The organism is Burkholderia pseudomultivorans (assembly GCF_902499075.1).
Classification (GTDB): domain Bacteria; phylum Pseudomonadota; class Gammaproteobacteria; order Burkholderiales; family Burkholderiaceae; genus Burkholderia; species Burkholderia pseudomultivorans.
On sequence record NZ_CABVPP010000017.1, the window covers coordinates 1 to 53,840 of the forward strand.

At 68.9% G+C, this 53,840-nt stretch carries 58 protein-coding genes, 1 tRNA gene, 1 other RNA gene and 1 riboswitch (1 of these 61 running past the window's edge); of the genes, 27 read left to right on the top strand and 33 right to left on the bottom strand.

Features of this window, described 5'->3' with window-relative positions; all coding sequences use genetic code 11:
• Positions 1–141: 141 nt before the first annotated feature.
• A complete protein-coding gene (locus BST28156_RS13895; RefSeq protein WP_174902481.1) occupies positions 142–1,959 on the bottom strand; it encodes an autotransporter assembly complex protein TamA in 1,818 nt (605 codons plus the stop codon).
• A gap of 255 nt (positions 1,960–2,214) precedes the next feature.
• On the opposite strand from BST28156_RS13895, the gene BST28156_RS13900 reads away from it, so the two are divergent.
• From BST28156_RS13900 to panD, 4 genes are all read left to right on the top strand, one after another.
• Complete coding sequence (locus tag BST28156_RS13900) at positions 2,215–2,403, top strand: DUF3460 family protein (protein WP_009692996.1); 189 nt, start codon at positions 2,215–2,217, stop codon at positions 2,401–2,403.
• Positions 2,404–2,407: 4 nt separating this feature from the next.
• Positions 2,408–3,280 carry a segregation and condensation protein A gene (locus tag BST28156_RS13905; protein ID WP_009692997.1) on the top strand — a complete coding sequence of 291 codons (873 nt, stop codon included), beginning with the start codon at positions 2,408–2,410 and terminating at the stop codon, positions 3,278–3,280.
• 199 nt (positions 3,281–3,479) lie between these two features.
• The gene (panC, locus tag BST28156_RS13910; protein WP_174902482.1) at positions 3,480–4,319 is read left to right on the top strand and encodes a pantoate--beta-alanine ligase; all 840 of its coding nucleotides are present in this window, start codon (positions 3,480–3,482) and stop codon (positions 4,317–4,319) included.
• A gap of 44 nt (positions 4,320–4,363) precedes the next feature.
• Positions 4,364–4,750 carry an aspartate 1-decarboxylase gene (gene panD, locus BST28156_RS13915; RefSeq protein WP_174902483.1) on the top strand — a complete coding sequence of 129 codons (387 nt, stop codon included), beginning with the start codon at positions 4,364–4,366 and terminating at the stop codon, positions 4,748–4,750.
• A gap of 118 nt (positions 4,751–4,868) precedes the next feature.
• Here panD and BST28156_RS13920 read toward each other — a convergent pair whose 3' ends face one another.
• From BST28156_RS13920 to BST28156_RS13935, 4 genes are all read right to left on the bottom strand, one after another.
• A complete protein-coding gene (locus tag BST28156_RS13920) occupies positions 4,869–5,528 on the bottom strand; it encodes a ParA family protein (protein ID WP_060245101.1) in 660 nt (219 codons plus the stop codon).
• Between the two features lie 126 nt (positions 5,529–5,654).
• Positions 5,655–6,068: a DoxX family protein gene (locus BST28156_RS13925; RefSeq protein WP_174902484.1), complete on the bottom strand. Its 414-nt coding sequence runs from the start codon at positions 6,066–6,068 to the stop codon at positions 5,655–5,657.
• Positions 6,069–6,227: 159 nt separating this feature from the next.
• Positions 6,228–6,368: a hypothetical protein gene (locus tag BST28156_RS13930; protein ID WP_167361746.1), complete on the bottom strand. Its 141-nt coding sequence runs from the start codon at positions 6,366–6,368 to the stop codon at positions 6,228–6,230.
• 92 nt (positions 6,369–6,460) lie between these two features.
• Positions 6,461–7,966 carry a cobyric acid synthase gene (locus BST28156_RS13935; protein ID WP_174902485.1) on the bottom strand — a complete coding sequence of 502 codons (1,506 nt, stop codon included), beginning with the start codon at positions 7,964–7,966 and terminating at the stop codon, positions 6,461–6,463.
• 90 nt (positions 7,967–8,056) lie between these two features.
• Between BST28156_RS13935 and cobU the strand changes: the two genes are divergently transcribed.
• Genes cobU through BST28156_RS13955 form a run of 4 tightly spaced genes read left to right on the top strand, consistent with a single transcriptional unit; the run spans position 8,057 to position 11,478 of the window.
• A complete protein-coding gene (cobU, locus tag BST28156_RS13940) occupies positions 8,057–8,614 on the top strand; it encodes a bifunctional adenosylcobinamide kinase/adenosylcobinamide-phosphate guanylyltransferase (RefSeq protein WP_174902486.1) in 558 nt (185 codons plus the stop codon).
• Positions 8,608–9,552, top strand: coding sequence for an adenosylcobinamide-phosphate synthase CbiB (cbiB, locus tag BST28156_RS13945; protein WP_060245105.1), 945 nt, complete (start codon positions 8,608–8,610; stop codon positions 9,550–9,552). Before cobU ends, cbiB begins: the two co-directional genes overlap by 7 nt.
• On the top strand, positions 9,545–10,564 hold the full coding sequence (cobD, locus tag BST28156_RS13950) for a threonine-phosphate decarboxylase CobD (protein ID WP_174902487.1): 1,020 nt from the start codon (positions 9,545–9,547) through the stop codon (positions 10,562–10,564). Before cbiB ends, cobD begins: the two co-directional genes overlap by 8 nt.
• Positions 10,561–11,478 (top strand): cobalamin-binding protein, encoded by a 918-nt coding sequence (locus tag BST28156_RS13955; RefSeq protein WP_174902488.1) that lies wholly within the window; start codon positions 10,561–10,563, stop codon positions 11,476–11,478. Before cobD ends, BST28156_RS13955 begins: the two co-directional genes overlap by 4 nt.
• Before the next feature lie 174 nt (positions 11,479–11,652).
• On the opposite strand, the gene cobC is transcribed toward BST28156_RS13955, so the two are convergent.
• The 5 genes from cobC to BST28156_RS13980 are packed head-to-tail and all read right to left on the bottom strand — an operon-like array spanning position 11,653 to position 15,909.
• Positions 11,653–12,237: an alpha-ribazole phosphatase gene (gene cobC, locus BST28156_RS13960; RefSeq protein WP_174902489.1), complete on the bottom strand. Its 585-nt coding sequence runs from the start codon at positions 12,235–12,237 to the stop codon at positions 11,653–11,655.
• Positions 12,222–12,998 (bottom strand): adenosylcobinamide-GDP ribazoletransferase, encoded by a 777-nt coding sequence (locus BST28156_RS13965; RefSeq protein ID WP_174902490.1) that lies wholly within the window; start codon positions 12,996–12,998, stop codon positions 12,222–12,224. The genes cobC and BST28156_RS13965 overlap by 16 nt, the downstream gene beginning before the upstream one ends.
• On the bottom strand, positions 12,988–14,046 hold the full coding sequence (gene cobT, locus BST28156_RS13970) for a nicotinate-nucleotide--dimethylbenzimidazole phosphoribosyltransferase (RefSeq protein ID WP_060245110.1): 1,059 nt from the start codon (positions 14,044–14,046) through the stop codon (positions 12,988–12,990). Before cobT ends, BST28156_RS13965 begins: the two co-directional genes overlap by 11 nt.
• A 52-nt stretch (positions 14,047–14,098) precedes the next feature.
• Complete coding sequence (locus BST28156_RS13975; RefSeq protein WP_174902491.1) at positions 14,099–14,899, bottom strand: ABC transporter ATP-binding protein; 801 nt, start codon at positions 14,897–14,899, stop codon at positions 14,099–14,101.
• Positions 14,896–15,909: a FecCD family ABC transporter permease gene (locus BST28156_RS13980; RefSeq protein ID WP_174902532.1), complete on the bottom strand. Its 1,014-nt coding sequence runs from the start codon at positions 15,907–15,909 to the stop codon at positions 14,896–14,898. Before BST28156_RS13980 ends, BST28156_RS13975 begins: the two co-directional genes overlap by 4 nt.
• A gap of 531 nt (positions 15,910–16,440) precedes the next feature.
• Positions 16,441–16,692: riboswitch (cobalamin riboswitch) on the bottom strand.
• Between the two features lie 166 nt (positions 16,693–16,858).
• Here BST28156_RS13980 and BST28156_RS13985 point away from each other — a divergent pair.
• The 5 genes from BST28156_RS13985 to BST28156_RS14005 all read left to right on the top strand — a co-directional run bounded on the left by BST28156_RS13985 (position 16,859) and on the right by BST28156_RS14005 (position 19,309).
• On the top strand, positions 16,859–17,209 hold the full coding sequence (locus BST28156_RS13985; RefSeq protein ID WP_060245112.1) for a hypothetical protein: 351 nt from the start codon (positions 16,859–16,861) through the stop codon (positions 17,207–17,209).
• Positions 17,206–17,520, top strand: coding sequence for a cell division protein ZapA (locus BST28156_RS13990; RefSeq protein ID WP_009692315.1), 315 nt, complete (start codon positions 17,206–17,208; stop codon positions 17,518–17,520). Before BST28156_RS13985 ends, BST28156_RS13990 begins: the two co-directional genes overlap by 4 nt.
• A 90-nt stretch (positions 17,521–17,610) precedes the next feature.
• A non-coding RNA gene (gene ssrS / locus BST28156_RS13995) (6S RNA) lies at positions 17,611–17,792 on the top strand.
• Between the two features lie 135 nt (positions 17,793–17,927).
• A complete protein-coding gene (locus BST28156_RS14000) occupies positions 17,928–18,389 on the top strand; it encodes an EVE domain-containing protein (protein ID WP_060245113.1) in 462 nt (153 codons plus the stop codon).
• A 179-nt stretch (positions 18,390–18,568) separates the two neighbouring features.
• Positions 18,569–19,309: an SIMPL domain-containing protein gene (locus BST28156_RS14005; RefSeq protein ID WP_060245114.1), complete on the top strand. Its 741-nt coding sequence runs from the start codon at positions 18,569–18,571 to the stop codon at positions 19,307–19,309.
• Between the two features lie 112 nt (positions 19,310–19,421).
• On the opposite strand, the gene lgt is transcribed toward BST28156_RS14005, so the two are convergent.
• Both lgt and BST28156_RS14015 read right to left on the bottom strand, forming a co-directional pair.
• Positions 19,422–20,312 (bottom strand): prolipoprotein diacylglyceryl transferase, encoded by an 891-nt coding sequence (lgt, locus tag BST28156_RS14010; protein ID WP_060245115.1) that lies wholly within the window; start codon positions 20,310–20,312, stop codon positions 19,422–19,424.
• Positions 20,313–20,392: 80 nt separating this feature from the next.
• On the bottom strand, positions 20,393–21,304 hold the full coding sequence (locus tag BST28156_RS14015) for a LysR family transcriptional regulator (RefSeq protein WP_174902492.1): 912 nt from the start codon (positions 21,302–21,304) through the stop codon (positions 20,393–20,395).
• Between the two features lie 144 nt (positions 21,305–21,448).
• Between BST28156_RS14015 and ilvD the strand changes: the two genes are divergently transcribed.
• Positions 21,449–23,122, top strand: coding sequence for a dihydroxy-acid dehydratase (gene ilvD / locus BST28156_RS14020; protein WP_174902493.1), 1,674 nt, complete (start codon positions 21,449–21,451; stop codon positions 23,120–23,122).
• A 128-nt stretch (positions 23,123–23,250) separates the two neighbouring features.
• A complete protein-coding gene (locus BST28156_RS14025) occupies positions 23,251–23,577 on the top strand; it encodes a c-type cytochrome (RefSeq protein WP_060245118.1) in 327 nt (108 codons plus the stop codon).
• 121 nt (positions 23,578–23,698) lie between these two features.
• Here BST28156_RS14025 and BST28156_RS14030 read toward each other — a convergent pair whose 3' ends face one another.
• From BST28156_RS14030 to BST28156_RS14040, 3 genes are all read right to left on the bottom strand, one after another.
• Positions 23,699–24,541, bottom strand: coding sequence for a DUF2486 family protein (locus BST28156_RS14030; protein ID WP_174902494.1), 843 nt, complete (start codon positions 24,539–24,541; stop codon positions 23,699–23,701).
• A 129-nt stretch (positions 24,542–24,670) separates the two neighbouring features.
• The gene (locus tag BST28156_RS14035; protein ID WP_174902495.1) at positions 24,671–25,087 is read right to left on the bottom strand and encodes a DNA polymerase III subunit chi; all 417 of its coding nucleotides are present in this window, start codon (positions 25,085–25,087) and stop codon (positions 24,671–24,673) included.
• A gap of 34 nt (positions 25,088–25,121) precedes the next feature.
• Positions 25,122–26,633 (bottom strand): leucyl aminopeptidase, encoded by a 1,512-nt coding sequence (locus tag BST28156_RS14040; protein WP_059604680.1) that lies wholly within the window; start codon positions 26,631–26,633, stop codon positions 25,122–25,124.
• A gap of 122 nt (positions 26,634–26,755) precedes the next feature.
• Here BST28156_RS14040 and lptF point away from each other — a divergent pair, with 122 nt between their 5' ends.
• The 3 genes from lptF to BST28156_RS14055 are packed head-to-tail and all read left to right on the top strand — an operon-like array spanning position 26,756 to position 29,423.
• A complete protein-coding gene (gene lptF / locus BST28156_RS14045; protein WP_060245121.1) occupies positions 26,756–27,847 on the top strand; it encodes an LPS export ABC transporter permease LptF in 1,092 nt (363 codons plus the stop codon).
• 3 nt (positions 27,848–27,850) lie between these two features.
• Complete coding sequence (gene lptG, locus BST28156_RS14050; protein ID WP_174902496.1) at positions 27,851–28,999, top strand: LPS export ABC transporter permease LptG; 1,149 nt, start codon at positions 27,851–27,853, stop codon at positions 28,997–28,999.
• A gap of 28 nt (positions 29,000–29,027) precedes the next feature.
• The gene (locus BST28156_RS14055; protein WP_060245123.1) at positions 29,028–29,423 is read left to right on the top strand and encodes a sirohydrochlorin chelatase; all 396 of its coding nucleotides are present in this window, start codon (positions 29,028–29,030) and stop codon (positions 29,421–29,423) included.
• 73 nt (positions 29,424–29,496) lie between these two features.
• Here BST28156_RS14055 and cobA read toward each other — a convergent pair whose 3' ends face one another.
• From cobA to BST28156_RS14085, 6 genes are all read right to left on the bottom strand, one after another.
• Entirely contained in the window at positions 29,497–30,246 is a 750-nt protein-coding gene (gene cobA / locus BST28156_RS14060) for a uroporphyrinogen-III C-methyltransferase (RefSeq protein WP_174902497.1), read from the bottom strand.
• 71 nt (positions 30,247–30,317) lie between these two features.
• A complete protein-coding gene (locus BST28156_RS14065) occupies positions 30,318–31,634 on the bottom strand; it encodes a sulfate adenylyltransferase subunit 1 (RefSeq protein WP_174902498.1) in 1,317 nt (438 codons plus the stop codon).
• 22 nt (positions 31,635–31,656) lie between these two features.
• Positions 31,657–32,619, bottom strand: coding sequence for a sulfate adenylyltransferase subunit CysD (cysD, locus tag BST28156_RS14070; RefSeq protein WP_174902499.1), 963 nt, complete (start codon positions 32,617–32,619; stop codon positions 31,657–31,659).
• Positions 32,620–32,694: 75 nt separating this feature from the next.
• Positions 32,695–33,447: a phosphoadenylyl-sulfate reductase gene (locus BST28156_RS14075; RefSeq protein WP_009689195.1), complete on the bottom strand. Its 753-nt coding sequence runs from the start codon at positions 33,445–33,447 to the stop codon at positions 32,695–32,697.
• Positions 33,444–33,986 carry a DUF934 domain-containing protein gene (locus tag BST28156_RS14080; protein ID WP_009689196.1) on the bottom strand — a complete coding sequence of 181 codons (543 nt, stop codon included), beginning with the start codon at positions 33,984–33,986 and terminating at the stop codon, positions 33,444–33,446. The genes BST28156_RS14075 and BST28156_RS14080 overlap by 4 nt, the downstream gene beginning before the upstream one ends.
• A gap of 25 nt (positions 33,987–34,011) precedes the next feature.
• Positions 34,012–35,691, bottom strand: a complete 1,680-nt coding sequence (locus BST28156_RS14085; protein WP_174902500.1) for a nitrite/sulfite reductase — start codon at positions 35,689–35,691, stop codon at positions 34,012–34,014.
• Between the two features lie 216 nt (positions 35,692–35,907).
• Between BST28156_RS14085 and BST28156_RS14090 the strand changes: the two genes are divergently transcribed.
• From BST28156_RS14090 to BST28156_RS14100, 3 genes are all read left to right on the top strand, one after another.
• Positions 35,908–36,849, top strand: coding sequence for a CysB family HTH-type transcriptional regulator (locus BST28156_RS14090; RefSeq protein WP_009689198.1), 942 nt, complete (start codon positions 35,908–35,910; stop codon positions 36,847–36,849).
• Positions 36,850–36,913: 64 nt separating this feature from the next.
• Positions 36,914–38,071: an ABC transporter substrate-binding protein gene (locus tag BST28156_RS14095; RefSeq protein WP_174902501.1), complete on the top strand. Its 1,158-nt coding sequence runs from the start codon at positions 36,914–36,916 to the stop codon at positions 38,069–38,071.
• Positions 38,072–38,150: 79 nt separating this feature from the next.
• Positions 38,151–38,235 (top strand) — tRNA-Leu (locus BST28156_RS14100).
• Positions 38,236–38,323: 88 nt separating this feature from the next.
• Here the strand turns inward: BST28156_RS14100 and BST28156_RS14105 are convergent.
• The gene (locus BST28156_RS14105; protein WP_174902502.1) at positions 38,324–39,214 is read right to left on the bottom strand and encodes an alpha/beta fold hydrolase; all 891 of its coding nucleotides are present in this window, start codon (positions 39,212–39,214) and stop codon (positions 38,324–38,326) included.
• A 108-nt stretch (positions 39,215–39,322) separates the two neighbouring features.
• Here BST28156_RS14105 and BST28156_RS14110 point away from each other — a divergent pair, with 108 nt between their 5' ends.
• On the top strand, positions 39,323–40,216 hold the full coding sequence (locus tag BST28156_RS14110) for a LysR substrate-binding domain-containing protein (RefSeq protein ID WP_174902503.1): 894 nt from the start codon (positions 39,323–39,325) through the stop codon (positions 40,214–40,216).
• A 24-nt stretch (positions 40,217–40,240) separates the two neighbouring features.
• Here BST28156_RS14110 and BST28156_RS14115 read toward each other — a convergent pair whose 3' ends face one another.
• From BST28156_RS14115 to copC, 4 genes are all read right to left on the bottom strand, one after another.
• On the bottom strand, positions 40,241–41,158 hold the full coding sequence (locus BST28156_RS14115; RefSeq protein WP_174902504.1) for a LysR family transcriptional regulator: 918 nt from the start codon (positions 41,156–41,158) through the stop codon (positions 40,241–40,243).
• Positions 41,159–41,314: 156 nt separating this feature from the next.
• Positions 41,315–42,088 carry an SDR family oxidoreductase gene (locus BST28156_RS14120; RefSeq protein ID WP_040127988.1) on the bottom strand — a complete coding sequence of 258 codons (774 nt, stop codon included), beginning with the start codon at positions 42,086–42,088 and terminating at the stop codon, positions 41,315–41,317.
• Between the two features lie 194 nt (positions 42,089–42,282).
• Positions 42,283–42,783 (bottom strand): DinB family protein, encoded by a 501-nt coding sequence (locus tag BST28156_RS14125; protein ID WP_174902505.1) that lies wholly within the window; start codon positions 42,781–42,783, stop codon positions 42,283–42,285.
• 66 nt (positions 42,784–42,849) lie between these two features.
• On the bottom strand, positions 42,850–43,224 hold the full coding sequence (gene copC, locus BST28156_RS14130; RefSeq protein WP_060254860.1) for a copper homeostasis periplasmic binding protein CopC: 375 nt from the start codon (positions 43,222–43,224) through the stop codon (positions 42,850–42,852).
• A gap of 104 nt (positions 43,225–43,328) precedes the next feature.
• Here copC and BST28156_RS14135 point away from each other — a divergent pair, with 104 nt between their 5' ends.
• Together BST28156_RS14135 and BST28156_RS14140 are read left to right on the top strand one after the other, a co-directional pair.
• Positions 43,329–44,045 carry a pseudouridine synthase gene (locus tag BST28156_RS14135; protein WP_174902506.1) on the top strand — a complete coding sequence of 239 codons (717 nt, stop codon included), beginning with the start codon at positions 43,329–43,331 and terminating at the stop codon, positions 44,043–44,045.
• Between the two features lie 106 nt (positions 44,046–44,151).
• Positions 44,152–44,340 carry a hypothetical protein gene (locus BST28156_RS14140; RefSeq protein ID WP_174902507.1) on the top strand — a complete coding sequence of 63 codons (189 nt, stop codon included), beginning with the start codon at positions 44,152–44,154 and terminating at the stop codon, positions 44,338–44,340.
• Here BST28156_RS14140 and BST28156_RS14145 read toward each other — a convergent pair.
• Positions 44,323–45,357, bottom strand: a complete 1,035-nt coding sequence (locus tag BST28156_RS14145; protein ID WP_060245135.1) for an NAD-dependent epimerase/dehydratase family protein — start codon at positions 45,355–45,357, stop codon at positions 44,323–44,325. The two genes, BST28156_RS14140 and BST28156_RS14145, sit on opposite strands and share 18 nt — an antisense overlap.
• Before the next feature lie 106 nt (positions 45,358–45,463).
• Between BST28156_RS14145 and BST28156_RS14150 the strand changes: the two genes are divergently transcribed.
• From BST28156_RS14150 to BST28156_RS14160, 3 genes are all read left to right on the top strand, one after another.
• Positions 45,464–46,495, top strand: coding sequence for a CDP-6-deoxy-delta-3,4-glucoseen reductase (locus BST28156_RS14150; protein ID WP_174902508.1), 1,032 nt, complete (start codon positions 45,464–45,466; stop codon positions 46,493–46,495).
• A gap of 288 nt (positions 46,496–46,783) precedes the next feature.
• Positions 46,784–47,968, top strand: coding sequence for an acetylornithine transaminase (locus tag BST28156_RS14155; protein WP_174902509.1), 1,185 nt, complete (start codon positions 46,784–46,786; stop codon positions 47,966–47,968).
• A 13-nt stretch (positions 47,969–47,981) separates the two neighbouring features.
• Complete coding sequence (locus BST28156_RS14160; RefSeq protein ID WP_060245137.1) at positions 47,982–48,437, top strand: GNAT family acetyltransferase; 456 nt, start codon at positions 47,982–47,984, stop codon at positions 48,435–48,437.
• A gap of 67 nt (positions 48,438–48,504) precedes the next feature.
• Here the strand turns inward: BST28156_RS14160 and BST28156_RS14165 are convergent, their stop codons facing one another.
• The 6 genes from BST28156_RS14165 to BST28156_RS14190 form a co-directional block, all read right to left on the bottom strand.
• Positions 48,505–49,182 (bottom strand): DUF2278 family protein, encoded by a 678-nt coding sequence (locus BST28156_RS14165; RefSeq protein ID WP_174902510.1) that lies wholly within the window; start codon positions 49,180–49,182, stop codon positions 48,505–48,507.
• Positions 49,183–49,420: 238 nt separating this feature from the next.
• Positions 49,421–50,137, bottom strand: coding sequence for an ABC transporter ATP-binding protein (locus BST28156_RS14170; RefSeq protein ID WP_040127994.1), 717 nt, complete (start codon positions 50,135–50,137; stop codon positions 49,421–49,423).
• Complete coding sequence (locus tag BST28156_RS14175) at positions 50,137–50,913, bottom strand: ABC transporter ATP-binding protein (RefSeq protein ID WP_009688990.1); 777 nt, start codon at positions 50,911–50,913, stop codon at positions 50,137–50,139. The genes BST28156_RS14170 and BST28156_RS14175 overlap by 1 nt, the downstream gene beginning before the upstream one ends.
• A gap of 23 nt (positions 50,914–50,936) precedes the next feature.
• Positions 50,937–52,106 (bottom strand): ABC transporter permease subunit, encoded by a 1,170-nt coding sequence (locus tag BST28156_RS14180; protein ID WP_060245140.1) that lies wholly within the window; start codon positions 52,104–52,106, stop codon positions 50,937–50,939.
• A 19-nt stretch (positions 52,107–52,125) separates the two neighbouring features.
• Positions 52,126–53,076, bottom strand: a complete 951-nt coding sequence (locus BST28156_RS14185) for a branched-chain amino acid ABC transporter permease (RefSeq protein ID WP_009688992.1) — start codon at positions 53,074–53,076, stop codon at positions 52,126–52,128.
• A gap of 211 nt (positions 53,077–53,287) precedes the next feature.
• A protein-coding gene (locus BST28156_RS14190) for a branched-chain amino acid ABC transporter (protein ID WP_254596376.1) crosses the window boundary here: on the bottom strand, positions 53,288–53,840 show its 3' portion. Its footprint extends 278 nt past the window's final position; only the last 553 of its 831 coding nucleotides appear in the window; its start codon lies beyond the right edge, outside the window; it ends in the stop codon at positions 53,288–53,290.

Below are 53,840 nucleotides of genomic sequence, written 5' to 3' on the forward strand. Positions count from 1 at the left end.
GCGACGACGCGCAGCGCGCGGCCGCGGCGCGGCGCGCGCGGCGGCGTGTCGGGCGCGCCGTCGGGCGAGTCCGGATCGTGGGGCGGCGGCGTATCGTTCGGGGCCTTCGTCATGCGGGTCGTCGTGGGTCGGGCGGTTCGTTCAGAATGCGATGCCGAGCGTCAGGTACGGGCGCACGCTATGGTTGCGCAGCCCGTACGCGACGTCGACGTTGATCGGGCCGACCGGGCTGCGCCAGCGCGCGCCGATCCCGACGCCCGGGTAGAACACCTTCTCGCCCCACGCATCGGTCGCGGTGCCGATGTCGAAGAACGTCGCGGCGCCCCAGTCGCGGTTGAACCAGTGCTGGTATTCGGCGGTGCCCGTCATCAGGTACTTGGTCGGCAGCACCGAGCCGTCGACGCTGTTGCCGATGCTCTGGTAGCCGTAGCCGCGCACCGAGTTCGAGCCGCCCGCGCGAAACAGCAGCGACGCCGGCACGCCCGACGAGCTGCCGCTGGTAAACACGCCGCCGAGCTCCGCGCGGAACACGAACAGGTCGCGCTTGCCGATCGGCAGGTACTGCTGGCCGCGCGCATAGCCGCGGATGAAGGTCTGGTCGGTCAGCACGCCCTTGACCGCGAAGCCGGCCTCCGCGTGGATCAGGTTGCCCGAGCGCGGGAACAGCGGATCGTCGACGTTGCGGCGCGTCCACGCCCACTGCGGCACCAGCGCGCGGCTGGTGGTCGGTCCCGCGCCGTTCTGGTCGAGCCGGTCCTGGTAGTACATCAGCGAATACGCATAGTCGATGAACTGCCCGGTGCGCGTGCGCTGCGCGCCCACCCGCGCGCTGTAGATGCGCGTGTCCGACACGTTGGTGTTCGTATACGACGCGAGCACGCTGTTGGTCCACCCGCGCTCGCCGGGCGGCATCGACAGCTGGACCTGCCCGTACTGCTGGATCTGGTCGAGCCGGCCCGACACGGTCAGCGGCCACGCGGCGCCGAACGTATTCAGGTACGTGTACGAGCCCTGCACGTGCGGGCCGGTGTCGGTCGCATAGCCGACCCCGCCGCGGATGTTGTTGTACGGGAACTCGCTGACCTTCACGTGCACCGGCGTGCGCTCGGGCTTGTTCACGTCGTCGCCGACGTCGATCGCGACGCTCGCGTAGTACGGCGTGTTCTGCAGCTGCCGCTGCAGCTCGTTGATCCGCTGCACGTCGTAGATCTCGCCTTCCGACAGCGGATTGACGTTCGTGACGATCTTCCCCGGATAGCGGCGCACGCCGTCGACGTCGACCTTGCCGATCGTGAAGGTCGGGCCGCTGTCGAACGTGACCGCGAGCGTTGCGCGCTGCGTGCGCGGATCGATGCGCGCCTCGGACGACGTGATCTTCGCGCCGAGATAGCGGCGCGACTGCAGCTGCTTGAGCGCGGCGCTCTTCGCGCCGTCCCAGTCGGACTGCGTAAACGGGTCGCCCGTCTTCAGCGTGAACGCGAAACGGGTCGCGGCCTCCTGCTTCGGATCCTCGCTGCCGACCGGTCCCTTGAAGCTCAGGTCGACCGACGACACGATCGTCTGCGGCCCCGGCTCGACCGCGATCCGCACGTCGCGCTTGCCGTCGCGCGTGCGCACGTCGGTGCGCACGACCGGCGAGAAATAGCCGGCCGTCGCGGCCAGGTCGCGCACCTGCTGCGGCGTCGCGGTGACGAGGAAGTCGAACTGGTCGTCGCTGATGTCGTCGCGCTTCGCGAAGCGCGCGATGTCGAGATGCGACTTGAGGAGCTTGCGGATCGAGCGCGGCGCGTCGATGTCGACGTCGTACTTCGCGTGGGCCGGCAGCGCGAAGCATGCGGCGAGGCAACCCGCGAGCGCGGCCCGCGCCGCGGCGCCGGCGCCGCGCCGCGCGAAGGGTTGCGATGCGCGGTGATCCGCGTCATGCGCGATGTGTCGTTGCTGGTTCGCCTGCCCCGCCAAATAAGACCTCGCCGTCGGTTGTCGCGGTTTCGTGGAAAACCCTGTATTTGACCACAGCGTGCCGGCGCCGAAGCTTAATGTTTGTCAGCCCGGCGCAAACCGTCGCGAGCGCGCCGCACTGCCCGCCAGCGGCGGCCGGGGCCCTGCCCGCGGTTTCGACGTGCGATTGGCACCGGCTGTTCCCCGCGATGCGGTAAAATCCCGCCATCGCAGAATCCGGCGCACCGTGCGCCGCCCGAAACGGAAAGCCAAGCCATGCCGTACCAGTCCGACGTCACGCAATTCCTGAACCAGCTCAAGCAGCAGAAGCCGACGCTCGAAGAAGAGCAGCGCAAGGGCCGCTCGCTGCTGTGGGACAAGCAGCCGATCGACCTCGACGAGCGCGCCGAGCAGCAGGAATCGCGCGTGAAGCAAACGCCGTACGTCTACTACCAGAACTTCTGACGACGTGAGCGCCGCCGACGAGGCCAGCGCCGCCCGGCAGGACGACGCGGTTGCCGCGCCCGCGGGCGCCGATTCGACGCCCGACACGGTCGACGGTGTCGCGGCGTTCGCTCGCCTGTACGGCGAGCCGCTCTTCAAGCTGCCGCAGGACCTGTACATCCCGCCGGACGCGCTCGAGATCTTCCTCGAGGCGTTCGAAGGCCCGCTCGACCTGCTGCTGTACCTGATCCGCAAGCAGAACTTCAACGTGCTCGACATCCCGATGGCGCAGGTCACCGCGCAGTATCTGGGCTATGTCGACCAGATCCGCACGTCGAACCTCGAACTCGCGGCCGAATACCTGCTGATGGCCGCGATGCTGATCGAGATCAAGTCGCGGATGCTGCTGCCGGTCAAGAAGGCCGATACCGGCGAGGAGGCCGAGGATCCGCGCGCGGAACTCGTGCGCCGCCTGCTCGAATACGAGCAGATGAAGCTCGCCGCGCAGCGCCTCGACCAGTTGCCGCAGCTCGGCCGCGACTTCCTGCGCGCCGAGGTGTACATCGAGCAGAGCATCACGCCGCGCTTCCCCGACGTGAACTCGGACGACCTGCGCGCCGCGTGGGCCGACGTGCTCAAACGCGCGAAGCTGGTCCAGCATCACAAGATTTCCCGCGAAGAACTGTCCGTTCGCGAACACATGAGCCTGATCCTGCGCCGGCTGCAGAACGCGCGCTTCATGGAGTTCGCCGATCTGTTCGACACCTCGCGCGGCGTGCCGGTCGTCGTCGTGAACTTCATCGCGATGCTCGAGCTCGCGCGCGAGTCGCTCGTCGAGATCACGCAGGCCGAGCCGTTCGCGCCGATCTACGTCCGCCTCGCCTACCTGCCCGCGTAAAGTCGTCCGCGGCCGCGACGGCCCGCCTCCGTCCAAAAATAGAACGACCGTTCTCTTTTCGGTGCGTGCGGCGGCCAAATCCTCTACAATCCGCCGACGCCCGACGCGCCGCCCGCGCGCGGGCGCGTTTCGCTCCGACCCCGACGCCGCGTGCCGCGGCGGCAACGCGCCCCAGGCGCGAGGAAATCGCTACCCGATCATGAAAGTCATCAGCTCGATCCAGGAACTGCGCGACCAGCTGCGCGGACAGAACCGCACGGCGTTCGTGCCGACGATGGGCAACCTGCACGAAGGCCACCTGTCGCTGATGCGCCTCGCGCGCCAGCACGGCGACCCGGTCGTGGCGAGCATCTTCGTCAACCGGCTGCAATTCGGCCCGAACGAGGATTTCGACAAGTATCCGCGCACGATGCAGGACGATATCGAGAAGCTGCAGAAGGAAAACGTCTACGTGCTGTTCGCGCCGACCGAGCGCGACATGTATCCGGAGCCGCAGGAGTACCGCGTGCTGCCGCCGGACGATCTCGGCGGGATTCTCGAAGGCGAGTTCCGGCCCGGCTTCTTCACCGGCGTGTGCACGGTGGTCGCGAAACTGATGGCCTGCGTGCAGCCGCGCGTCGCCGTATTCGGCAAGAAGGACTACCAGCAGCTGATGATCGTGCGCCGCATGTGCCAGCAGCTCGCGCTGCCGGTCGACATCGTCGCGGCCGAGACCGTGCGCGACGAGGACGGCCTCGCGCTGTCGTCGCGCAACCGCTATCTGTCGGCGGCCGAGCGCGACGAGGCGCCGGAGCTCGCGAAGACGCTGCAGCGCGTGCGGGAAAGCGTGCTCGGCGGCGAGCGCGACCTCGGCAAGCTCGAAGCGCAGATGCGCGCGCACCTGGCCGCGCGCGGCTGGGCGCCCGACTACATCTCGATCCGCCGCCGCGCGAACCTGATCGCGCCGAGCGCGGCCGAACTGGAAGCCGGCGAGCCGCTCGTCGTGCTCGCGGCCGCCAAGCTCGGCGCGACGCGCCTCATCGACAACCTGGAAATCTGACGGGCCGCCCGCCCGCGCCTCTCACGACGCATCACGGAGACATCATGCAGCGCCACATGCTCAAATCGAAAATCCATCGCGCGGCGGTCACGCACTGCGAGCTGCACTACGAAGGCTCGTGCGCGATCGACGAAGACCTGCTCGAAGCGGCGAACATCGTCGAAAACGAGCGGATCGACATCTGGAACATCAACAACGGCGAACGCTTCTCGACCTACGCGATCAAGGGCGAACGCGGCAGCGGGATGATCTCGCTGAACGGCTCGGCCGCGCGCCGCGCGCAGCTCGGCGACCTGGTCATCATCGCGGCGTTCGCGACGGTCGACGAAGCCGAACTGCAGGCCGGCTGGAAGCCGAAGCTCGTGTTCATCGACGAAGGCAACAAGATCAAGGGCCACCGCGATCACGTGCCGACGCAGAACTGGACCTGACGCGCCCGGTCGTCGACGCACGAAGGGCCGGATTTCGCGCGACGCGGAATCCGGCCCTTTTTCATTCGGAGCGGGGGCGCCGCTGGGCGCCAGCGCCACGCCGGCGCAACCGGCGCGCTTACGAGGCCTTCGCGACCTTCTCCGCTTTCGGCGCGCGCCGCTCCGCCCATTCGACGATCGGCCGCCACTGTTCGAGATCCTTCTCGACGCGGCTTTTCGCGACATCCCACAGCGTCAGCCCGTGCGCGGCGATCTGCACGTAGTTCTGCGTGTCGCGCACGTAGCCGAGCACCGGCAGGCCGAGCCCCTCGACGAAACGGTGCAGCTGGTCGGACGAGCGCGTGCGCGCATCGACGCGCATCCCGACGATCCCGACCTCGACGCTGCCCTTGCGCACGGCCTTCTCGCCGGCCAGGCGCTCCAGAAACTGCTGCGTCGCGAGAATATCGAACATCGACGGCTGCAGCGGCACGATCACCTTGTCGGCGAGCTGCAGCGCGACGTTGAGCCGGTTGCCGTGCAGGCCGGCCGGCGTGTCGATCACCGCGTACTCGAGGCCGCGCGGCGGCTTCGTCGGCGCGTCCGGATCGAGCGACCACGCCTCGATCGCCGGCAGCCCGGCCGGCCGCAGGTCGAGCCACGCATGCGCGGACTGCTGCCGGTCCAGGTCGGCGAGCGCGACCCACGCGCCCTGCGCCGCGAAGTAGCCGGCAAGATTGGTGGACAGCGTGCTCTTCCCCACGCCGCCCTTCGGATTCGCCACCACGATCACCGTCATGAATTCCCCCGAAAAAGCCGCGCGGCGCCCGCCGCATGACAGGCGCCGCTCGATTGCGGATACAGGGAGCGATGATATCGGCAAAACGGGTGTCACCGGAACGGGTTGCGCCGATCCGCGCCCCGTTCAGGCGGGCCGGGCCGCCCGCGGCGGCGCGCCGATCGAGAATGCGCCGCCGCCCAGCAGCGCCTGCACCGCGAGCGTCACGGCCCAGAACGCCGGGTATTCCCAGCCGCCGTTCGGCGACGCGAAGCCCCAGCCGTTCGGCAGATGCGCGGCGGTCGCGCCGAGCATGAACGGCAGCAGCACGAGCGCGGCGACGCGCACGCGGAAGCCCGCCAGCAACGCGATACCGCCGGCCAGTTCGACGAGCGTCGTCAGGTACGCGAGCCAGCCCGGCAGGCCGATCGACGCGAAGAACTGCGCGGTGCCGGGCAGCGTGAAGACGAACACCTTCTGCGCGACGTGCGCGAGGTACAGCACGCCGAGCGCGACGCGCAGCAGCGTCGCGGCGAAATCGTTCAGGCGATCGGGGTTCATGACGGATTCCTTCGTAAGTGGATGGCGATGGATCGCACTCTATTCGAACCGTTTAGGTCGATAAATACGCCGATTCGCTTTAACTGATTCCCATCTGGAACGAATCCAGGCACAAAAAAGGGCATGACCGATCATGCCCTGCCGTCGATTTCGCGGCGCTCAATAACCGCTCTTGCCTTGCGTCGCATCGCCCGATCCGGACGGGCTGCCGCCCGGTCCGTACCCGTCGCACGCATGCGCGGCCGCCGACGCGCCCAGCAGCGCCGCCAGCAGTACGCTCCACCACCATCGAGCCTTCATCGTCGCACTCCTCCGGACGGACAGCCGCCCTCCTGTGTTGTACGCGATCCGGCGGAAAAAGCGAGTCCGGCCGCGCCCGCCGCGGTCCGGCTTCAGCGGAATTCGGCGTACAGCGCATCCAGGTCGAGATGCGCGGCGAACGTATCGGCCAGCCGCTCCAGCGACGCTTCGCGCAGCGCCGGGTAGTCGATCCGCTCGGCGCCGTCGAGCCCGGCCCAGGCGAGCAGCGCCGCGCATGCGTCGGGCGCGTCGAACAGCCCGTGGACATAGGTGGCGAGGATCTGTCCGTCGGCGGACAGCGCGCCGTCCGGGCGCGCACGCCGCGCATCCCCGCCGTCGGCCGCCAGCTCCAGCGCGGGCGCCGCGAGCGCCGGCCCGCGCGTGTCGCCCATATGGATCTCGTAGCCGTGCACGGCGGCGGCGCCCGGCAGCGCGAGGCGTCCCGTCACGTTCTTCAGCGTCTTGTCGGGCTGCAGCGTCGTCGCAAAATCGAGCAGCCCGAGGCCCGGCACGCTGCCGGGCGCGCCTTCGAGGCCGAGCGGATCGTCGAGCGTGCGGCCGAGCATCTGCATCCCCCCGCAGATGCCGATCAGCTTGCCGCCATAGCGCAGATGGCGGTGGATCACCGTTTCCCAGCCGGCCTCGCGCAGCCACGCGAGATCGCGCTGCACGCTCTTCGAGCCGGGCAGGATCAGCAGGTCGGCGGGCGGCACGGGGCCGCTCTTCCAGTAGGTGAACTCGACCTGCGGATGTGCGCGCAGCGGATCGAAATCGGTGTGGTTGCTGATGCGCGGCAGCGCCGGCACGACCACCCGCAGCACGCCGGCATCGCCGCGCGCGGCCGCGCTGCGCGCCTGGGCGGGCAGCATATCCTCCGCGTCGAGCAGCAGCCCGTGCAGGTACGGCAGCACGCCGAACACCGGCTTGCCCGTCTGCGCGCGCAGCCAGTCGAGGCCCGGTTCGAGCAGTTTGAAGTCGCCGCGAAAGCGGTTGATCACGAAACCGCGCACGCGCGCGCGTTCGCTGTCCGACAGGCACGCGAGCGTGCCGACCAGATGCGCGAACACGCCGCCGCGGTCGATGTCGGCGACCAGCACGACCGGGCAGTCGACGCGCTCGGCAAAGCCCATGTTCGCGATGTCGCCTTCGCGCAGGTTGATCTCGGCCGGGCTGCCCGCGCCTTCGACGATCACCGTGTCGTAGCCGGCGCGCAGGCGCGCGTACGATTCGAGCACCGCGTCGAACGCGACCGGCTTGTAGTCGTGATACGCACGCGCATTCAGGTTCGCGCGCGCCTTGCCGTGGATGATCACCTGCGCGCCGCGGTCGCTGGTCGGTTTCAGCAGCACCGGATTGAAATCGGTATGCGGCGCGACGCCGGCGGCGAGCGCCTGCAGCGCCTGCGCGCGGCCGATCTCGCCGCCGTCGGCCGTCACCGCGCTGTTGAGCGCCATGTTCTGCGGCTTGAACGGCGCGACGTGCGCGCCCGCGCGGCGCGCGAGGCGGCACAGGCCCGCGACGAGCGTGCTCTTGCCCGCGTCGGACGTCGTGCCCTGGATCATCAGCGTGCCGCGCGGCAGCGGGTCGGGTGCATTCATGTTGCGAAAGTCGTGGCAAAACGAAGCGCGCATTATCGCCCGATGCCGGGATGGCCGGTGACGGGACGCCCGCGCCGGTACAATCACGCGATGATTCCGCACGACCTCACCTTCGTTCTCGGCGGCGCGCGCTCGGGCAAGAGCGCCTACGCCGAGCGGCTTGCCGCCGACAGCGGCCGCCCCGTCACCTATATCGCGACCGCGACCGCCACCGACGATGCCGAATTCGCGCAGCGCATCGCGCACCATCGCGCGCGCCGGCCCGCCGACTGGGGCTTCGCCGACGCGCCGCTCGAACTCGCCGGCACGCTCGCGCGGCTCGACGATCCGCGCGCGTGCCTGCTGGTCGACTGCCTGACGCTGTGGCTCACCAACCTGCTGTGCCCGGCCGACGGCGCACCGCTCGACGACGCGCAGTACCTCGCGCGCGTCGACGCGCTCGACGCCGCGCTGCGCGGCGCCCGCGCGAAAGTGATCGTCGTCAGCAACGAGATCGGGCTCGGCGTCGTGCCGCTCGGATCGATCACGCGCCGCTACGTCGACGAGCTCGGGCGCCTGAACCAGCGCATCGCCGCGCTCGCGACGCGCGTGACGCTGCTGGTCGCCGGCTTGCCGCTCGACCTCAAGGCCGGAGCGCCTTCATGCTGATGCTGTCGCTGCCGATCGTCGCGATGCTCGCAGTCGCGGCGGTGCTCGTCGACCGCGTGCTCGGCGAACCGGCCGGCTGGCATCCGCTGGTCGCGTTCGGCCGGCTCGCCGCGCGCATCGAAGCCGCGCTGAACACCGGCCGGCGCGGCCGCGTGACGGGCGTCGCCGCATGGGCCGCGGCCGTCCTGCCGCCGGTCGCGATCGCGGCATGGCTCGTGGCCGCGCTGCCGTGGCCGTTCGCGGCCGCGCTGCACGTCGTCCTGCTGTGGTTCGCGCTCGGCGCGAAGAGCCTCGCCGAGCACGTCGCGCCGATCGCCGCCGCGCTGCTGCAGCGCGACCTCGACACCGCCCGCGTACTGACCGCGCGCATCGTGTCGCGCGACACGAGCACGGCCGACGAAGGCGCACTGTCGCGCGCGGCCGTCGAATCGGCGCTGGAGAACGGCAACGATGCGATCTTCGGCGCGCTGTTCTGGTTCGTCGTCGCCGGCGGCCCAGGCGCGCTGCTGTTCCGGCTCGCGAACACGCTCGACGCGATGTGGGGCTACCGCACGCCGCGCTTCCTGACCTTCGGCTGGGCCGCCGCGCGCCTCGACGATGCGCTGAACTGGATCCCGGCGCGCCTGACCGCCGCGAGCTACGCGCTGCTGGGCGACACGGCCGCCGCGTGGCGCTGCTGGCGCACGCAGGCACGCCACTGGGACAGCCCGAACGCGGGCCCCGTGATGGCCGCGGGCGCCGGCAGCCTGAACGTGCAGCTCGGCGGCCCGGCCGTCTATCACGGCGAAATCGAAGACCGCCCCGTGCTCGGCACCGGCGCGCAGGCAAGCGCCGCGCACGTCGTCGCCGCGCTGTCGCTCGTCACGCGCACGCTCGCGCTGTGGCTCGCGCTGCTGGTCGCGAGCGGCGCCCTTGTCATGGCCACCCATCATGTCTGACACCGCGATTCCTCACGGCGGCAACCTGCACGAAGCCGCACGCCGCCACGGCATTCCATACGATGCGTGGCTCGACCTGTCGACCGGCATCAATCCGCTCGGCTATCCGGTGCCGCCGGTGCCGGCCGACGCATGGCGGCGGCTGCCCGACGACGGCGACGGCCTCGCCGCATGCGCGGCGCGCTACTACGGTGCGCCCGATGCCGCGCACGTGCTGCCGGTCGCCGGCAGCCAGGCCGCGATCCGCGTGCTGCCCGCGCTGCTGCCGGCCGGCGACGCGGGCGTCGCTCCGCTCGCATACGGCGAATACGCGCCCGCGTTCGCGCGTCACGGCCATCGCGTCGTGCCGCTCGATATCGACACGGACACGCTGCCCGCGACGCTGCGCCACGTCATCGTCGGGAATCCGAACAACCCGACCGCCGATTTCGTGCCGGCCGAACGCCTGCTCGACTGGCATGCGCAACTGGCGGCGCGCGGCGGCACGCTGACCGTCGACGAGGCGTTCGCCGATACCGGCGCGACGCCGTCGCTCGCGGCGCACGCGGATCGTCCGGGCCTGATCGTGCTGCGCTCGGTCGGCAAGTTCTTCGGTCTCGCCGGCATCCGCGCAGGCTTCGTGCTCGCGCGCCCCGACCGGATCGCCGCGCTGCGCGACACGCTCGGCGCGTGGACCGTCGGCGGCCCCGCGCGCCACGCGGTCGCCGCCGCGTTCGCCGATCGCGCATGGCAAGCTGCCGCGCGCGACCGACTGGCCGCCGACGGTGCGCGCCTCGCCGCGCTGTTGCGCACGCACGGTTTCGCGGTGCGCGCGACGCCGCTCTATAGCTGGACCGACGATCCGCGCGCCGCGGCGCTGCACGCGGCGCTCGCGGCACACGGCATCTGGACGCGCCATTTCGCGCGGCCGTCGAGCGTGCGGGTCGGGCTGCCGGGCGGCGAAGCCGAATGGCAGCGCCTTGCCGACGCGCTCGCGCAATGCGTGCCCACGCTGCAACAGGCCTCCGCATGAAAGTACGCTCGCTCAACCGGTTGCTGCCGGCCGCCGCACTGACCGCGCTCGCGCACGCGCCGCTCGCGCATGCCGATGTCAGCGCACGCGACGATGCCGGCAACACCGTGACGCTGCCCGCGCCCGCGCAGCGCGTGATCAGCCTCGCGCCGCATGCGACCGAGCTGGTCTTTGCGGCCGGCGGCGGCGCGAAACTCGTCGGCGCCGTGTCGTACAGCGACTATCCGCCCGCCGCAAAATCGGTGCCGCGCGTCGGCGACAACAAGGCGCTCGACCTCGAGCGAATCGCCGCGCTGAAACCCGACCTGATCGTGGTCTGGCGACACGGCAATGCCGAGCGGCAGACCGACGCGCTGCGCGCGCTGCATATCCCGCTGTTCTTCAGCGAGCCGAAGCATCTCGACGATGTGTCGTCGTCGCTGCGCCGCCTCGGTACGCTGCTCGGCACGCAGCCGGCGGCCGATGCGACCGCCGCGTCGTTCGATCGCACGATCGGATCGCTGCGCGCGCGCTATGCGGCGCGCGCGCCCGTCACGGTGTTCTTCCAGGTATGGGATAGGCCGCTGATGACGCTCAACGGCGCGCATCTGATCAGCGACGTGATCGCGCTGTGCGGCGGGCGCAACGTGTTCGCATCGCTGCAGCCGCTGGTGCCGACCGTCACCGACGAAGCCGTGCTCGCCGCCGATCCGGAGGCGATCGTAACGACGAGCGCCGGTGCGACGCGTTCGGACCAGGCGCTGCCGAGCCTCGAGCGCTGGCGCGCATGGCCCGCGCTGACGGCCGTCGCGCGCGGCAACCTGTTCGCGATCGACGGCGACCTGCTGACGCGGCCCGCCCCGCGGATCGCGCAGGGCGCCGCGGCGCTGTGCGAGGACCTCGACGCCGCGCGCGCACGGCGGCCTGCGCGCTGAGTTCGAGCGGTTCGCGCGTTTCTTCGGCACAGGGGCGCCGAGCGTTCGTGCGCGGCGAATACGTTTATCCGCGTGCGTCGCTTCAGGAAGCGGTGCAAACGCGCGAAACGCCGGGATCACGGTCGTGCATGGAGCCGTCCCCACGCACGATTTCCCCGCGTGAACGATTGCGCGCTACGCGTCCCAGTGCACGACATCCCATGCCTGCGCACCGTCCCCCGCTCTCAGCCAGACCACGCCGCCGGTCGGCACCGGCCGCGACAGCAGCGTGTCGAGCGGCACGCGCAGCGCATGCGACGCGAACGCGCGGATCACGCCCGCGTGCGTGACGACCCAATGCGGACCGCCGCTCTGCCCGACCGCATCGGCCATCGTCGCGACGCGCGCGGCGAAACGCGCGACGCTTTCGCCACCGTGCGCGCACGCATGCATCAGGTCGGCCGCCCACGCATCGAGCGCCGCGCGATCGATCGCGTCCCAGCGCTGCATCTCCCACGCGCCGAAGTCCATTTCCTGCCAGCCCGCGTCGCAGGCGAGCGGCACGTCGAGCGCGCGCGCGAGCCGCGCAGCCACCGATGCGCAGCGCACCAGCGGACTCGCGCCGATCCGCGCGGGCAACGGCGCGCCCAGCGCGGCAAGCCGCTCGCGCAGCGCGCGCGCACCGGCGTCGGCCGACGCCGCGAGCGGCACGTCGCTGCGCCCGTAGCAGACGCCCGGCTCGACCGCGACGGCCGGATGACGGATCAGGACGACATCCATCCGAGCACCACCAGATAGATCGCCAGCTCGCTCAACTGCTGCGCGAACCCGAGACAGTCGCCGGTATAGCCGCCGATCCGCTTCACGAAATAGCGGGCCGCCCATGCGCGCACGAGCGCGAGCGCGGCCAGCGCCGCGATGCCTGCGCGCCAGTCCGGCCAGAACAGCCACGGCAAGCCGAACAGCGCCGCGACGCATGCCGCGCGCGCCGACATCCGCTGCGCGACCGGCTTCGCCTTGCCCTCGGGCCGCACGTAGTCGAGCGACATCAGCAGGCTCACGGCCGCCGCGCGACTCGCCGCATGCGCGGCGACCATCGTCCATGCGGCGCGCAGCGGCGGCAGCGCGGCGAGCGCCTGCCACTTCAGGCCGAGCGTGACGACCAGCGCGACCGCGCCGAACGTGCCGATCCGCGAATCGTGCATGATGCGCAGCACGTCGTCGCGCATGTAGCCGCCGCCGAACGCGTCGCAGCTGTCGGCGAGGCCATCCTCGTGAAACGCGCCGGTCGCGAGCAGCGTCGCGGCCATCGACAGGCCGACCGCGATCGACGCGGGCAGCACGCGCAGCGCGGCGAAATAGACGAGCGCACCCCACGCGCCGACGCACGCGCCGACCAGCGGGAAATAGCGCGCGGCCTGGTCGAGATCGCCGGCCGCATAGCCGATCGCCTTCGGCACCGGCACGCGCGTGAAGTAGCCGAGCGCGACGAAGAAGTAGCGCGCCTCGGCGCGCACGCCGCGCGAGCGCTCAGGCGTCACGATTGTCGACGCCCGCGGATTCGAAGCTCGCCATCCCGGTCAGGAACGCGACGGCCGCGCGCACCAGCGGCAGCGCGAGCGCGGCGCCCGTGCCTTCGCCGAGCCGCAGGTCGAGCGCGAGCAGCGGCTTCGCGCCGAAATGCTCGAGCATCCGACGGTGCCCGGCCTCGTGCGACGCATGCGAGAACACGCAGTAGTCGCGCACGCCCGGCACGATCCGCTCGGCGACGAGCAACGCCGACGTCGCGATGAAACCGTCGACGAGGATCGTCATGCGCTCGCTCGCGGCCGCCAGATAGGCGCCCGTCATCATCGCGATCTCGAAGCCGCCGAACGTCGCGAGCACGTCGAGCGGCGCGATCGCATGCGAGTGCCGCACGAGCGCGCGGCCGAGCACTGCGCGCTTGTGCGCGAGGCCCTGGTCGTCGAGGCCCGTGCCGCGCCCGACGCACGCGTCGATCGGCACGTCGAGCAGCCGGCTCATCAGGCACGCGGCCGCCGACGTGTTCGCGATCCCCATCTCGCCGAAACCGATCACGTTGGTGCCGAGCGACGCGTGATGGCGCACGCGCGCCGCGCCGGCCGCGAGCGCCGTCATCGCGTCGTCGCGCGTCATCGCCGGCTCGACCGCGAAATTGCGCGTGCCGCGCGCGACCGGCAGCGACACCAGCCGGTCGGACGCGGGCAGCGGCGACGCGACACCCGCATCGACGATCTCGAGCACGCTCTGCGCGACCTCGGAGAACGCATTGATCGCCGCGCCGCCGGCCAGGAAGTTCGCGACCATCTGCGCGGTCACCGACTGCGGATACGGACTCACGCCCTCGACCGCGATCCCGTGATCGCCGGCGAACACGATCGTCACCGGGCGCTGCACGCTCGGCTGCTCGCTGCGCTGGATCAACCCGACCTGCAACGCGACCGCTTCGAGCTGCCCGAGGCTGCCGGGCGGCTTGGTCTTGTGGTCGATCACATGCTGCAGGCGCTTGCGCAGCGCATCGTCGAGCGGCGCAATCGCGGGAGGAAAATCGGTCGGGGTCGTCGTCATCGAAGGGTGGCCTCGTTGGCGCGGCTCGCGCCGCGCATCGAAAGAAAGATCGTCAGGATCGCCGCTCGGGCCATGCGGGCAACAGCGCATCGCGGCCGTGCTCGCGGATCAGCACGAGCGGATAGCCGAACGCGTCGCTCGCCCGCTCGGGCGTCAGCACGTCGTGCACCGGGCCGGCCCACGCGCGGCCGCGGCCGTCGAGCAGCAGCGCGTGCGTCGCGAAGCGCCGCGCGAGATTCAGGTCGTGGCACGAGAACAGCACGGTGCGCGGCCCCGCGTCGAGCCACGCGCCCAGCGCGGTCAGGCAGTCGATCTGGTGATGCAGGTCGAGATGCGCGAGCGGCTCGTCGAGCAGCATCAGCGGCGCATCCTGGCACAGGGTCGCCGCGAGTGCGACGCGCTGCCGCTCGCCGCCCGACAGCGACAGCACGTCGCGCGCCGCGAGCGCACCCAGGCCGAATGTCGCGAGCGCCGCCCGGGCCGCCGCGCGATCGTCGTCGCGCTCCCAGCCCCAGCCGCCGAGATACGGGAAGCGGTTGAGCAGCACGGTGTCGAACACGGTCGCGCTGAACGCGTCGTGCAGTTGCTGCGGCATCAGCGCGCGCCGCTGCGCGAGCGGCCCGTGCGGCCACGCGGACAGCGGCCGCCCGTCGATCTCGACGCGGCCGCCGGCCGGCGGCTGCAGGCCCGCGAGCGTCGCGAGCAGCGTCGTCTTGCCGGCACCGTTCGGCCCCGCGACGCACCAGATCTCGCCGGGACGAAACGCCTGCGTAAAGCCGTCGAGCAGCGTGCGCGCACCGGCCCGCAGCGTCAGGCCGACCGCCGCGTAGCTCATCTCTGCGGCGGCCGTCATCGCATCGGTCTCCTCAGCAACATCCACAGGAACACCGGCACGCCGATCAGCGCGGTCATCACGCCGACCGGCAATTGCGCGGGCGCGATCGCGGTGCGCGCCAGCAGGTCGGCCGCCATCACGCCGCCGCCGCCCGCGAGCATCGCGGCAGGCAACAGCATGCGCTGGTCGTTGCCGAATGCGAGCCGCAGCGCATGCGGCACGACGAGGCCGACGAAGCCGATCGTGCCGGCCGTCGTCACCGCGGCCGCGGCGGCCAGCGACGCGACGAGATAGATCCGCACGCGCAAGCGCGCGACCGGCACGCCGAGCGCGAGCGCGGTCGCATCGCCGCGCAGCAGCACGTTCAGTTGCGGCGCGGCCGGCAGCGCGACGCCGGCAGCCAGCAGCAGCGCGCCCCCCGCGAACCACGGCGCGCTCGCGCCGTTCAGGTCGCCGGTCAGCCAGAAGATGATGCCGCGCAGGCGCGCATCGGGCGCGAGCGACAGCAGCAGCGTGACGAGCGCGCCCCACCCGGCCGCGATCACGACACCGGTGAGCAGCAGCCGCGGCGATGCGTCGCGCGTTTCGCCGCGCCACAGCTCGCGGCGCGCGAGCCCGAGCACGAGCGCGATCGACACGAGCGCGCCGGCGAACGCGGACGCGTCGACGAGCCACCACGCGCCGCCCGCGATCATCGCGACCAGCGCGAAACCGGCCGCGCCGCCCGACACGCCGAGCACGTACGGTTCCGCGAGCGGATTGCGCAGCAGCACCTGCAGCAGCGCGCCGGCCAGCGCGAGCAGCGCGCCGCACGCAAAGCCCGCGAGCGCGCGCGGCAGGCGCAAGGTGCGCACGATGTCGGCGAACAGCATGTCGTGGGTCGCCGCGTCGCCGCCGTGCGGCAAGAGCGACGCGAGCGCCTGCCACGGCGACATCGGCACGCTGCCGATCGACAGCGACGCGACCAGCAATAGCACGACCACGGCCGCGAGCGCGGCCCAGATCGCCGTGGCGCGCGCCGCGCTCATGCGACGCGCGGCGCCGAGCACGATGCGCGGCGCATGCGCGCGCGGCGGCAGCCGGCCGGAGGCGACAGCGGCGTCGCGGCGTCGCGGGTGATGGGCATAGGCAAGCTTGAGGTCCTTGTCGAACAGCGTGTCGGAATACGTGCCGGCGTTCGCGTCGTCGCGCCGGCGTGCACGGTGAAGTCGACGATCGCATCGCATCCGGATCCGTGCGCCGTCGCACGGCAGGCATTGTGCGCAATATAGAGGAAAGCGTCCGCGTCGGGCCGGCAGTCGCCGCGCCGCACCGGTGCGCGGCTGCCAGGCGCAACCGGACGCACCGCGCACGACCGATACGACGGCGCCGCTTCGAACACGGCACGGCACGCCGGAGAACGACCGGCGATCCGGCCGCGCCGATGCACACGACGGCGGCAAGCGGCACAGCCGCGGCGCGCGCCGGGCGCCCGGCGGACGATTGGGGTCGGCATCGAAGAAAATCCCGTCAAGCACTGCGCATCCTGCCTCCCCGCAGGCCGCGCGTCATGAAGCCCGTGCGGGCTTCCCGCCCCGGCCGGTATCCGGGCTGGCGGCGGTCCGGCTCGCCTTCCCGCGCGAGATCGCGCAGTGGCCCGCGCCGCATGCGAAACGCACGCCGGACGCGCCCGAGCCGACCTGCGTCGGACGACGCGGCCGCTTACCGTTGCGGGGGCAGCGCAGGTTGACGGCTTTCCGGCGAAAGCGCGCGCCCTGCTTCCCGTTTAACCGCGCGTGTCACGCGCGCGCACCGAGGCGGCGCCAGTTTAGGAGCGGGCCGCGCGAGCGTCAAGAAAGCGTCGCGCCGCGTGCGCAAAGTGCCGCGCAACGCGCCGATTCGCGACAAGAAGCGGGGGTGTTACGACTGGAAACGTTACAGATGTCGGAATGCACGGTATTCCGCGCTAAAATGCTGGGTCTTTAGAGGACGCAGCAGATGCTCAACGAACTCGAAACCCTTTCTCAAAATATTGGCCGACTGATTTCGCTGAACAAGCGCTACCACTCGGAACGGCTCGCGCTCGAGGAGCAGGTCGCGCAATTGCGCGCGGAAGCGGACACGGTCCGCGCGGAGCTCACGCAGCTGCGCGAGGAACGCAATGCGCTCGCAGCCGAGCGCGACACGCTGTCGGCGAAGATCGACGACGCCCAGGTCAAACTGAACGCGATCCTCGAGAAGCTGCCGCGCACGAAGAGCGCGGAACAATCCGACAACCAGCTCGACCTGCTGGATGCGCAGGCGCGCACCGATGGCGACGACGCGGCCAGCCACGGAGAACATGCATGAGCACCAAGCAGATCGAAGTCTCGATTCTCGGCCAGGCCTATCGTCTCGCCTGCTCGGCCGAAACCGAAGCGGCGCTGCTCGAGGCCGTCGCGCGCGTCGACGCCGAAATGTCGAAGATCCGCGCGAACAGTTCGGTGCGCGGCACCGATCGCATCGCAGTGATGGCGGCGCTGTCGCTCGCGTCGGAATTGCTGCGACTGCAAACGAGCGTGCGGCACGGTGAAGCATTTCCGGCCGAAGAAATCCGGCGTACAATGCGCCAGATGAACGAACAGCTCGGCGCGGTGCTCGCACAGCACGAGCCGCAGTAAGCTTCGAATCGACGCGTCGATTTCCCTTGATCTCGACGATCAACGGTGGTCAAATTGGACGCAACGATTCAACGTTTCACAGTTTAGTCAGCTTCCCTGCCTGGTTCGCCAAGGTCATATATTCCTTGAACCAATGCCATGTGCACGGTTGCGGAAATTTGTAGCACGGGCGCGCGCGTCACTCTGTCTGATGTACCCGAAGTGCTGCTAACTGCGACCAATTCTGAACCTCAGGTTCAGGATGCCGGCCTAGCGGCCAAGGCGGGGGCCTATCCAACGGCATCGGGCGAGTCCCGGTGCCGTTTCCTTTTTCAGGGTCCGTCTGTGGACGGAGCGCGCCAGCCTGCCGTTGCGCGTCCTGTCCGCCGATCGCTCCAGACCGCCTCTTCTTGCGTCGATCACGATCCATGCAATACTGGCTGATGAAGTCCGAACCGGACGAAGCGAGCATCGACGATCTCGCGAGCGCACCGCAACGCACGCTGCCCTGGACCGGCGTGCGCAACTATCAGGCGCGCAACTTCATGCGCGACACGATGAAAATCGGCGACGGCGTGCTGTTCTATCACTCGAGCTGCCCCGAGCCGGGCATCGCGGGCCTCGCCGAAGTGTCGTCCACGCCCTACCCCGATCCCACGCAGTTCGATCCCGACAGCCCGTACTACGATCCGAAGTCGTCGCAGGAATCGCCGCGCTGGCTGCTGGTCGACGTGCGCTTCGTGAAGAAGTCGCCGCTCGTGCCGCTCGCCGCGCTGCGCGAGCACGACGAACTGGCCGACATGCGCGTGCTCGCGCGCGGCAACCGCTTGTCGATCACGCCCGTCACGCGTGCGGAATGGCGCTTCATCACCGAGAAGCTGATGAAGTAGGCGCGCGCGCCAAAGGTCAAATCCGGTCAGCCCGCGGCGGCGCCATGGAACTCGCGGCGCGTTCGCGCAGCCTAAGCAACCGCTGCCGGTCGATCGGGCCGGCGCTCGTTTTTGTCGCGCGGCATGCCGCGTCGCGCACGCGTGATCCGCATGCGCGCCCTCGCACAAGGAGTCCAACAATGACCAAGAAATCCGCACTCGCGCTGTCGCTCGCACTCGCCGCTGCCGTTCCCGTCGCGCTGACGCTCGCGTCTCCCGCCGCGCATGCGCAGGCCGCGAACCCGCACTTCCCGGAGCCGGCCGGCGTGCTGTCGCTGTCGTCGCAGGCCAGCGCCGACGTGCCGCAGGACATCATCCACATCACGCTGTTCTACGAGCAGCAGGCGAAGGATCCGGGCAGCCTCACGTCCGCGCTGAACCAGCGCGCCGACGCCGCGCTCGCTCAGGCGAAGGGCGTGTCGGGCGTCACCGCGCACACGGGCGCGTTCTCCGTCTATCCGAGCACCGACCGCGACGGCAAGATCTCCGCGTGGCGCGGCCGCACCGAGGTCGTGCTCGAATCGCGCGATTTCGCCGCGGCATCGAAGCTCGCGGGCCAGTTGTCGAACCAGATGCAGGTCGCGAACGTCGAGTTCTCGCTGTCGCCGGAAGCGCAGCGCGCGGCCGAGCAGAAGCTGACGACCGAAGCGATCAAGTCGTTCCGTGCGCGCGCGGACGAGGCCGCGAAGGCGTTCGGCTACAGCAGTTACACGATCCGCGACGTGAACGTCGGCGGCGGCCGCAACGTGCAACCCTACCCGCGCATGATGGCGATGGCCGCGGCGCCGATGGACAGCGCGAAGATGAGCGCGCCGATCTCGGTCGAAGGCGGCAAGGCGACCGTGTCGGTCACCGTCAACGGTTCGGTGCAGATGAAGTAACGCACGACTGCTGCGCTGCATGTGCAAACGCCGGCCCGCAGGCCGGCGTTTGTCGTTTACACGCGAGGCGATCGATTCGCGGCGCCGGCGCATGCGCACCGGCGCCCTTCGCTCAGGCCGTCGCGTTCGCCGCGCGGCGGCGATACGCCCACACCATCAGCGCGACGCCCGCGAGAATCATCGGCAGCGACAACCACTGCCCCATCGACAGCCCGAGCGCGAGCAGGCCGAGGAAGTCGTCCGGTTCGCGCGCGAACTCGACCGTGAAGCGCGCGAGGCCGTAGCCGATCAGGAACAGCGCGGACACCGCGCCCATCGGCCGCGACTTGCGCGAGAAGAAGAACAGCAGGAAGAACAGCACGATCCCTTCGAGCGCGATTTCGTAGAGCTGCGAAGGATGACGCGGCAGCATCTGGTACTGCATGAACACATCGGCGAGATGCCACTTCTCGACGAGGTCCGGATGCTTCGGCAGCCATGCGGCGTCGTCGCGCATCGCGCCCGGGAACAGCATCGCCCACGGCGCATGGGGATCGGTGACGCGGCCCCACAGCTCGCCGTTGATGAAATTGCCGAGGCGGCCGGCCGCGAGCCCCGTCGGCACCATCGGCGCGACGAAATCGGTGACCTGCAGCCAGTGGCGCTTGCGCTGCCACGCGAACAGCACCATCGCGAGCGTCACGCCGAGAAAGCCGCCGTGAAACGACATCCCGCCTTCCCACACCTTGAACACGTCGAGCGGATGCGAGAAGTAGAAGTCGGCCTTGTAGAACAGCACGTAGCCGAGCCGGCCGCCGAGCACGGTGCCGAGCACGCCGTAGAACATCATGTCGTCGATGTCCTTCGCGGTCCAGCCCTGCGCGGCCACATGCGGCAGCTTCAGGCGGATCCGGCCGACGACGATCGCCGCGATGAAGCCGACGAGATACATGAGGCCGTACCAGCGTACGGCCAGCGGCCCGAGGTGGATCGCAACGGGGTCGAAATTCGGGTGAATGATCATGGGTTAGCGATGAAGTTTTCGAATGCGGTGCGGCGCGCCGGCACCGCGCATTGGACGGCGCCCGCGCGTCATCGTTCGCGTCACGCGGCCGCGCACTGGCGCACGACGTCGATGAAGCCGGCCAGCACCGGGCTCACGTCGCCGGTGCGCCAGACCAGGCCCGTCTCGACGACCGGCGCGTCGCCGGCGAGCGGCCGGTACGCGACGCCGGTGCGCCGCAGGTTACGCAGCGACTGCGGCACCAGTGCGACGCCCATGCCGGCCGACACGAGACTGACGATCGTCTGCATCTGGATCGCCTCCTGGCCGATGCGCGGGGTTTCCCCCGCCGCGCCATAGCAGCCCGTAATGATGTCATAAAAGCCGGGCGCCAAACGTCGCGGGAAGATCACGAGCGGCAGCGCGGCGATCTCGGCGAGCTGCACGGGTTCGTGCTCCGGCGCGTCGGACAACGCCGCCGGCATCGCCACCACCAGCGGCTCGCGCACGACCGGCAGGTACGACAGCTCGGCCGCGTGGCGCGGCGGCACGGGCGGGATCACGAGCCCCGCGTCGATGCGGCCGGCGGCGAGTTCGTCGATTTGCACGTCGCTGGTCGCCTCCGCGAGTTGCAGCCGCACCTGCGGATAGCGCGTGCCGAACGCGCGCAGCAGCGACGGCAGCAGCCCGTAGTCAGCCGTCGACACGAACGCGAGCGCGAGCGAACCGGCCTCGCCGCGCGCGAGCCGCCTGGCGAGCGGCGGCAGCGCTTCGGCCGACGCCAGCAGCCGCCGCACGTCGGGCAGCAGCGCCGCGCCGACCGCCGTCAGCGCGACCGAGCGCTTGGTGCGCACGAACAGCGCGACGCCGAGCGCGTCCTCGAGTGCGCGAATCGCCTGCGACAGCGGCGGCTGCGTGATCGACAGCCGTTCGGCCGCGCGGCCGAAATGGCGCTCGTCGGCGACAGTCGCGAAATAGCGCCACTGGCGCAAGTCGGGGATCGGATCGGTCATGCGTCACTCATTCGTAAAACGACCTAATAGGCCACAAATAATATATTGGACAGGCCTTACCCGAAACGCCATCCTTGCTTCATCCGAACCGGCGCACCGGTCGCAGGCGTCCTGCCGGCGGCCCCTACAACGATGGAGTTCCCCATGCCGTACAACCGTCGCTCGAAGCACATCACGCAAGGCGTGGCCCGCTCGCCGAACCGCTCGATGTATTACGCCCTCGGCTATCAGCAGGACGATTTCGACAAGCCGATGATCGGCATCGCGAACGGCCACTCGACAATCACGCCGTGCAACTCGGGGCTGCAGCGCCTGTCGGACGCCGCCGTCGCGGCCGTCAAGGCGGCCGACGCGAACCCGCAGATCTTCGGCACGCCGACGATCTCGGACGGCATGTCGATGGGAACCGAAGGGATGAAGTACTCGCTGGTGTCGCGCGAGGTGATCGCCGACTGCATCGAGACCTGCGTGCAGGGCCAGTGGATGGACGGCGTGGTCGTGGTCGGCGGCTGCGACAAGAACATGCCCGGCGGGATGATCGCGCTCGCGCGCCTGAACGTGCCGGGGATCTACGTGTACGGCGGCACGATCCGTCCCGGCAACTGGAAGGGGCGCGACCTGACGATCGTGTCGGCGTTCGAGGCCGTCGGCGAGTTCACCGCGGGCCGGATGTCGCAGGAGGACTTCGAAGGGGTCGAGAAGCATGCGTGCCCGACCTCCGGCTCGTGCGGCGGCATGTACACCGCGAACACGATGAGTTCGTCGTTCGAGGCGCTCGGCATGTCGCTGATGTACTCGTCGACGATGGCGAACCCCGACCAGGAGAAGGTCGATTCGGCCGCCGAATCCGCGCGCGTGCTCGTCGAGGCCGTGAAGCGCGACCTGAAGCCGCGCGACATCATCACGAAGCAGTCGATCGAGAATGCGGTGTCGCTGATCATGGCGACCGGCGGCTCGACCAATGCGGTGCTGCACTATCTCGCGATCGCGCATGCGGCCGAAGTCGACTGGACGATCGACGACTTCGAGCGGATCCGCAAGCGCGTGCCGGTGATCTGCGACCTGAAGCCGTCCGGCCAGTACGTCGCGACCGACCTGCACCGCGCGGGCGGCATTCCGCAGGTGCTGAAGATCCTGCTCGATGCGGGCCTGCTGCACGGCGACTGCATCACGATCACCGGCCGCACGATCGCCGAAGAGCTGAAGGACGTGCCGTCCGTGCCGCGCGCGGACCAGCAGGTGATCTTCCCGATCGAGCGCGCGCTGTACAAGGAGGGCCATCTCGCGATCCTGAAGGGCAATCTCGCCGAAGACGGCGCGGTCGCGAAGATCACCGGACTGAAGAACCCGGTGATCACGGGCCCGGCGCGCGTGTTCGACGACGAGCAGAGCGCGATGGATGCGATCCTCGGCGACAAGATCCGCGCGGGCGACGTGCTGGTGCTGCGCTACCTCGGCCCGCAGGGCGGCCCCGGCATGCCGGAAATGCTCGCGCCGACCTCGGCGATCATCGGCAAGGGGCTCGGCGAATCGGTCGGCTTCATCACCGACGGCCGCTTCTCGGGCGGCACCTGGGGGATGGTGGTCGGCCACGTCGCGCCCGAGGCGTTCGTCGGCGGCACGATCGCGCTCGTGCAGGATGGCGACTCGATCACGATCGATGCGCATCGGCTGCTGCTGCAGCTGAACGTCGACGATGCCGAGCTGGCGCGCCGCCGCGCCGCGTGGAAGCAGCCGGCGCCCCGCTACACGCGCGGCGTGCTCGCGAAATACGCGGCGCTCGCGCGGCCGGCGAACCGCGGCGCGGTGACCGGCTGACGCGGCGCGGCGCGGCGTCATGCAGCCCCATTTAACGGCGCGCAGCGGCGAACGCGCAAAACGCGTTTTCCCTTTGCTTTTATAATGCGCGGACCGTGAAGCCGGCCGTTGGGCCGGCGGAGAACTGCATGAAACAGACGATATTGCGCGCGCTGCTGGTGACGCTGCTGACCGGCAGTGCGGCGGCCGCGCACGCCGAACAGGCCGAAGGGCTGGTGCTCGCGCAGCGCAAGAACTGCATGGCGTGCCACGCGGTCGGCAAGCCGCTGATGGGCCCGTCGTTCCACGATATCGCCGGCAAGTACGCTGCGCGCAGCGACGCGGGCGACTACCTCGCGCAATCGATCGTGAAGGGCAGCGTCGGCGTCTGGGGCAACGTGCCGATGCCGGCCAATACGCAATTGACGAGCACCGAGGCGCACGCGCTCGCGCAGTGGGTGCTGTCGTTGCGCTGAATCTGTAGAGCTTGTCGGGGACGGAACCCATCCCTCGCTCGAACGGCAGGCCGGCCCTCGCTGCCGCACGCAAACCGGCTGCCGCCCCACCCCTCTTTTCGCCGCCGCACCGCGCGCGCGTTCAGCCCGAATGCCCGGCCCGGCGCCGCGCGATCTCTTCGTCGACCGCGTCGCGCACCCAGTCCATCACTTCCGTTTCCAGCGCCAGCGCCACTTCGCGCGTGATCTGGCCGACCAGCCACGCCGAATGGTCGTGCAGCGCGTCGCGGCAACGAGCCTCGATGGTCTCGCGCCCGGCACCGGTCAGATAACCGGTCAGACGATTGCGCAGACGCTCGGCGATATGCTGCGCGTCTGCGGCCGTCAGCGCGGCCGCGGCTTCTGCCGGCGCCGGCGCATCGGGCTGCGCCAGGCCCGAAACGGGCCTGTCAGCCGGTTCCGAGCCGACGGTCGCATCTGCGGGGCCGGCAACGGCCGCAGGCCCGTCGGCGGCCGATACGGCCGTTTCCGGCACGTTGCCGCCCGACACCGGTTCGAGCGGCGCATGCGCGTGCGCGGCCGCCGGATCGGCGTGCGACGACAGGGCGTCGGCGGCCAGCGCCGACGCGAGCGGCGCATCCATCGCCGCATGTTCGGCGACGACGCGCTGCGCGGCGGCCGGCTCGGCGGGCGCATCGGCATCGCTTGCGGTCGCGGCCCCGACGCGCGGCGGCCATTCCACCGCCGGCACGTCGGGCGTCGGCACCGGCTCGACCACGACGGTATCGGGGTCGGCTTCGACTTTGGACGGCACCGCGGGCGCCGCGCCCGCGCCGCCCGGCGCGATCACGTCGGTCAGCACCGGCAGCGTCGCGTCGTCGTGCGGCTGCGGCGCGCCGGCAGCGGGCGAACGCGCGCGGGCGGGATTGCCCGGCACCAGCACGTCGGTCAGCGTCGGGATCGAGGATGATTCGGCTTGTGTCACGGCAGCACTCCGTCGACGGTTTCCGCTAGTGTAGTGGTCAATGCCGGCTCGCAGCACGGGCGCGGCCGCGCAGCGCCGCCTCCACGTGAAAGCGCGGCGCATCGATGCCGGCCGGCATCGGACACCGCGCTAGGCGCCCTGCTTGTAGTTGTTCAGCGCGTAGCCGCGATCGCGGTAGAAGCGGTAGCGCTCGCGGCCCGCGGCCAGTTCGTCCGGCGCATTGCCGACCACTTCGAGCAGGCGCTCGAAGCGTGCGAACTGCGCGGGCACGGCCGCGCCGAGGTTCAGCAGCACATGATGATGCGGCGCGCGGCCGAGGTCGGCGGCCAGCACGATCGGCGTGCCGGCCGCGTGCGCGCTGTCGACGCCGCAATGCGGGATGAAGTCGAGCGGCGAGAACGTCCACAGCCGCTCGTCGAGCGCGCGCAGCCGCGCGGGCTCGGCGAGCACGACAACCGGCTGCCCGGCCTGGTAGGCCTTGCGCAGCAGCCGGCACGCGTACGCGAGCGAATCGCCGACGTTCGAGTGGAAGTCGATCCGCGTCATCGTCCGCGCACCTGCAACAGCTTGCGTGCCGCCATCACTGGCCGGCGCGGTCGATCAGGAACTGCGTGAGCAGCGGCACCGGACGGCCCGTCGCACCCTTCGCCGCGCCGCTCTTCCACGCGGTGCCGGCGATGTCGAGGTGCGCCCACGGGTACGCTTCGGTGAAGCGCGACAGGAAGCACGCGGCCGTCACGCTGCCGGCCGGACGCCCGCCGATGTTCGCGAGATCCGCGAAATTCGACTTCAGCTGGTCCTGGTACTCGTCGTCGAGCGGCAGGCGCCATGCCGGGTCGTTCGCCTCGCGCGACGCGTCGAGCAGTTCGCCCGCGAGCGCGTCGTCCTTCGAGAACAGCCCGCTGTTGTGATGGCCGAGCGCGATGATGCACGCGCCCGTCAGCGTCGCGACGTCGATCACCGCCGCCGGCTTGAAGCGCTCCGCGTAGGTGAGCGCGTCGCACAGGATCAGGCGGCCTTCGGCGTCGGTGTTCAGCACCTCGATCGTCAGGCCCTTCATGCTGGTGACGACGTCGCCCGGCTTCGTCGCGTTGCCGCCCGGCATGTTCTCGCAGGTCGGGATGATCGCGACGACGTTCAGCTTCAGCCCCATCTCGGCGACCGCACGCATCGTGCCGAGCACCGAGCCGGCGCCGCACATGTCGTACTTCATCTCGTCCATGCCCTCGCCCGGTTTCAGCGAGATGCCGCCCGTGTCGAACGTGATGCCCTTGCCGACCAGCACGACCGGCGCGGCCTTCGCGGCGGCGCCCTGGTAGTGCAGCACGATGAACTGCGGCGGCTCGACCGACGCGCGCGCGACCGACAGGAACGAGCCCATCTTCAGCGCCTGGATCTGCTTGAGGCCGAGCACCTCGGCCTTCAGGCCCCAATCCTTCGCGAGCTGCTTCGCGGTGTTGCCGAGATAGGTCGGCGTACAGACGTTGCCCGGCAGGTTGCCGAGATCGCGCGTCAGGTCCATCCCGTTCGCGAGCGCGACGGCCTGCTTGATCGCGAGCTTCGAAGCCTTTTCGTCCGCCGGATCGACGCTGAACACGACGCGCTTGAGCGTGTGCGACACCGGTTCCGGCTTGCTCTTCATCTGCGTGAAGCGGTAGGTCTCGTTGCGCAGCGCGAGAATCGCCGCGCGCACGCCCCAGTCGGAGCCGCGCTCGTCGACCGGCAGCTGCGCGAGCGTGAAGGTGACCTGGACGACCTTGGTCGCCAGCAGCGCGCGCCATGCGGCCGTCGCCGCATCGTTATAGGCTTTCTGGTTGAAAGCATCCTGCTTGCCGAGGCCGACCAGCAGCACGCGCGATGCGCCGATGCCCGACACTTCGGGCAGGAACAGCGTCTTGCCGCGCTTGCCGTCCATGTCGCCGGCCTTCACGACGCGCGAAATCAGTCCCTTGGTGGCCGTGTCGATGTCGAGCGCCGCGCCCGACAGCGTCTGCGCCTCGAAGATGCCGAGCACGATGCAGTCGGACTTCCCGGTCAGGAACCCCTTGGCCTCGCCTTTGCTCCAATCACAGCCTTTTATGCTAAAGTCCATCGCGCTTGTCCTCGGATAAAATCTGGGCTAAGGATGAAAGCCGCAATTATCCGCTATTTTTCCCGTGGCGGCGCGAGCGCTCCACCACGCGTGCGCAGCCTCCCGCCCTCTTCTCATCAAGAATGATCTTCGAACGCTCCCTCCAGCGCGAGCTTGCGTATACGGCTGGCGCCGTGTTCATGGTGCTGCTCACGATCATGCTCACGACGATGATGATCCGCATCGTCGGCTATGCCGCGTCCGGCGAAATCGATCCGCGCGACGTGCTCGTGCTGATCGGCCTGACCGTGATCGGCTACCTCGCGGTGATGCTCGTCGTCACGCTGTTCGTGTCGATCCTGTTCGTGCTCACCCGGTGGTACCGGGACTCCGAAATGGTCGTCTGGCTCGCGTCCGGCGTGAGCCTCACGCGCCTGATCAAGCCGATCGGCGTGTTCGCGACGCCGATCGTCCTGCTGATCGCGTTCTTCGCGTTCGTCGGCTGGCCGTGGTCGAACCAGCAGAGCAAGATGATCAAGGCGCGCTTCCAGCAGCGCGACGAAATCTCGCTGCTCGCGCCGGGCCAGTTCCGCGAATCGGCGACGAACCATCGCGTGTTCTTCATCGAGAAGATGACGCCCGACCAGAGCAAGGTGCAGAACGTGTTCGTGACCTCGACCGAGAACGGCAAGGTCAACGTCGTCGTGTCGCAGACGGGTCACACCGAAACCCGCGACGGCGACCGCTTCGTCGTGCTCGAGAACGGCCGCCGCTACGACGGCACGCCCGGCCAGCCGAACTTCAAGATCATGGAGTTCCAGCGCTACGGCGTGAAGATCACCAGCACGCCGGTCGTCAACGTGCCGACCACCAACAGCACGCCGACGCTCGACCTGCTGCGCAACCCGACGCGCGACAACCTCGCGGAATTCGCGTGGCGCGCGGGGCTGCCGCTGATCGCGATCAACCTGATGGTGCTCGGCATCCCGCTCGCCTATCAGAACCCGCGCCGCAGCCGCACGATCAACCTCGTGATGGCGGTGCTGATCTACCTCACGTATTCGAACCTGCTGAACGTCGTGCAGGCGCAGATCGAGCAGGGCAAGATGTCGTTCGGCGTCGGCCTGGTCGGTCTGCACCTGATCGTCGCGGCGATCGTCGGATTCATCTTCTGGTTGCGCGTGCGCAATCGCCCGCTGTTGACACGCGCGCTGTTCGGCCGCTCGGGAGCATGATCGATGCGGCTCTATGAAAAGTACTTCGCGCGGCAGATCTACGTCACGTTCGTCTTCATCCTGTTCGCGTTCTCGGGCCTGTTCTTCTTCTTCGACCTGATCAGCGAACTGAACTCGGTCGGGCACGGCAACTACAAGTTCGGCTACGCGGTGCTGCGCGTCGCGCTGCAGACGCCGTCGCGCTTCTACGAGATCATCCCGGTCGCCGCGCTGATCAGCGCGATCTACGTGTTCGCGCAGATGGCCGCGAACTCCGAATTCACGATCTTCCGCGTGTCGGGCCTCGCGACCAACCAGGCGCTGCGCTCGCTGCTGAAGATCGGCATTCCGCTCGTGATCGTCACCTACCTGATCGGCGAGTTCGTCGGCCCGTACGCGGATCAGCTGTCCGAACGCGTGCGGCTGCAGGCGCTCGGCGCGTCGGTGTCGTCGAACTTCCAGTCGGGCGTGTGGGTGAAGGACACGCTCGCGGCCCGCGAGAACGGCGAGCAGGTCACGCGCTTCGTCAACGTCGGCAGCCTGTCGCCCGACTCGACGATCAGCAACGTGCGGATCTACGAATTCGACTCGAAATTCCAGCTGCAGAACGTGCGGATCGCGCAGAAGGGCAGCTACGAGCCGCCCGGCCACTGGCTGCTGAAGGGCGTGACCGAGACCGAGCTGACGCCGATCAAGCCGATCGCCGGCCAGCCGGCCGACGCGCTGAATCCCGTGTACCGGTCGCAGCAGGTCACGCTGCCCGAATACCGGCTGCGCTCGGACCTGACGCCGCAGATCCTGTCGGTGCTGCTCGTGTCGCCGGAGCGCATGTCGATCATCAACCTGTTCCGCTACATCCAGCATTTGCGCGAGAATCAGCAGGACACGCAGCGCTACGACATCGCGCTGTGGCGCAAGCTGCTGTATCCGTTCGCGGTGTTCGTGATGCTGGTGCTGTCGCTGCCGTTCGCATACCTGCACACGCGGGCGGGCGTGGTCGGCGTGAAGGTGTTCGGCGGCATCATGCTCGGGATGAGCTTCCAGCTGCTCAATACGCTGTTCTCGCATATCGGCACGCTGAACACGTGGCCCGCGCCGCTCACCGCGGCCACGCCGGGCCTGATCTATCTCGCGCTCGGCCTGTTCGCGCTGAAATGGGTCGACCGGCACTGAGCGCCGCGCGCCCGACGGAGGTCTCGACATGAGTTCGCACGGCATCGTCCTGTTCGGCCACGGCGCACGCGATCCGCGCTGGGCCGAGCCGTTCGAGCGGCTCGCCGCGCGGCTGCGCGGCGCCGGCTCGGCGGCCTCCCCCGCGCCGCTCGTGTCGCTCGCGTTCCTCGAACTGATGACGCCGTCGCTCGGCGACGCGGTCGCCGCGCAGGTCGCGGCCGGCTGCGCGCGCATCACCGTGGTGCCGGTATTCTTCGGCCAGGGCGGCCACGTGCGCCGCGACCTGCCGCAACTGGTCGACGCGTGCCGCGCCGCGCATCCGGGTGTCGAGATCCGCTGCGCGACGGCGGTCGGCGAAGACGACGGCGTGCTCGACGCAATCGCACGCTACTGCCTCGACCAGCTCGGAAGCGACGACGCGTGACACGCGCAACGGTCCCGCTCAAATGAAAAACGCCGGCCTTGGCCAGCGTTTTTCATTTCGGACGACGTCGCGATCAGGCAGCATTCCGCAACGCATCGCCCTCTTTGACGTCGCGCACGCGCTCCGCGAACGCATCGCCGATCATCAGCAGGCTCGGCTGCGCCGGATCGAGCCACGTCTGCGCGTCGCCGGCCGCCATCTGTGCGAGCGTCAGCGTCAGCGTGCGCTCGCGCGCAGTGCTGCACGCCTCGACGATCGCCACCGGCGTCGCCGGCGCACGGCCGGCGTCGATCAGTTGCTGCGCGATGCCGGGCGCGCTGTCGCGGCCCATGTAGTAGACCATCGAATCGGCACGCGCGGCTTCGCGAATCTCGTCGCTGCCCGGCGCACGGCTGTGCGTCGCGAACGCGACGCTGCGCGCGACGCCACGCAAGGTCAGCGAGCGCTTCAGCGTCGCGGCGCCCGCGAGCGCCGCGGTGATGCCCGGCACGATCTCGTAGTCGATGCCGGCCGCTTCGAGCGCGCGCATTTCCTCGTCCGCACGGCCGAACAGCATCGGATCGCCGCCCTTGAGCCGCACGACGCACGCATGCTCGCGCGCCGCGTCGACGATCTGCTTGTTGATGAAATGCTGCGCGGTCGAGCGCTGCCCGCAGCGCTTGCCGACCGCGATCCTGCGCGCGTGCGGCGCATAGTCGAGCATCGCGGGCTCGACCAGCGCGTCGTGCAGCACGACGTCCGCCCGTTCGAGCAGCCGCGCGCCGCGCACCGTGATGAGGTCGGCCGCGCCCGGCCCTGCTCCGATCAGATAAACCTTGCCCATGTCAGTCACTTCGCTTGGTCCGAAAACGGCCGCTGCAGCCCGCGCCGCCGCAAAGCGGCGCGGTATGCCGGTTACGCCGAAAAGGCCCGGATCATGCCTGCGGCGACCGTGTGGTGCGTCGCCTCGTCGATCAGCACGAACGCGCCCGTGCCCGGATGCGCGTCGTACGTGTCGCAGACGATCGGCTTTTGCAGCGTCAGCGCGACGCGGCCGATGTCGTTCATCTTCAGGTCCTGACGGTCGGTCGCGTGCGACAGCGTATGCACGTCGAGCACCTGCTTGACGCCGCCGATCTTCGCGAACACCGTGCTGGTGGTCTGCTTCAGCAGGTACTTGCGCTGCGGCGACAGCGGCGCTTCGTCGAACCAGCACAGGTCGGCCTCGAGCTTCTTCGCCGGCGTCACCGGTTCGGCGGCCGTGACGAACATGTCGCCGCGCGACACGTCGACGTCTTCCGCGAGGCGGATCGTCACCGTCTGGCCCGCGAACGCGTGCGCGACCGACGCGGTGCCGCCCGGCACCGGCGCGACGATCTCGGCGACCGTTGCGGTGCGGTTCGACGGCAGCACGGCGATCGCGTCGCCGACCTTCACTTCGCCCGACTCGATGCGGCCCATGTAGCCGCGGAAATCGTCGGCCGAGCTGCCGTCCTGGCGCGCGACCCACTGCACCGGGAAGCGCAGCGCATCGTGCGCCTGCGTCTCGACCGGCAGCGATTCGAGCACGTCGAGCAGCGGCTCGCCCGCATACCACGGCATGCGCTCGCTCGCGCCGACGATGTTGTCGCCCTTCAGCGCCGACACCGGCACGAAGCGCACGTCGGTCAGGCCGAGCTGCTTCGCGAGCGTCACGTACGCGTCGCGGATTTCATTGAAGCGCGCTTCGCTGTAGTCGACGAGGTCCATCTTGTTGATCGCGACGATCACGTGCTGCAGCGCGAGCAGCTTGACGATCGCGCTGTGGCGCTTGGTTTGCGGCAGCAGTTCCGCGACGCCGTTCTCGACCGTCACGCGCGTCGCGTCGATCAGGATGATCGCGGCGTGCGCGGTCGACGCACCCGTCACCATGTTGCGCGTGTACTGCTCGTGGCCCGGCGTGTCGGCGATGATGAACTTGCGCTTGGCCGTCGCGAAATAGCGATACGCGACGTCGATCGTGATGCCCTGCTCGCGCTCGGCTTCCAGCCCGTCGGTCAGCAGCGCGAGGTCGAGTTCGTCGCCGACCGTGCGCTTGTTCTTCGCGCGCGACAGCGCGGACAGCTGGTCGGACAGCACGGCCTTGCTGTCGTACAGCAGGCGGCCGATCAGCGTGCTCTTGCCGTCGTCGACGCTGCCCGCGGTGATGAAGCGCAGCACGCCGAGGTCTTCGGTGTTCTCGATGATGCTCATGATGTGAATGTCCTCGTGTGCTTCAGAAATAACCCTGCTTCTTGCGCTGCTCCATCGCGGCTTCGGAGGTCTGGTCGTCCATCCGCGTCGCGCCGCGCTCGGTGATCTCGGTCACCGCCGTCTCGGCGATGATCTTCTCGACGTCGTCCGCGTCGCTCTCGACCGGGCACGTGCAGGAAATGTCGCCGACCGTGCGGAACCGCACCTGCGCGACTTCGCTCGTCTCGCCGTCGCGCATCGGCGTGAGCGGCGTGACCGGCACCAGCAGCCCGTTGCGGCGCACGATCTCGCGCTGGTGCGCGTAGTAGATCGACGGCAGCTCGAGGTTTTCGCGCGCGATGTACTGCCACACGTCGAGTTCGGTCCAGTTCGAGATCGGGAACACGCGCAGGTGTTCGCCGTTGTGCAGGCGTGCGTTGTACAGGCTCCACAGTTCCGGGCGCTGCGCCTTCGGGTCCCACTGGCCGAATTCGTCGCGGAACGAGAAGATGCGCTCCTTCGCGCGCGCCTTCTCTTCGTCGCGGCGCGCGCCGCCGATCATCGCGGTGAAGCCGTGCTGCTCGATCGTCTCGAGCAGCGTGACGGCCTGCGCGGCATTGCGCGAATCGGTTTCGCGGCGCAGCACGACCGTGCCGCGCTTGATCGAATCCTCGACGTGGCCGACGATCAGCTCGGCGCCGATCTCGTTGGCGCGACGGTCGCGGAAATCGATCACCTCGTCGTAGTTGTGGCCCGTGTCGATGTGCACGAGCGGGAACGGCAGCGTGGTCTTGCGGTTCGCGCCGAGGCCGAACGCCTTCAGCGCCAGGTGCAGCACGACGACCGAATCCTTGCCGCCCGAGAACAGCAGCGCCGGCTTGCTGCACTCGGCGACCAGCTCGCGCAGGATATGGATCGACTCGGCTTCGAGCCAGTCGAGGTGGCCCATGCGGCTGTCGGCGCCGGTGGGCGGGGCAAAGGCGGATTGCTCGAGCGTCGTGCTCATGATTTCAGTCCTTCTCTTCCGGGTTCGTGCCGCCCGCTGTCGCGGGCGGCGCAATATTCAGTGTCTTGTCGGCTTTCAGTGCGCGGCGCCGGCTTCGGCATTCGCGGGAATCGGCGTGATCGTCGTGATGTGCAGCCCGCATTCCTTCGTGTCGCGCGACTCCCACCACCAGCGGCCCGCGCGGCTGTCCTCGCCGGGGCGGATCGCGCGCGTACAGGGCTCGCAGCCGATGCTCGGGTAGCCGCGCGCATGCAGCGGATTGACCGGCACGTCGAACGCCTTAAGGTACGCCCACACGTCGTCTTCCGTCCAGTCGGCGAGCGGGTTGTACTTCGCGATCCCGCGCGCTTCGTCCTGCTCTTGCTCATGCAGCTCGGCACGCGTAACCGACTGCTCGCGACGCTGGCCCGTGACCCACGCGCCGACGTCCGACAGCGCGCGGTTCAGCGGCTCGACCTTGCGGATGTGGCAGCACGACTTGCGCAGCTCGACGCTCTCGTAGAACGCGTTCAGCCCGTGTTCGGCCACATATTGGTCCACCGCGTCCTGCTGCGGATGAAACTGCTCGATCTCGTAGCCGTAGCGCTCGCGCACGCGGTCGATCATGCCGAGCGTCTCCGCGTGCAGGCGGCCCGTGTTCAGCGAGAAGATGCCGATCGACACGCCCTTCGACAGGATCGCGTGCGTGAGCAGCATGTCTTCGGCTGCGAGGCTGCTCGCGAGCTTCACCTTCGGATGGCGCGCGGCGATCTGCGCGAGCAGCGCGTCGAGCCGCTCGACCTTCGCCGCGAGTTCCGGCGTCAGCGCGGTGGCGGTCGCGGTGCTCATGCGCTCACCTTGGTGTCGGCCGACGCGGCACGGCGGCGGAACAGCGGCGCGGGCTCGTCGAACGCACCCTGGTAACGCTGCGTGAACTCGCCGAACGCGTTCAGCGCGTCGTGGATGTCCTTGTCGGCGCGCACCGCGAACGCATCGAAGCCGCAGCGCGACATGTACAGCAGCTGGTCGCGCAGCACGTCGCCGATCGCGCGCAGCTCGCCCGTCCAGCCGTGACGCTCGCGCAGCAGGCGCGCGATGCTGTAGCCGCGACCGTCCGCGAAGCGCGGGAAATCCACCGCGATCAGCGAAATCGCGCCGAAGTCGGCCGCGAGATCGGCCGGCTCGCTGTCCGGCGCGAGCCACACGCCCAGTTCGTCCTTCGTCTTCGCGGCGACCAGCGCTGCGCGCTCGGCCTGCCACAACGCGAGCGGCACCAGCACCTTGCCGGCCGGCAATGCGTCGACCGCGGGCAGCGCGCCGTCTTCCGACGCGCGCACGACCTGCCATGCGTCGTCGATCACTGCGCGGTTCTTGATAATCGAAGCCATCTGCAAATTCCTTCTAGCCGGTGGGTTAGGCGTTCACTGCCTGGCGCGCCGCATAGACGCGCTCCTTGAACGGCGCGATGCCGATGCGGTCGTACGTGTCGATGAAGCGCTCGCCGTCGATGCGCGACTCGACGAACGTGTCGATCAGCTTCGCGATCACGTCCGGCACCTCTTCCGCCGAGAACGACGGCCCGATCACGCGGCCCAGGCGCGCGCCGTCGCGGCCCGTGCCCTGCTCGCCGCCGAGCGACACCTGGTACCACTCGGCGCCGTCCTTGTCGACGCCGAGGATGCCGATGTTGCCGACGTGGTGATGGCCGCACGAGTTCATGCAACCGGAAATGTTCAGCGACAGGTCGCCGAGGTCGTACACATAGTCGAGATCGTCGAAGCGCTGCTGGATCCCCAGCGCGATCGGGATCGACTTCGCGTTCGCGAGCGAGCAGAAGTCGCCGCCCGGGCACGCGATGATGTCGGTCAGCAGGCCGATGTTCGGCGTCGCGAAACCGGCGGCCTTCGCCTTCTCCCACACCGCGAACAGGTCGCGCTTCTTCACGTTCGCGAGAATCAGGTTCTGCTCGTGCGACACGCGCAGCTCGCCGAACGAATACGCATCGGCCCAGTCGGCGACCAGATCCATCTGCTTGTCGGTCGCGTCGCCCGGCGCCGCACGGTGATCCTTCAGCGACAGCGTGACGGCCGCGTAGCCCGGCACCTTGTGCGGCGCGACGTTGCGCTCGACCCAGCGCGCGAACGCCTTGTTCTCGAGCAGGTGCTGCTCGAACGACGCGTCGGTGTCGGCCAGCTTCTCGTAGACGGGCGGCTTGAAGTACTGCGACACGCGGTCGAGCTCGGCCTGCGTGAGCGTCGACGGGCCGTCCTTCAGGTGCTGCCATTCCTCCTCGACCTGCTGCGCGAACTTCGCCGGCGACAGCGCCTTCACGAGGATCTTGATGCGTGCCTTGTACATGTTGTCGCGGCGGCCGTAGCGGTTGTACACGCGCAGCACGGCTTCGCAGTACGTCAGCAGGTGCTGCCACGGCAGGTCTTCCTTGATCACCGCGCCGACGATCGGCGTACGGCCGAGGCCGCCGCCCGCGAGGATGCTCGCGACCACTTCGCCCTGCGCGTTCTTCTTCAGGTACACGCCGAGGTCGTGGATCTGCACGGCCGCACGGTCGTGCTTCGAGCCCGACACCGCGATCTTGAACTTGCGCGGCAGCCACGCGAATTCGGGATGGAACGTCGACCATTGACGCAGGATCTCGGCCCACGGACGCGGATCGATCTCTTCGTCCTGCGCGACGCCTGCGAACTGGTCGGCCGTGATGTTGCGGATGCAGTTGCCCGACGTCTGGATCGCGTGCATCTGCACCGACGCGAGCTTCGCGAGGATCTCGGGCGTTTCTTCGAGCTGGATCCAGTTGAACTGGATGTTCGAGCGCGTCGAGAAGTGGCCATAGCCGCGGTCGTGTTCGCGCGCGATGCGCGCCAGCATGCGCAGCTGCTCGCTGCGCAGGTTGCCGTAAGGAATCGCGATGCGGTGCATGTACGCGTGACGCTGCATGTACAGGCCGTTCTGCAGGCGCAGCGGACGGAACTCGTCTTCGCTCAACTCGCCCGACAGGCGGCGGCGCACCTGATCGCGGTACTGCGCGACACGCTCGTCGACGATCGTCTGGTCGTACTGGTCGTACTGATACATTCGGGGACCCCAGGGTTTTCGTGGTGACCGCGCGACGTCCTAGCCACGTCGCGCCCGAATCTCCGTTCCGCCGCTGCCGCCGGGGCATCCGCTGCCCGGTGGATTGCTAATGACGAAAACAGATATCCATATTTGAAAAACTCCGGTGAATCGTAATAAACTCGCCTTATATTTCAAACGACTAAAAAATTCTGTTGATATGCGGAAGGGTTATAAATGAACCTGCACCAATTTCGCTTCGTGCGCGAGGCCGTCCGGCAGAATTTCAACCTCACCGAGGCCGCCAAGGCGCTCTACACGTCGCAACCGGGGGTATCGAAGGCGATCATCGAGCTCGAGGACGAGCTGGGCGTGGAGATCTTCACGCGGCACGGCAAGCGCGTGCGCTCGCTCACCGAGCCGGGCCGGATCATCCTCGCGTCGGTCGAGCGGATCCTGCAGGAGGTCGAAAGCCTTAAGAGGGTCGGAAAAGATTATGCAGCGCAGGACCAGGGCAACCTGACGATCGCGGCGACCCACACGCAGGCGCGCTATTCGCTGCCGGCCGCGATCGCCGAATTCAAGAAGCGCTTCCCGAAGGTGCACCTGTCGATCCTGCAGGGCAGCCCGACGCAGGTCGCCGAGATGGTGATCCACGACCAGGCCGATCTCGCGATCGCAACCGAGGCGATCGCCGACTACAAGGAACTCGTGTCGCTGCCCTGCTTCCAGTGGCATCACGCGGCCGTCGTGCCGGCCGACCATCCGCTGCTCGAGCGCAAGCCGGTCACGCTCGACGATCTCGCGCAGTATCCGCTGATCACCTACGACGACGCGTTCGCGGGCCGCAAGAAGATCAACCATGCGTTCGCGCTGCGCGGGCTGTCGCCGGACATCGTGCTGGAGGCGATCGACGCCGACGTGATCAAGACCTATGTCGAGCTCGGCCTCGGCGTCGGGATCATGGCCGACATCGCGTTCAACCCGGAGCGCGACCGCAACCTGCGGCTGATTCCGGTCGGCCACCTGTTCGGCAGCAACGTGACGCGCGTCGCGCTGAAGCAGGGCGCGTATCTGCGCAGCTATGTGTATACGCTGGTCGAGCTGCTGTCGCCGACGCTGAACCGCAAGCTGATCGAACAGGCGCTCAAGGGCGAATCCGAATCGTACGAGCTTTGAGCCGCGTGTATAACCACAGGGGCGCACATCGCGCCCCTTTTTATTGCCCGACGGAGATTCCCGCATGACGCTTCCCGCCCTGCTGCGCCGCGCCGCCGGCGCTGCCCTTGCGCTCGCCTGCATGGCCGCGCAGGCCGACCTGAAGGTCGGCGTCGACCTGTCGTCGACCGGCCCCGCCGCCGCGATCGGCATCACGAGCAAGAACGCGATCCTGATGTGGCCGAAGACGATCGCCGGGCAGCCGCTGCAGGTGACGGTGCTCGACGACGCGTCGGACCCGGGCGCCGCGGTGCGCAACATCCGCAAGCTGGTGGACGAGGATCACGTCGACGTGGTGGTCGGGCCGAACATCACGCCGGCCGCGCTCGCGGCGCTCGACGCGGTGGCGGCCGGCCAGACGCCGATGATCACGCTGGTCGGCTCCGGCGCGATCGTCGAGCCGCAGGAAGGCGCGCGCACCTGGGCGTTCAAGATGGCGCAGAGCGACCGCGCGATGGCCGACGTGATGACGCGCTACATGGCGAACCACGGCGTGAAGACGGTCGGCTTCATCGGCTTCGCGGACAGCTACGGCGACAGCTGGCTGAACGAGTTCACGCGCTTCGCGGAGCTGCGCAAGATCCGCGTGGTCGCGACCGAGCGCTTCAACCGCACCGACGCGAGCGTCACGGGCCAGGCGCTGAAGCTGGTCGCCGCGAAGCCCGACGCAATCCTGATCGCGGGCTCGGGCACGCCGGCCGTGCTGCCGCAGCGCACGCTGATCGAGCGCGGTTACAAGGGCCCGATCTATCAGACGCACGGCATCGCGACGCCGGAATTCATCAAGCTCGGCGGCAAGGATGTGGAGGGCACGCTGTTCCCGACCCAGCCGGTGGTCGTCGCGCGCACGCTGCCGGCCGACCATCCGGCGCGCAAGGCCGCGCTCGCGTTCGTCGACGCGTACGAGGCGAAGTACGGCGCCGGCACCGTCACGCAGTTCGCGGGCGACGCGGCCGGCGTCTACCCGCGCCTCGCCGACGCGGTCGGCCGCGCGCTGAAGACCGCGCAGCCCGGCACGCCCGCGTTCCGCGCGGCGCTGCGGCGCGAGCTCGAACGCGCGCACGAGCTCGTCGTGCCGAACGGCGTCGTCAATACCAGCGACAAGGATCATGTGGGGCTCGATCAGCGCGCGAGCGTGATGGGGATCGTGAAGCACGGACAGTTCGTCTATCTGAGCCAGTGACGGGCAGCTTGCCCGGCGTGCGGATTTCCGCCATAATCCGCGTTTCGCCGCGCACAATCGCATGCGCGGTCAGGATCAGGCCCAGGTGGTGAAATTGGTAGACGCAGGGGACTCAAAATCCCCCGCCGCAAGGCGTGCCGGTTCGATTCCGGCCCTGGGCACCAGCATTCGCAGTACCGTCGAAACCCGCGCAAGCTCGTCGCTTCGCGGGTTTTTGTTTTTCCCGCGCTCCATTCCCCCGCCCTTCCCCGTTCAACCGCGCCCGCAGAACCGCACGATCGCGTCCGCCACCGGCGCCGCCGCCTCGCGCTGCGGGAAATGCCCGACGCCGTCGAGCACCTGACGCTCGTAGCGACCGCTGAAGAACCGCTCGCGCCCGGCCGAGCTGTCCGGGCGATTGCACGCGTCCGCGCCGCCATGCAGCACGAGCGTCGGCACCGCCAGCACGGGCGCAGGGTTCAGCCGCGCGTCGTCGTCCGCATAAGCCGGCGCGCCCGGCGCGAATCCCCAGCGATGCCGGTACGAGTGCAGTACGACGTCGATCCAGTCGGGACCGTCGAACGCGGCGGCGGCCGCGTCGAACGCGTCGTCGCGATACCAGCCCGGCGGCGACCAGGTGTCCCACATCAGGCGCGCGAACGCGCGGCGGTCGTCGCGCAGCGCGCGCTCGCCGCGCGGCGTCGCCAGGAACCAGTGATACCAGTAGTTGCGCGCCTGCTGCAGCGACAGCGGCTGGCCGGGATCGTTGGTGCCGTAGCCGACCGACAGCATCACCAGATGCGACGCGACGCCGTCGCGCAGCCCGCACGCGTTCGCGACCGCGCGGGCGCCCCAGTCGTGCCCGACCAGCACCGGCCGGTCGAGGCCGAGCGCATCGACGAAGTCGAGCAGATCGCGCCCGAGCGCCGCAAGCTGGCCGCTGCGCGGCGCGGACGCGTCGAGAAAGCGCGTCGGCGCGAAACCGCGCAGCGCGGGCGCCAGCACGCGGTAACCGTGCCCGGCGAGCGCCGCCGCGACACCGTCCCAGCCAACCGGGCTGTCGGGCCAGCCGTGCAGCAGCACGGCCGTGCGCTCGCCGCGCGGGTTCCATTCGAGATAAGCGATATCGAGCGACGCAGTCGTCGCATGTGCGTAGGTGGTCATCGTGCACTCCTTCGTTGATCGAGCCGACCGGTCGATGGTAGGTCGCGATTTCGTCACGATTCGCGGAGTATCATGATCCATTATCCGAATTTTGCGTTGAAACACCCGATGGAACCGTCAACCGATCCCGCGTCGAGCGCACTCGACATCGCGTTGCTGCGCACCTTCCTCGCGGTCGTCGACTGCCACGGCTTCGCGCCGGCCGCCGAACGGCTCGCGCTGACGCCGTCCGCCGTCAGCGGCCACATCAAGCGGCTCGAACAGGCGGCCGGCGCGGTGCTGCTCGCACGCACCACGCGCCGCGTCGCGCTCACGCCGGCCGGCGACACGCTGTACGCGTACGCGCGCAACATCGTCGACATGGAGCGCGAGGCGCGCGCGAGGCTGCGCGGCGCGCCCGCACACGGCCGGCTGCGCATCGGCGCGTCGGAAGACTTCGCAGGCACGTGGCTGCCGCTCGTGCTGCGCGCGTTCCGCGATCGTCATCCGCATACGTCGATCGAGCTGAAGGTCGGCATCACCGCGTCGCTGCTGCGCGAGCAGGCACTCGGCCGGCTCGACGTGGTGTTCGGCAAGCTGTGCCGGCAGGTCGATGCGCCCGGCGAACTGCTGTGGGAGGAGCCGCTCGTCTGGGCGTTCGCGTCGGATCGCGCACTCGACGCGGCGCGCGACGTGCCGCTCGCGCTGTTTCCGGAGCCGTGCGTGTACCGGGACGCCGCCGTGTCGGCGCTCGCCGCGGCATTGCGGCCGTTTCGCGTGCTGTTCGAAAGCGCCAGCATGGCAGGATGCATATCGGCCGCACTCGCGGGTTTCGCGGTCACCGCGCTCGCGCACAGCCAGCTGCGCGACGGGCTGCGCGCGTGCGGGCCGCAGGACGGCCTGCCGGCGTTGCCGGCGGCGCGCTTCTACGCGTTCGCGGCGAAGCCCGACGGCGTCGGCGCGGCGCTGATCAACGCGGTGCGGGAAACCGGACGCGGCCGGCAATTCGCGCGGGCCGGCTGACATCGCGCGGCGCGCCGCGTCGGTTCAGACGTCGCGCGCCCCCGTCAACGCCTCCGCCATCAGCTCCCCGAACCAGTCGATGAACGCGTTGAGCCGCCGCGACCGGTGCCGCCGGTGCGGATAGACGGCCGACACGTCCATCGGCTCGGCCCGATGCCCGGGCATCACCTCGACCAGCGCGCCGCTGTCCAGCAGATGCGCGACGTCGAAGCGCGGAATCTGGATCAGCCCCATCCCCGCGATGCAGCTCGCGATATAGGTTTCCGCGTTGTTGACGATCACGCGGCTCGGCAGCGTCAGCGTGTGCAGGCCGCCGTCCGCGCGATACTCCCATTCGAGTTCGCGCCCGCTCGTCGGCGACGCATAGCCGATCGCCCAGTGCCCGTGCGCGAGCGCATCCGGATGCTCGGGCACGCCGCATTCGCGCAGATAGTCGGGGCTCGCGCAGTTGATCAGCGTGAATCGGCCGAGCGGCCGCACGACGAGGCTGCTGTCCGCAAGCCGCCCGACCCGGATCGCGCAGTCGACGCCTTCCTGCACCAGGTCGATCGACCGGTCGGTCGAGCCGAGCGACAGCTGCAGCTTTGGGTGGCGGCGAAACAGCGACGGCAGCGCGGGCGCGATCATGCGGCGCGCGATCCGGCTCGGCACGTCGACGTTCAGTCGACCGACCACGTCGCGATCGCGGCGGCGAAACAGCCGGTCGAGCTCGTCGGCCTCCGCGAGCAGGCGCCGGCCGCGCTCGAGCAGCAGCGCGCCGTCGGCGGTCAGCTGCACCTGCCGCGTCGTGCGGTGCAGCAGGCGCGTGCCGAGCGCCGCCTCGAGCTGCTGAACGGCCGCCGACACGGTCGCGCGCGGCACGTCGAGCGCATGCGCGGCCTTGATGAAGCTGCCCATTTCGGCAACCTGAAGAAAGATCCTGACCTGGTCGAGCTTGTCCATCGTCACCGCGTTCGCTGGATTGATCGCCTGCCGGGTGCGCGTCGCGCCGCGCCGGAAACGAAACAGGCGCGCGGGGTTCGCCCGCGCGCCTGCTCATTGTCCACGCAAACCGGCCAGTGCGGCACGCGATGCGCGCCGCGCCGCTTACTTCGTCGCTTACTTCGTCGTATAGCCGCCGTTGATCAGGATCGTCTGGCCGGTGATCCACCAGCCGTCGGTCACCAGGTGGCGGATGAACGGCACGACGTCCTCGATGTCGGTCAGGCCCGTCTTGCTGAACGGCGACAGCGCGGCCGCGGTCTTGTGATACGCGACCGCATCGGCGCCTTCGGCCGGATAGAAGAACGGCGTGTCCATCGGGCCCGGCCCGACGGCCGTCACCGAGATCCCGCGCGCGCCGTACTCCTTCGCTGCCGCGCGCGTGAAATGCTCGACCGGCGCCTTCGACCCTTCGTAGGCCGCATAGAACGGCGTGAAGGCGCCGAGCAGCGACGTCACCAGCGTGACGAGCTTGCCGTTGTCCTCGAGATGCCGCCCGGCTTCCTTGATGAAGAAGAACGCCGACTTGCTGTTGACCGCGAACATGTCGTCGTATTCGGCCTCGCTGATCTCGGTGATCGGCTTCTTCAGCACCTTGCCGACCGTATTGATCGCGATGTCGATCCTGCCGAAGCGCTGCTTCGCGGCGTCGAACAGCTTCTCGACCGCGCCGGCCGTCGTCAGGTCGCCCTGGAACGTGTCGGCCTGCGCGCCGGCCGCGCGCACGGCGGCGGCCGTTTCTTCGGCCGCGGCCTGCGTCGCGGCGCTGTTGTAGTGGATCGCGACCGCCTTCGCGCCGTGGCTCGCCAGGTCGCGAGCGATCAGGCCGCCGAGGTTCTTCGCGCCGCCTGCGATCAGGACGACCTTGTCTGCGAGCGTATGAGTAGCCACGGTTGACTCCTTTTCGTTGAAGAAGCTCCGAGTGTAGGCATACGCGACGCGCCGGTCAGCCGGTCGCGGCTGGATGGATTATCCATAAAACCCGACCAATCGCGAAAAACCGGGCGATCAAGAAAACGAAATGTGCGCTGCCGCACCGACGAGGCCACCGCCTTCCGGTAGCGGACGCGCATCGGCCCGCCCGCTCAGCGCGCGTAGCGCGCGGCATCGATCTTGCCGAGCAGCCATTGCATGCCGGCGAGATGCTGCTGATCGTGGCTGCACAGGTAATGGATGAGCCCGCGCACGGTCAGCGGGCCGTAGCCTTCGAACTCGCCGGTGCGGGCGAACTGGTCGGGCGTGAGGCGCGACACGAGATCGAGCGTTTCGCGCCGCGCGTCGCGAAACGCGGCCAGCACATCGGACGCATACGCGTGGTCGTAGCGCCGCGCAACTGCAAGCGCATCGCCGTCGACCGACACGAGCAGCGGCCGCGCCTCGTCGAGCATCCGCCGCAGCCGCACGTGATAGCCGTCGATCTCGATGTCGCGCACGTGGCACAGCTGGCCGAGCGGCGAGAAATGCTCGCTCGGCATGCCGGTCCAGTCGTCCGGCGTCCAGCGCGCATAGCCGTCGGGCACGGCGGCGAACTGCGCTTCGAGCTGGCGGGGAAAATCGGCGAGTGCATCGAGCGTCGTCGGATTCATGCTGAAACTCCGTGTCGGATAGGACGCCGGCGAGCCCGGCACCGGCCCGCCGACGCCGCGGCGGGCTTACTTCACGCTGAAGCCGTACGCGCCCTGCGTCCGATGCCCGTCGGTCGCGACGGCCACCCATTTCACCGTATAGGCGCCGGCGCCGAGCGCGGCGAGCGGCACCGTCATCCGCTTGCGGTTCGCGGCGTCGATGCGCGCACGGCCGTCCGACACGGTTTTACCGTCGCCGTCGACCACCACGATCGAGCTGAACGCCGGCTCGAGCGTTTCGGTGAAGTCGATCGTGACGGCGGCCGGCGCGGCGGCGAGCGCCGCATTCGCGGCCGGATCGCTGCTCGCGACGTGCGCATGCGCGAACGCGGCCGACGAAACGGTCGCGGCGAGCACGACGGCGGCGGCCTTGCGGCCGAACGGGAACGAATCGAAATACATGGGCTTTCCGTGAAGAATGAACAGACGCCACGCGCCGCGCGGCGTCCCGGCAGCTTACCAGCGCGCGCCGGTGCGCGCGCAGCGCTTGGTAGAATGCGCGCGCTATGGATCTCGAAAGCATTCTCTACACGCAGGGCTTCGGCTCGCGCCGCCAGTGCCGCGGCCTGATCGACGCGGGCCGCGTCGCCGTCGCGGGCGCGCCCGCGACCGACCCGGACGCCCGGTTCGACACCGACGGCCTCGTCTTCACCGTCGACGGCACGCCGTGGCCGTTCCACGCGCGCGCGTATCTCGCGCTGAACAAGCCGGCCGGCTACGAGTGTTCGCGCGATCCGCAGCATCACGCGAGCGTGTTCAGCCTGCTGCCCGCGCCGCTCGTCGCGCGCGGCGTGCAGTGCGTCGGCCGCCTCGACCAGGACACGACCGGCCTGCTGCTGCTGTCCGACGACGGCCAGTTCGTGCACGCGTACACGTCGCCGAAGCGCAAGGTGCCGAAAACCTACGTCGCGACCGTGCGCCATCCGCTCGACGACACGCAGCTCGACGCGCTGCGCGCCGGCGTGCAGCTGCACGGCGAGCCCAGGCCGATCGCGGCGGTCGCCGCCGACGCGCGCGATACGCACGCGCTCGCGCTGACCGTCCTCGAAGGCAAGTATCACCAGGTGAAGCGCATGGTCGCGGCGGCCAGCAACCGCGTGGAAGCGCTGCACCGCGAGCGCATCGGCGGCTTCACGCTGCCGGACGACCTCGCCCCGGGCGCATGGCGCTGGCTCGACGAAGCCGACCTTTCAGCGCTGCGCAATCCCGTCAAAACCCTGTAAGGGAAAATCCGCACGACCGTTCGAAGGCTGCCCGCATCGCAGCCTCAGGTTCCCCCGCTATACTGAAATCACAAGCTGTACGAGCAGCGATGCTGGGGGAGACGTCATGCATACCAACCAATCGTTCGAACTGTCCTACGTGATCATCGCGTTCGCCGTAGTCGGCGCCATCGCGATCGGCGCGCTGCTGGCCGCGATGCGCGCGAGGCACAAATATCATCCGAACCTGATTGGCGCGCTGATCGGCGCGCTGCTGTGCTTCCTGCTGATCGAGGCGCTACCGGCGCTGACCTGACGCGCCGCCCGGCGCGAGCGTTTGAAGGAATTCGTCTACGGTCGGATAGCGCAGGCTCACGCACAATTCGGCCTTGAGCCGTGCGTTGGACAGCCGTCGCGACTCGCGCATGAACGACAGCAGCGTGGGCTCGAGCTGGCGCTCGGCGTCCGCGCGGCTGATGCGCGGCGGCCGCGGCAGGCCGAACGCCTGCGCGACCCGGTCGAAATAGTCTCCCATCCGCAGTTCGCTGTCGTCCGACGCGTGCACCGCGCGCGCCGGCCTGCCGCGTTCGGCCGCGCGGCGCAGGATTGCCGCGAGATCGTCCGCGTGGATGTGGTTCGTGTAGACGTCGTCGGCCGCCGCGAGCGCAGGCGTGCCGCGCTCGAGGCGCGCGAGCGGCAGCCGGTTCTCCGCGTAGATGCCCGGGATGCGCACGATGCGCGCGGACAGCACGCCGCGCGCCGTCGCCGCGCGCAGTTGGCGCTCGGCCGACACGCGGCGCAACGCACGCGGATTCGCGGGGCGCAGCGGCTGCGTTTCGTCGATGCGCGCCCCGCCGCAGTCGCCGTAAACGCCCGTCGTGCTCGCATAGACGAGCCGTGGCGCGCGAAGGCCGTCGGGTACAATACGCGCTTTCCGGACGGGCGCGCCAACCTGCCGGGACGCGACGCGCAGCGTGCGCAGCCGGCCGACCGCCGACGCAGGCTGGCTCGGCCGCCGGGCAGGCATGCTCAATGCGGCGATCAGCGCACGCGTGCGCCGGTCGTCGCGGCCGTCGGGCTGCGGCGGCGCGAGATGCAGGACCGTGCGGGCAAGGCCCGCGATGCGGCGCAGCGTCGCGCGCTGGTCGAGATTGCCGACGATCGGCGTCGCGCCCGCGTTGCGCAGTTCGTCGCGGCGCGCCGGATGGCTCGTCAGCGCGACGATCCGCGGATTGCAGCGCGCGCCGCGCCATTGCGCGACGCAGCGCAGGCCGACGTCGCCGCAGCCGACGATCAGCGCGCGCGGCCGGCGCAGGATTCGTGTCGCGATCATGTTGTTTGCGAAATCAGTAGCCACCGTTGCGCGGCGCGCAACGGATTGCATTGTAGCTGCCGTGCGCGACATGCACGGTCCCCACATTTTGTTCTAGTTTGGTTCTATGGCATTCAACGTCACTCTCAAGCAAAGCGGCCGGCAGTTCCAGGTCGAGTCGGATGAAACCGTGCTGGCGGCCGCGCTGCGCCAGAACGTCCATCTGCCGTACGGCTGCAAGAACGGCGCGTGCGGCTCCTGCAAGGGGCAGATCGTGTCGGGGCAGATCGAGCAGGGCCCGCACGCGGCGTCGGCGCTGTCCAACGACGAGCGCACGCGCGGCCTCGCGCTGCTGTGCTGCTCGAAGGCGCAATGCGATCTCGAGATCGACGTGCGCGAGATCGCCGGCGTCGACGGCGTGCAGGTCAAGAAGCTGCCGTGCCGGATCGCCGCGCTCGAACGCAAGGCCGACGACGTGATGGTCGTGAAGCTGCAGCTGCCGGCCAACGAACGCCTGCAGTACCTGGCGGGCCAGTACGTCGAGTTCATCCTGAAGGACGGCGCACGCCGCAGCTACTCGATGGCGAACGCGCCGCACGAGGAAGGCCCGATCGAGCTGCATATCCGCCACATGCCGGGCGGCAAGTTCACCGACCACGTGTTCGGCGCGATGAAGGAGCGCGACATCCTGCGCTTCGAAGGCCCGCTCGGCACGTTCTTCCTGCGCGAGGATTCCGACAAGCCGATCGTGCTGCTCGCGTCGGGCACCGGCTTCGCGCCGATCAAGGCGATCATCGAGCACGTGAAGCACGCGGGCATCACGCGCCCGATGACGCTCTACTGGGGCGCGCGCCGCAAGAAGGACATCTATCTCGGCGAGCTGGCCGAGCAGTGGGCGCGCGAGATCCCGAACTTCAAGTACGTGCCGGTGCTGTCCGAGCCGGACGACGCCGACCAGTGGACGGGCCGCACCGGCTTCGTGCACCGCGCGGTGATCGAGGACCTGCCCGACCTGTCGGGCCATCAGGTCTACGCGTGCGGCGCGCCGGTGATGGTCGAGTCCGCGCAGCGCGACTTCACGCAGCACCACGGGCTGCCGGTCGACGAGTTCTACGCGGACTCGTTCACCAGCGCCGCCGATCTCGCGCATCCGGTCTGACGCCGGCCCGCGTCCCGCGCCGGGCGCCGCGATGTCACATCGGTGGCATCGCGGCGGTTTACAGTCGGGCGCGGGATGCCTTATGCTTGCGCACATGAACCGCTTCCTGTCCGCCCTCCGACGTCGCCGCTCGCCGCTCCTCCCGGATGCCGCCGGCTCGTCACGGACTCGCGCGTAACCCCGCCCCGCTTCACCGGTTACGCACAAGCTGTTCGATCCACCAGCCACGGCATTCCGTGGCTTTTTTATTGCCCGTTTCCCTTTCAACGTCCGCTGGAGTCTGCTGCCATGCCCCTGAACGATTACCCGATCGACTCGCTGATGTACATCACGAACCGCCCCGACATCGTGTTTACGCACGGCAAGGGTTCGTGGCTCTACGATCACACGGGCAAGCGCTATCTGGACTTCATCCAGGGCTGGGCCGTCAACAGCCTCGGGCATTGCAACGAGGGCATCGTCGAAGCGCTGAAGACGCAGGCCGACAAGCTGCTGAACCCGTCGCCGGCGTTCTACAACGAGCCGATGGCGAAGCTCGCGGGCCTGCTCACGCAGCACAGCGTGTTCGACAAGGTGTTCTTCACGAACAGCGGCGCGGAAGCGAACGAAGGCGCGATCAAGCTCGCGCGCAAGTGGGGCCGCAAGTTCCGCAACGGCGCGTACGAGATCATCACGTTCGACCACAGCTTCCACGGCCGCACGCTCGCGACGATGTCGGCCAGCGGCAAGCCGGGCTGGGACACGATCTACGCGCCACAGGTGCCGGGCTTCCCGAAGGCCGATCTGAACAACATCAATTCGGTCGAGAAGCTGATCACCGACAAGACCGTCGCGGTGATGCTCGAACCGATCCAGGGCGAAGGCGGCGTGCTGCCGGCGACGCCCGAATTCATGCGCGAGCTGCGCGCGCTGACCCGGCAGCACAACCTGCTGTTGATCGTCGACGAAGTGCAGAGCGGCTGCGGCCGCGCGGGCACGCTGTTCGCCTACGAGCTGTCGGGCATCGAGCCGGACATCATGACGCTGGCGAAGGGCATCGGCGGCGGCGTGCCGCTCGGCGCGCTGCTGTCGAAGGCCGACGTCGCGGTGTTCGAGGCCGGCGACCAGGGCGGCACGTACAACGGCAACCCGCTGATGACGGCGGTCGGCCATTCGGTGATCTCGCAGCTCGTCGCGCCCGGCTTCCTCGAAGGCGTGCGCGCGCGCGGCGAATACCTGAAGCGCAAGCTGCTCGAGCTGTCGGAGGAACGCGGCTTCGAAGGCGAACGCGGCGAAGGGCTGCTGCGCGCACTGCTGCTCGGCAAGGACATCGGCCCGCAGATCGTCGAGAAGGCGCGCGACATGCAGCCCGACGGCCTGCTGCTGAACGCCGCGCGTCCGAACCTGCTGCGCTTCATGCCCGCGCTGAACGTGACGACCGAGGAAATCGACCAGATGATGGCGATGCTGCGGTCGGTGCTCGACACGCTCTGAGGAGAACCCGCCGATGGATGCCGCCGCCGATGCCGTCGCTATCCGCCCGTTCGAACGCGCCGACACCGATGCCGTGCTCGCGGTGTGGCGCGACGCGTTTCCGCATTACGATGCGGCCGGCGCGCCGCCGCACCGCGATCCGCTGCGCTCGATCGAGCTGAAGCTCGCGACGCAGCCAGAGCTGTTCTTCGTCGCAACCTGCGGCGAGCGCGTGGTCGGCACGCTGATGGCGGGCTTCGACGGGCATCGCGGCTGGCTCTACTCGTTCGGCGTCGCGCACGATGCGCGGCGGCTCGGCATCGGCCGCGCGCTGATCGCGCATGCGGAGCGTGCGCTGGCCGCGCGCGGCTGCCTGAAGATCAACCTGCAGGTGCTGCCCGGCAACGACGACGCGTGCCGCTTCTATGCGGCGCTCGGCTATCGCGTCGAGGAACGCATCTCGTTCGGCAAGACGCTGCCGGCCGCGTAAAAGCCGGGGCCGATGCCGTTGCAACGGCCGCCTGCCCATGCAGGGCAGGCGGCCTTTTTCATGCGCGTCAGCGCGTGATCGGCCCCGCGCCCGGCAGCGGATTGCCGAGCGCATCGGTCGGCACGGCCTGCTGTTCGAACGCGGCGAAGTAGGCGGCCCACTGCGTGTCGCTGACGCGCACGATCAGCGCGCCGTCCTGCCATACGTCGTTGTGGTCGTTACGGTCGTCGCCCGCGCGGTGCAGGTAGTTCTGGCCCGTCGAGCCCTGGTTCATGTGCGTGTCGTGAATGCCGTTGCCTTCCGAATACGTACGGCCGAACACGACGACGTCGAGCCCTTGCGACTGCGCGGCACTCACGAGCCGCAGCAGCGACGGAATCGGCTCCGCATGCTCGGTGCCGTCCATCACCGCGCTCGCGCGCCATGTGCCCGTTTCGTTCAGGATGTCGCTGCGCAGGTAGTCGAGCGCCGGCAGCGCGGCCTGCCCGGTGAGGTCCGTATAGCCTTCGGGCGCCGCCGCGAGCGTCTGCGTAACCGGGTGGTGGAAATCGTAGACGAGCTTGTAGTTCAGCAGGTCGTCCGCATCGTTGGTGCCGACGTTGATCGCGACGTCCCAGTCGCCCGCCGGCAGCGCCAGCGTCAGCGTCAGGTGGATGTGATACTGGATCTCGCCGCCGTGCGGCGAACCCTTCAGTGGCGCCACCGACTTCACCTTCGCCTTCACGAAACCGTAATCCAGACTCATGCGTGCTCTCCAAGCGCCGAGGGGCTGACCATGCTGCGCGCTGCGCATGTCGGCTTGCCGACAGCCGCGCGCCGTTTGCCGTGCCGCATGCGCGGCACGATCGTCGAATGGAGTCGGAAACGCGCGCACAGTTCGATGCCGGGCGCCCGGAATGAAAAAAAGGCCGTCACGGCATCGCGTGACAGCCTTTCGAAAGCCTCGCATGGCGCGGCCTTGCCGCCGCGCCATGCGAGTCCGCTCATTCACCGAGATACGCGGCCCGTACCTTCGGATCGTCGAGCATCTGCTTCGCGTCGCCTTCCATCGTGACCGTGCCCGAATCCATCACGTAGCCGCGGTCGGCGGCCTGCAGCGCGAGGCGCGCGTTCTGCTCGACGAGCAGCACCGTGATGCCCTCCTTCGAGATCTCGCGCACCACTTCGAAGATCTTCTCGACCATGATCGGCGACAGCCCCATCGACGGCTCGTCGAGCAGCAGCAGCTTCGGCTTGCTCAGGATCGCGCGCGCCATCGCCAGCATCTGCTGCTCGCCGCCCGACAGCGTGCCCGCGAGCTGCGACGCCCGCTCCTTCAGACGCGGGAAGAAGCCGAACATCCGGTCGACGTCCTTCTTGATCTGGTCGTTGTCGTTGCGCAGGTACGCGCCCATCTGCATGTTCTCGACGATCGACATGCGCGCGAAGATCCCGCGGCCTTCCGGCACCATCGCGAGGCCGCGCTTGAGCAGCTCGTGCGGCGGCACGCCCTTGATCGACTTGCCGTCGTATTCGATGTCGCCGGCCGAATACGGCTTCAGGCCGGTGATCGCCTTCATCGTCGTGGTCTTGCCGGCGCCGTTCGCGCCGATCAGCGTCACGAGCTCGCCCTGACGGACTTCCATGTCAACGCCCTTGACGGCCTGGATGCCGCCGTAGTTGACCTGCAAGCCCTTGATTTTCAACATTGCCGCTGCCATCAGTGCACCCCTGCGCCGAGATATGCCTCAATCACCTTCGGATTCTTCTGCACGTCCTGCGGCAGACCCTCGGCGATCACCTTGCCGTAATCGAGCACCGTCATCCGGTTGCACAGCCCCATCACGAGCTTCACGTCGTGCTCGATCAGCAGGATCGTGCGGCCGTCCGAACGGATCTTGTCGAGCAGGCGCGTGAGTTCCACCTTCTCGGTCGCGTTCATCCCGGCCGCCGGCTCGTCGAGCGCGAGCAGCTTCGGGTCGGTCGCGAGCGCGCGCGCGATCTCCAGCCGGCGCTGGTGGCCGTACGACAGGTTGCGCGCGGTGTAGTCCGCGTACTGCAGCACGCCGACGTATTCGAGCAGCTCGATTGCGCGCTCCTTGATCTCGCGCTCTTCCTGGCGTTCGGCCGGCGTCTGGAACACCGCGCCGAGCAGCCCGTGCTTGGTGCGCACGTGGCGGCCCACCATCACGTTTTCCAGCGCCGTCATCCCGCCGAACAACCGGATGTTCTGGAACGTGCGTGCGATGCCGGCCTTCGCGACCTGGTGCACCGCGGTCGGCGTGTAGTTCTGGCCGTCCAGCTTGAAGTCGCCGGAGTCGGGCGTGTAGAGGCCCGTGATCACGTTGAAGAACGTGGTCTTGCCCGCGCCGTTCGGGCCGATCAGCCCGTAGATCTCGCCTTCCTTGATCTGCAGGCCGACGTCGGACAGCGCCTGCAGCCCGCCGAAGCGCTTGTTCACGCCCTGCACGGACAGTCGGATTTGCTTGTCGCTCATGTGTATATCCCCTTGTCCGTCGGTTAAGCGCGCACCGGCTTCTTGCTGTTGCGCTTCGCCAGTTTCGCGATCCGGTCCTCATGCTTCGGCGCCGGCCACAGGCCTTCCGAGCGGTACAGCATGATCACCACCATCGCGAGGCCGTACAGCGCCTGACGGATCACTTCGGTATCGACGACGTCGTGACCGAACAGCGCGTGCTGCAGCGGGCTCATCGTCGAGCGCAGGAATTCCGGGAAGATCGCCAGCAGCACCGCGCCGAGGATCACGCCCGGGATGTGGCCCATGCCGCCGAGCACCACGCAGGCGAGCACGACGATCGATTCCCAGAACGTGAACGACTCGGGCGACACGAAGCCCTGGAACGCACCGAACATCGCGCCCGACAGACCGCCGAACGACGCGCCCATCGCGAACGCGAGCAGCTTCACGTTACGGGTGTTGATGCCCATCGCCTTCGCGGCGATCTCGTCCTCGCGGATCGCGGCCCAGGCACGGCCGATACGCGAGTGCTGCAGGCGCGTACAGACCCAGATCACCAGCAGCGCGCACAGCACGAACAGGTAGTAGTACAGGTAGACCGACGGCAGCTGGAAGCCGAAGATCGTGTGCGTCTGCGCGAGGCTGAAGCCGCCGATGTGCACCGGATCGATGCCCGTGATCCCCTTCGGGCCGTTGGTGATGTTCACCGGACGGTCGAGGTTGTTCATGAAGATGCGGACGATTTCACCGAAGCCGAGCGTGACGATCGCCAGGTAGTCGCCGCGCAGGCGCAGCGTCGGCGCGCCGAGCAGGATCCCGAAGGTCGCCGCGAGCGCCATCGCGATCGGCACGATGATCAGGAACGGCACATGCAGCCCGTTCGGCGCGAGCGCCGCGATCCACTCGAACTGCGAGCTCAGGTGCGGCGAACTCAGCAGCGCCGCCGTGTAGGCGCCCACCGCGTAGAACGCGATGTAGCCCAGGTCGAGCAGGCCGGCGAAGCCGACCACGACGTTCAGGCCGAGCGCGAGCATCACGTACAGCATCGCGAAGTCGAGCACGCGGACCCAGTAGTTGCCGCCGGCCGAGCCGATGATGATCGGCGCGGCGATCACGAATGCCGCGGTCAGGATGCCGATGACGACGGTCTTCGTGGTGTTGCGTTCTTCGACGAGCGACGTCGACGATTCGATCGGTTGAATGGATGTCATGTTGTTTGCTCCCCTTCCGTTACGCGCGATCCGCGACACGTTCGCCGAGCAGGCCCGACGGACGGAACACCAGCACGATGATCAGCACGATGAAGGCGAACACGTCCTGGTAGTTGCTGCCGAATACGCCGCCCGTGAGGTTGCCGATGTAGCCGGCGCCCAACTGCTCGATCAGGCCGAGCAGCACGCCGCCGACCATTGCGCCGCCGAGGTTGCCGATCCCGCCGAGCACGGCCGCGGTGAACGCCTTCATGCCGGGGATGAAGCCCATGTAGAAGTGCACGTTGCCGTATTCGGACGCGATCATCACGCCGGCCAGCGCGGCGAGCGCGGAACCGATCATGAAGGTTGCCGAGATCACGAAGTTCGGGTTCACGCCCATCAGGCTCGCGGTGTTCGGGCTTTCCGCGATCGCGCGCATCGCGCGGCCGAGCTTGGTCTTGTGCACGAGCAGCAGCAGGCCGCCCATCACGATGAACGCGACGGCGATGATCACGATTTCAGTGACCGAGATCACGGCGCCGGGCGTCGTGTCGGTCGCCTTGATCACGTTGATCGGGTCGGTCGGCAGCAGTTGCGGGAACGGCAGCGGGTTGCGCGACCAGATGATCATCGCGGCCGTCTGCAGCAGGATCGACACGCCGATCGCGGTGATCAGCGGCGCGAGGCGCGGTGCGCGGCGCAGCGGCCGGTACGCGACGCGCTCGATCGTGAAGCCGACGAACGCACAGACGATCGCGGCGATGCCGAGGCCGATCGTCAGCGTCGCGACGTTGCCGAGTGCGGGGAAATGGTTCTGCAGCACGGTGATCGCGGACAGCGCGACCATCGCGCCGATCATCAGCACGTCGCCGTGCGCGAAGTTGATGATGCCGAGAATGCCGTACACCATCGTGTAGCCCAACGCGATGATGGCGTACACACTGCCGAGCACCAGCCCGTTGAGGATCTGCTGGACGAAAATATCCATTTAAAGCTCCTTGGCCCGTGCCGCCGGAGGACGTTGCGCCCCGCGGGTAAGCGAGGAATCGCGCCTTCTCGACGACACTGCGGGTACTAGTCGATACCGGTAAGGGTGAATCGTCCCGGCGCGCGCAGCCCGGCCTGTACGGCCGGACCTGCCGCCGGAGCGGATACAAAAACGGCACCGCACTGTTCCGGTGCCGCCGTGAGTCCCGTCGCTAAATCGTCACGACATCGAGGACGGTGTGCTTGGCCTCCTTGAAGTCGTTGGGCAGCATGCCGAAACGGCCGTCCTCCAGGTTCCCGGAGTCCGAGCCTTTTTCCGTCCGGGCCGGGGCGAACCCCGCTTCCGGACAGATCAGGTTCCGCGCCGCGTCGTTCGCGGGCTCGACCACCTTGCCGGCATGCACGCTGCTGCCGCCAAGGATTTGCATTCCGATGCCGGACGCCGTCGCCTGCTTCGCAAGCGGGCCGCCCGCCGCCGCCGCGCCGCCCGCCAGGGCAACGCGAAAGCCGCACCCGACATTCGTCAGGACTGCGTCGGAATTCATCGCACGAATCAGCCGGCCCGCGGCGACGGGATCGGCCGTCGCGAGCAACTGCTTCGTCGAATCGAAATGATGGGGGGCCGGGATGCGTCGGCCGTTCGCTGTCGCGCCAGAGGCGCTGGCGCCTTCGAAGGCAGTTCGCGCGCCCGCTGCGGCCCGACCGGCCGCCTGGCCTGCGCGACCCGCCGCGCGCCGCACGACGGGTCGCGTACGGCCGGCTGTG

Bases quoted from the DNA above. Each gene is read 5' to 3' on its own strand.
- BST28156_RS13900 (WP_009692996.1), top strand. From the start codon at position 2,215: ATGCCGTACCAGTCCGACGTCACGCAATTCCTGAACCAGCTCAAGCAG.
- panC (WP_174902482.1), top strand. From the start codon at position 3,480: ATGAAAGTCATCAGCTCGATCCAGGAACTGCGCGACCAGCTGCGCGGA.
- panD (WP_174902483.1), top strand. From the start codon at position 4,364: ATGCAGCGCCACATGCTCAAATCGAAAATCCATCGCGCGGCGGTCACG.
- BST28156_RS13920 (WP_060245101.1), bottom strand. From the start codon at position 5,528: ATGACGGTGATCGTGGTGGCGAATCCGAAGGGCGGCGTGGGGAAGAGC.
- BST28156_RS13925 (WP_174902484.1), bottom strand. From the start codon at position 6,068: ATGAACCCCGATCGCCTGAACGATTTCGCCGCGACGCTGCTGCGCGTC.
- BST28156_RS13930 (WP_167361746.1), bottom strand. From the start codon at position 6,368: ATGAAGGCTCGATGGTGGTGGAGCGTACTGCTGGCGGCGCTGCTGGGC.
- BST28156_RS13935 (WP_174902485.1), bottom strand. From the start codon at position 7,966: ATGAATGCACCCGACCCGCTGCCGCGCGGCACGCTGATGATCCAGGGC.
- cobU (WP_174902486.1), top strand. From the start codon at position 8,057: ATGATTCCGCACGACCTCACCTTCGTTCTCGGCGGCGCGCGCTCGGGC.
- cbiB (WP_060245105.1), top strand. From the start codon at position 8,608: ATGCTGATGCTGTCGCTGCCGATCGTCGCGATGCTCGCAGTCGCGGCG.
- cobD (WP_174902487.1), top strand. From the start codon at position 9,545: ATGTCTGACACCGCGATTCCTCACGGCGGCAACCTGCACGAAGCCGCA.
- BST28156_RS13955 (WP_174902488.1), top strand. From the start codon at position 10,561: ATGAAAGTACGCTCGCTCAACCGGTTGCTGCCGGCCGCCGCACTGACC.
- cobC (WP_174902489.1), bottom strand. From the start codon at position 12,237: ATGGATGTCGTCCTGATCCGTCATCCGGCCGTCGCGGTCGAGCCGGGC.
- cobT (WP_060245110.1), bottom strand. From the start codon at position 14,046: ATGACGACGACCCCGACCGATTTTCCTCCCGCGATTGCGCCGCTCGAC.
- BST28156_RS13975 (WP_174902491.1), bottom strand. From the start codon at position 14,899: ATGACGGCCGCCGCAGAGATGAGCTACGCGGCGGTCGGCCTGACGCTG.
- BST28156_RS13980 (WP_174902532.1), bottom strand. From the start codon at position 15,909: ATGAGCGCGGCGCGCGCCACGGCGATCTGGGCCGCGCTCGCGGCCGTG.
- BST28156_RS13985 (WP_060245112.1), top strand. From the start codon at position 16,859: ATGCTCAACGAACTCGAAACCCTTTCTCAAAATATTGGCCGACTGATT.
- BST28156_RS13990 (WP_009692315.1), top strand. From the start codon at position 17,206: ATGAGCACCAAGCAGATCGAAGTCTCGATTCTCGGCCAGGCCTATCGT.
- BST28156_RS14000 (WP_060245113.1), top strand. From the start codon at position 17,928: ATGCAATACTGGCTGATGAAGTCCGAACCGGACGAAGCGAGCATCGAC.
- BST28156_RS14005 (WP_060245114.1), top strand. From the start codon at position 18,569: ATGACCAAGAAATCCGCACTCGCGCTGTCGCTCGCACTCGCCGCTGCC.
- lgt (WP_060245115.1), bottom strand. From the start codon at position 20,312: ATGATCATTCACCCGAATTTCGACCCCGTTGCGATCCACCTCGGGCCG.
- BST28156_RS14015 (WP_174902492.1), bottom strand. From the start codon at position 21,304: ATGACCGATCCGATCCCCGACTTGCGCCAGTGGCGCTATTTCGCGACT.
- ilvD (WP_174902493.1), top strand. From the start codon at position 21,449: ATGCCGTACAACCGTCGCTCGAAGCACATCACGCAAGGCGTGGCCCGC.
- BST28156_RS14025 (WP_060245118.1), top strand. From the start codon at position 23,251: ATGAAACAGACGATATTGCGCGCGCTGCTGGTGACGCTGCTGACCGGC.
- BST28156_RS14035 (WP_174902495.1), bottom strand. From the start codon at position 25,087: ATGACGCGGATCGACTTCCACTCGAACGTCGGCGATTCGCTCGCGTAC.
- BST28156_RS14040 (WP_059604680.1), bottom strand. From the start codon at position 26,633: ATGGACTTTAGCATAAAAGGCTGTGATTGGAGCAAAGGCGAGGCCAAG.
- lptF (WP_060245121.1), top strand. From the start codon at position 26,756: ATGATCTTCGAACGCTCCCTCCAGCGCGAGCTTGCGTATACGGCTGGC.
- lptG (WP_174902496.1), top strand. From the start codon at position 27,851: ATGCGGCTCTATGAAAAGTACTTCGCGCGGCAGATCTACGTCACGTTC.
- BST28156_RS14055 (WP_060245123.1), top strand. From the start codon at position 29,028: ATGAGTTCGCACGGCATCGTCCTGTTCGGCCACGGCGCACGCGATCCG.
- cobA (WP_174902497.1), bottom strand. From the start codon at position 30,246: ATGGGCAAGGTTTATCTGATCGGAGCAGGGCCGGGCGCGGCCGACCTC.
- BST28156_RS14065 (WP_174902498.1), bottom strand. From the start codon at position 31,634: ATGAGCATCATCGAGAACACCGAAGACCTCGGCGTGCTGCGCTTCATC.
- cysD (WP_174902499.1), bottom strand. From the start codon at position 32,619: ATGAGCACGACGCTCGAGCAATCCGCCTTTGCCCCGCCCACCGGCGCC.
- BST28156_RS14075 (WP_009689195.1), bottom strand. From the start codon at position 33,447: ATGAGCACCGCGACCGCCACCGCGCTGACGCCGGAACTCGCGGCGAAG.
- BST28156_RS14080 (WP_009689196.1), bottom strand. From the start codon at position 33,986: ATGGCTTCGATTATCAAGAACCGCGCAGTGATCGACGACGCATGGCAG.
- BST28156_RS14085 (WP_174902500.1), bottom strand. From the start codon at position 35,691: ATGTATCAGTACGACCAGTACGACCAGACGATCGTCGACGAGCGTGTC.
- BST28156_RS14090 (WP_009689198.1), top strand. From the start codon at position 35,908: ATGAACCTGCACCAATTTCGCTTCGTGCGCGAGGCCGTCCGGCAGAAT.
- BST28156_RS14095 (WP_174902501.1), top strand. From the start codon at position 36,914: ATGACGCTTCCCGCCCTGCTGCGCCGCGCCGCCGGCGCTGCCCTTGCG.
- BST28156_RS14105 (WP_174902502.1), bottom strand. From the start codon at position 39,214: ATGACCACCTACGCACATGCGACGACTGCGTCGCTCGATATCGCTTAT.
- BST28156_RS14110 (WP_174902503.1), top strand. From the start codon at position 39,323: ATGGAACCGTCAACCGATCCCGCGTCGAGCGCACTCGACATCGCGTTG.
- BST28156_RS14115 (WP_174902504.1), bottom strand. From the start codon at position 41,158: ATGGACAAGCTCGACCAGGTCAGGATCTTTCTTCAGGTTGCCGAAATG.
- BST28156_RS14125 (WP_174902505.1), bottom strand. From the start codon at position 42,783: ATGAATCCGACGACGCTCGATGCACTCGCCGATTTTCCCCGCCAGCTC.
- copC (WP_060254860.1), bottom strand. From the start codon at position 43,224: ATGTATTTCGATTCGTTCCCGTTCGGCCGCAAGGCCGCCGCCGTCGTG.
- BST28156_RS14135 (WP_174902506.1), top strand. From the start codon at position 43,329: ATGGATCTCGAAAGCATTCTCTACACGCAGGGCTTCGGCTCGCGCCGC.
- BST28156_RS14140 (WP_174902507.1), top strand. From the start codon at position 44,152: ATGCATACCAACCAATCGTTCGAACTGTCCTACGTGATCATCGCGTTC.
- BST28156_RS14145 (WP_060245135.1), bottom strand. From the start codon at position 45,357: ATGATCGCGACACGAATCCTGCGCCGGCCGCGCGCGCTGATCGTCGGC.
- BST28156_RS14150 (WP_174902508.1), top strand. From the start codon at position 45,464: ATGGCATTCAACGTCACTCTCAAGCAAAGCGGCCGGCAGTTCCAGGTC.
- BST28156_RS14155 (WP_174902509.1), top strand. From the start codon at position 46,784: ATGCCCCTGAACGATTACCCGATCGACTCGCTGATGTACATCACGAAC.
- BST28156_RS14160 (WP_060245137.1), top strand. From the start codon at position 47,982: ATGGATGCCGCCGCCGATGCCGTCGCTATCCGCCCGTTCGAACGCGCC.
- BST28156_RS14165 (WP_174902510.1), bottom strand. From the start codon at position 49,182: ATGAGTCTGGATTACGGTTTCGTGAAGGCGAAGGTGAAGTCGGTGGCG.
- BST28156_RS14170 (WP_040127994.1), bottom strand. From the start codon at position 50,137: ATGGCAGCGGCAATGTTGAAAATCAAGGGCTTGCAGGTCAACTACGGC.
- BST28156_RS14175 (WP_009688990.1), bottom strand. From the start codon at position 50,913: ATGAGCGACAAGCAAATCCGACTGTCCGTGCAGGGCGTGAACAAGCGC.
- BST28156_RS14180 (WP_060245140.1), bottom strand. From the start codon at position 52,106: ATGACATCCATTCAACCGATCGAATCGTCGACGTCGCTCGTCGAAGAA.
- BST28156_RS14185 (WP_009688992.1), bottom strand. From the start codon at position 53,076: ATGGATATTTTCGTCCAGCAGATCCTCAACGGGCTGGTGCTCGGCAGT.